Source organism: Pantoea sp. SYBGC1 (assembly GCF_057197005.1).
In genome coordinates, this window is the sequence record NZ_JBXUNM010000005.1 from 1 (window position 1) to 57,671 (window position 57,671).

Here is a 57,671-nt window from a genome sequence, read left to right on the forward strand (position 1 = left end):
GCCGTCAGTATCATACACAAACAGCCCGTGAAGCTGCGGCAGTTTGCTCTGCTGCTCTTTGAGCTGGTGCAAAAACGCAGGCGTGGCCGCATAGTCGTTGCCACGCTGACGAAGCTGCCTGACGGCATCCGCCAGTGTGATTTCAACCTGCAGAAAAGAGTCTTCGGCATGTTTGGAAAGCGACACCGAGAGGTTACGCGCATCGTCTTTCTTTTCGCTGATGATTTGCTGCCAGGAGTTCCACAGCGACCAGGCGTTGATCGCCACCACAAACAGGCTGATCAGTACCAGAAACACCATCATGCTTTTGCCAAGCGAGGTGCTGAACAGCGACGACCGTGACGGGCGCTGAGAGTGAGTTCGCATAAAGTCCTGTTCTGTGCGGGGAGTGTGAGGAAAGTGTGAACATCATACCTCAAGCACCTCAGGTTCAGAAGCTGTCAGGTCTCAGCAAGGCGTGTGCCTCATGAAAAACACGCCTGCTGCTGTGCCAGGCGGGCATCGGCTCTCACCACCGCCTGAACAGGGACCAGACCTTATGCGTTGCTCAGGGCTTTTTGGGACGCTTACCCAGATTTTCTTCTACGAGCCATTCAATCACCTGGCTGCGGTTAAGATTATGCCGGTTAGCGTAAAGCTGTATTTTGCGCAGCACTGAGAGTCGCAGCGACAGCGACACCGACTTTTTGGCTTCTTTGTCCAGCACAACCGCGCTCTGCGTTTGCTGTCCGGCGGCTGTACTGTCACGCAGATCAAGGCTGTCACGCATCATTTTGATGATTTTAGGCGTCAGGGTGCCGGCGCTGGTCATCTGATAATGACCCGCTGATTTACTGAATCGGATCTCGGCGTGATACGCGAAACGAATATCGCGTAGATCACGCACAAACGTTGGCTCAGAGCAGGCCATCTCCTGCAGCAGTACCTCTTTTTTGACCGGCTTACCCGTACTTAATAAGACCACCAGCCGATATTGTCTGTACTGCTTTGCGCTCAGGGACATAACTCACCGTTTGGGTTAAAAAATCAGCTCACTGATGCGGAGCACAAATATCCGTTATAGGCGCTGGCAATGCCGCACCAGGCCGCCTGCTCCAGCACCGTTGCCGCCCAGTTACGATGCGTGGCAGGTTCGCACATTGCCCCCTGTGACTTGAATACGGCCTGCTCTGAATTCATGATTCGCAGCGCGTCTTCATAGTCATCGGGTGACACCATCAGCCCGCGCTGGATGATCTCCAGCTGGGCCGGGTGGATGGCGGTTTTGCCCACCAGCCCGTGTGCCATATCCAGCGCCAGCTCGCGTTCCAGCAGGGCTTCGTCTTCAATACGCTCGCAGACGGGTGCGGTCAGGGCAAACCCGCGCGAGGCAAACGCGGCCACCAGCATCTTCACCACATAGCCCAGCGGCCCCTCATAAAGCGTGAACTGGCGCGAGCGCCGCAGCCCCAGGACCGACATCAGATCGTTGCCGCCTATTCGCAGCGCAAGAATGCGCTCACGGCAGGGATGCTGTTCAAGCAGCCGGGCCAGCTGATGCATGGCGTCATTCTCAAACACCTCGCGCGTTTCAAGCGTGGGCATGAGGTACAGCGACGTGGGTGCCATGACCTTCCACCAGGACGATACGTTACTCTGGTTAAACTTAGGTAAAACAAACCCGTTGATGCCTGTCAGGGGATAGCGCGCGATCAGCGCTGCCGCCATCGCCTCGTCACGCGGGCGTATAAACACCAGAGGGGGAGTATGGGTAGGCGTCTGCTGCTGAAGCTGCCGGAGCAGAATGCTGAGGTTATCCAGCGCACGATTCACATCCTGTGCGCTCACTGCATCCTCCAGGCAAATCACCAGCGAGCGAAGCGCCGGGAGTTTACCGTGTAAAATCACCTCAGCCAGATCGCTGCGGGTGGCGGGCATATAGAGCGTGGCGCCCAGCATCCAGGGGGAAAGCGGCATGGTCATCTCAGGATACCTTTTTAATGATGGTCACCGCACGATACTGCCCCAGCCGGTCGCCCATCTCGTGAACATGAACGGCTTTTTGTTCTGCGAGATGCAGGAGCAGGGCCACGTCGGGATCGGATTTACTGCGCACCAGCACATGATCGGGCACACGGCGCAGCACAGCCCGCGTGGCCTCGGCGATGCCGGGCTTGATGCGGTTGAGGTTAAGAATCTGGTATCTCGCGGCCAGCTGATTCACCACCGCCTGGCTGATGGCCTGCTGATTGCGGGCTTGGGTCGCCCAAGGCTGCGCCGCCGGAATGCTGCCCGCGTCAAGCTGTCGCCTGTGCGCATCTACCGTATCCACCATGCGCTGGCTGCAGTCATAGGCCAGCAGATGATCGCACAGCACACACCCATGATACCCCACGTCGCGCCAGACAGAGCGGGACACCATACCTGAGACCGGGGCACCCATAATCCCAAATGGGATAAGCCAGTCATCGTCTGACGCCGCAAGCCAGGCGCAGCCTGCCGGATCAGCCAGTACTGCCAGGCGGGGCAGCGGCGGATAGCCGGGTCTGTCGCGCAGGCTCTCAATGAGTTGGCCGGTGATGGCGCCTTTTCCGGTCCAGCCATCCACAAACACAATGCCCTGCGTGCCATGCATTGACTCAATCAGGCTCAGGGCCGCTTCATCAATGCCCCGATCGCGTATGATGCTGATGCCGTAATGGTGCGACTCAACATTCATGTCCCGCAGGGCACGCTGCAGCATGACGCCGGGCGGCACGCCGGCACGCACAAGGCTCACTAAAATAATCGGCTGCCCGTCTGCCTGCGCAATCAGGCCTTTTGCCAGAGCGATGACATCGTGCGCCAGACGCGCCGCGCCCAGCGCCAGCGCCTGATCAAAAATATCAAGGTGGGCCGCTGAAGGCGCCGGTTCCTGGCTTAGCATCTCAGAGTAATGCTTCTCACCCGACTGGATCAGACGCTCTTTTTCATCAACCGGCGTCATTTCAAGCTGCATCGGGCTCAGCAAAAACTGCACATCTCCGGGCAGGTAAGTGCCATGCAATGGCAACAGGTCAGGGGGCATCATGCAAGCGCCTCTTTAAAAATGTGTGTACGAATGGCGTCGGTGAACTGGCTCCGGGCGGGCATACCAAACCAGTCGCAGTGCTGCATAAAGCTGAAATCGCTGAGGCTGTCACCCAGTCCCATGACCGGGAACGGACCACGCGTGTCGCGCAGGTGCGCAAGCAGCCACGTCACGGCATGTCCTTTTTGAATGCAGTGCGGGATCCAGGCAATATTGTTGCCGTTGGCATGGATATAGAAATCACGGGTATCCAGCTGCTGCAGCATGATGTCGTTAAAGGCATAGAGCTCCTGAATCTGCGTGCTGTCACGGTGTTTCATGACAAAGTAAACCGGCACGCCGTCATATTCGTAGTTCATGCGACACCAGGCGTTAAGGCCGGCACGCTCCAGCGCATCGCTCAGCGTCTGACGATAGCTCACCAGCTGCGCCTCCATCGCCGAAAGCGCGCTGACGATGTGATCCTGCCAGTGGCGATTCACCGAGCCATCCGGCGACGCAATCACCGCGCCGTGCGTCATGACTTTCCAGGACCGAAACGGCAGCGCCACGCGGGCGGTCTCCTCTGTGCCGCGCGCGGTGACCGGGATTAGCTCTGCACTCTCCAGCAGCCAGGCCACCAGCATGGACTGTTCCTGTGACATAAAGCTGCGCGGCTCAAGCGCGCGGTCATATGCCCCGATCTCAACCGGCGTCTGCAGGGTCTCCGTGAGCATTTTTCGTTTCGTCTGGAAAAGGGTGTCATCCAGATCGCACAGTACAACAGGCTTATTCATAACCGATCACCTCAACACGGGGCGCCGACTGGCGCAGTCCCGCCAGCAACGCCGGGCAGACAGACGTCACTGGCGTTTCAACACAGACAATCACGCGATCAACGTTCTGCTGCGCAACGTTATAGACAAAATTCGGAATACCCAGACCGTAGTTATCACTAAAGGCCAGAGAAGACGCGATCGCCAGCCCTTCTGAAATCGGGGAGCGGGTCAGAGAGCCAAACCGCACCTCTGCACCCTGCTGCTCTAAGCGTTCGGCCAGCAGGAAAGGCGGCCAGATGAATTCGCCGGATCCCAGCACCAGAATGCGCTCGCCGGCTTCCACCGTCAGGTCACCGGCAAAGCCACAGTCGCTGCTATCCATACCTAAGCGGCCCCAGTCCTGCCGGGCACACAGCGCCACTTCGCCCTGCGCGGTGACGTTCACCGCGGGCATCACCGGGACAGGGGCATCCGGGCGCGGTGTCCAGTGCCACTGACCGGCCACCAGGGAAAGCGACGTCACCGGCAGCGGGCAGTGGCGCTGAACGGCTTCGCCACTCCAGTCGGTGAGTGTGACGGTAATCACGCGAGAAAGGCTCTGCAGGCCGGCGTCGCGAAGCGCCTGTAGCAGATTCAGAAAGGTTTTGCCGGTGGTGGCCTCGTCATCCACCAGGATCAGCGTACGGGCATTCAGCGCACGGTGGCGCAGCGCGGCGTCGGCGGGCATATAGATGAGATGGTCAGTGGCGTGACTGTGATCTTCTTTAAACTCACACAACAGTTCGCCCTGCACCGGATGTCGGGTGCTGGTCAGGAACACCGGCTCGGCAATAGGCTCACGGGCGGCGCGAAATACGCCGGCCGCGAGGCCGACGGCGGTCTCGGCCATCCCGATAAACAGCACCGGCCCCGGAAGGTCGCGCGGGATTTTAGCTGCAAGTGTCTCATAGCTTTCGCGCATCACCGCCGGACTCACCGGAATGTGGCGGCCCAGCACTTTGCTCACAAACAAAAAGGCCCGCTTGGGGTTTTTGCGTGCGGCGATATCAAACAGGGTATCAAGCGGAAGCGGGCTCTGCGTTTCCACACGAAGCGTGCCGCCGGGCAGCTCGCGCTCATAGATCTGTGCAGGCATCATGCGTCTTCTCCGGCTGAGCAGACGTCAAACGCAACAGGTGTGCAGTGCGGCAAGGGCTGGACACTGTTAGTCGGGATGACCTCCGCCGGGATAAAGGCATCACGCTGCGCAAGCGCATCGCTCACCGACATCAGCCCAAGCTGGCGCAGCGCAAAGATACCGGGCAGATTGAGGCCGCTGAAGGCGGTATAACCGATTCCGCCAGAAGGGCGAAGGTTGGCTTCCAGCAGCACCGGGTTGCCCTCTGCATCATTGCGGGTCTGCACGTTGATCAGGCCATCGGCCTGAAGCGCCTCAGCGCAGGCCACGGCCAGGCGCCAGGCCGGCGTCTCCTGCTCAAACACCTGGACCGCGCCCTCTTTGCGTCGGGCCACCGCGGCAATGACCTGACCGTTTTCAACCACCATATCCACCGATCGCTCGGGACCGGCAAGCCAGGGCATCACAATCTGCAGCGGCAGGGCGTCGCCAGCCTGCTGCGCCCGCCGCAGACTCTCAATCACCACATCTGGCTGGATCTGCCGGCTGTCAGGGTTTTTAAAAAAGCTCAGGACGTGTGCCTCGCGCTTAAGCACCCAGAAGCCCAGCCCGTAGATCCCGTGCACCGGTTTAATACAGGGGCGCTGGCCCTGTGCTTCAATGTGCGCGACCGCGGCAGCCACCTCTTCCGGCAGACGCACCTCAATGGACGGCACCACAGCCAGGCCGCGTGCACGCATCTCTTCACTGAAGCGGGTTTTGTTGTCTGCCAGCGCAAAGGTATCGCGCTCGCGGGCACCGGTCACCAGCGTAACGCCCAGGGCCTCAATCGCTGCACGTTGCTGTTCGAGTGCCTCGCCGCGTTTGCCGGCATGAATAACCCGCACCGAATGACGCGCGCAGACGCTGCTGATAAAGGCCGGCAGCAGGCTGTCGTCGCCGGGTTCCTGATATGCAATGTCCGCTTCGGCCAGAATTTCAGGGCGCGATGCGCGGTGTGAGGCGATCAGCAAAAAGTCATGACCGCCTTCACGTCGTGCCTGAGCGACCAGCGCCAGAATATCTTTTTGTGAAGACACGCCTTCCATAAACCAGATGGCATCCGGCTGACTCATGATGTTGTTCCTTTTTTTTCGCGGACGAAGACCGGGTGGGCTCTGGTGTCGACACAGAGCAATCAGGTAATCATATTATGATTGGTAGGAGTAATAAAGCATCAGATTTTGATTACAGACAAATGACATAGAGCATAAACAAAAGAGAAATCCATAAATCTTTTAAAAACATTACAATGAAGTGTAAAAGTAATCATATGATGATTGTTTACTTGCCTGAAAAGAAACTCATGTTATGATTGCTATGCTTTTTAATTGATCGGTGTTTTAACGGCAGCAGTAAACCACTCATTAAGGAGATATGATGGTCTCGTTAACCAAGAATCAAACCATTTCGCTGGCCAAGTCCAGCAACGCCATTTCCCGGATTCAGTTTGGTCTCGGCTGGGATCCTGCCAAAAAGAAAGGACTCTTTGGCAAGCTTCTGGGCGGAGGTGACAGCATTGACCTGGATGCCAGCTGTGTACTGCTTGATGCGCATGGCGCGGTGGTCGACACCGTGTGGTTCCGTCAGCTTCGCTCAAACGATGGCTCCATTGTGCACAGCGGGGATAACCGCACAGGCGAAGGCGACGGCGATGACGAGGTCATCAATGCCGATCTCTCTCGTCTGCCTGCCAGCATCGAAAGTCTGGTTCTGACCGTAAACAGCTTTACCGGACAGACGTTTAACGATGTGGCGAATGCGTTTTGCCGCGTCGTCGACCAGCAGGGCAAAGAGCTCGCAAAATTCACGCTGACCGAGCAGGGCTCACACACGGCAGTGGTGATCGCCTCACTGCGCCGCAGCAACGGTGAGTGGAACTTTACGGCGCACGGCAACGCCTCGCGTGCCCGGACCATTCAGGACATGATCCCCGACATTCAGGCGGTACTCTACTGATGAACCTGACGCCAGGGGGCAATGCCCCCGTACCCAATCAATCGCTGGTGGTGCGCATCCTCTCTGGCGTACCGGTCGATATCTCTGCCTTTCGTCTCTATGAAAGTGGCAAAGTGCGCGGTGATACCGACATGGTGTTTTACGGTCAGCGCGAGAACGATGACAGCACGGTGCGCCTCTCGGCCTCCGGCAATGAAACAATGTTCACCGTTAGTCTGGCAAAGCTCAGAAGCGATGTGCAGAAGATTGCCTTCACGGCCAGCTGTGATGCCGGCAAGACGATTGCCTCACTGGGACGCCTGAGCATTCAGGTAGACGCGGCCGGATCGACTCTGGTGCAGTGCGAGGTGGAAACCGCCGGACGCAGTGAGGCCGCGCTGATTTTAGGTGAGCTCTATCGGCGCAACGGCGAGTGGAAGTTCCGCTTTGTTTCGCAGGGGTTCAACGGCGGGCTGCAGCCTCTGGCAGAACACTTCGGCATTGACGTGGCGGAGAGCGCATCACCTGCCCCTGCTGCCACACCGGCACCCGCCGCTGCACCGGCGCCCGCACCGCAGCCTGTGGTGAATCTGAGCAAAGTGAGCCTGACCAAAGAGAAGCCCTCAATCAGCCTCACGAAAAAAGATGACTATGGCCAGATTCGCGTGAACCTGAACTGGAATCAGCGTGCGGCCGGCAACAGCGGCGGCGGCTTTCTGAAAGGCATTTTCAACAACAACAAAGGCATCGACCTTGATCTGGCCGCCTATGTTGAGCTCAAGGATGGCCATCGCACCATTGTGCAGGCGCTGGGCAATAAGTTTGGCAGCTTTGGCCGCGAACCCTTTGTGGAGCTCAAAGGGGATGACCGCACCGGTGCCGTGAGTGATGGCGAGTGGATCCACATCAACGGCAGCGAGTGGAAGCAGATCAAAGAAGTGCTGATTTTTACTTTCATCTATGAGGGCGTGCCGAGCTGGGAGAACACGGACGGCAACGTCACCATCCAGGTGCCGGGGCAGCCGCCGGTGGAAACGGCGCTGACCGAAGGCAATAACCGGCAGAACATGTGCGCGATTGCCCGTTTAATCAACGAAAACGGTGCGATTCGCGTGGAACGTATCAACCGCTATTTCAGCGGTCATCAGGAACTCGATCAGGCGTTTGGCTGGGGTTTTAACTGGCGCGCCGGTTCCAAGTAAACAGGAGCAACCATGAGCTTTTTCAACTCACTCAAAGACAAATTTAACGCCGGCCGCGATGAGCTGACCAAACAGGTAGGGCGCTATAAAAATCGCGCCTTTCTGGAAGGCACCGTGGCGGTCTGCGCCCGCATTGCGGTTGCAAGCGACGGTGTGAGCACCGAGGAAAAGCAGAAAATGATGGGCTTTCTGCGTGCCTCACCCGAGCTCAGTATCTTTGATACCACCGAAGTGATTCAGTTTTTTGAAAAACTGGTGACCTCCTACTCCTTCGACATGGAAGTGGGCAAAGGGGAAACCATGAAATATATCCTGGCCTTAAAGAACAAACCTGAGCAGGCGCAGCTGGCTGTGCGGGTCGGTATTGCTGTGGCCAAAAGTGACGGCGATTTTGATGCCACTGAACAGGCGAACGCGCGTGAAATTATCCAGGCGCTGGGCTTTCAGCCGGCTGAATTTGGCCTGTAATCGTTATTTATTCCTCTGGAGTTAACACATGGAATCGACCCACATCGGGTTTCCGATCGAAACAGTAGCGGTGTTTTTACTGCTCTCAGTCGGGGCTATTTTTATTGATTTGTTCATGCACCGGCATGACAAACCTATTTCGCTAAAAAGTGCGGCCGCCTGGTCGGTGTTCTGGATCCTGATGGCGCTGGCCTTTGCCGGCTTCCTGTATGTGCATCACGGCGCGGAAGTAGCCAGCCTGTTTGTGACCGGCTACGCGCTGGAGAAAGTGCTCTCGGTTGACAACCTGTTTGTCATGATGGCGATCTTCTCGTGGTTTGCAATTCCCAACAATTACCGCCACCGCGTGCTCTACTGGGGCATTATCGGCGCCATCGTGTTCCGCGGCATCTTTGTTGCCATCGGGACCGGCCTGCTGGCGCTGGGCCCTTGGGTGGAAGTGGTGTTTGCGCTGATTGTTGGCTGGACCGCGGTCATGATGCTGAAAAGCGGCGATGACGACGATGAAATTGAAGACTATTCACAGCACTTTGCCTACCGCATGGTGAAACGTTTTTACCCTATCTGGCCAAAACTCAAAGGCAGCGCCTTTGTGCTGAGTCAGAAAGAGGTAGACGCAGAGCTCGCGAAACCCGAGAACGCCGACGTCCAGGTGGGGCGGGTCAGCAAAGCGGCGCGTTATGCTACCCCGATGCTGCTCTGTTTAGCTGTGGTTGAGCTGTCTGATGTGATGTTTGCGTTCGACTCCGTGCCGGCCGTGATCGCGGTCAGTCGTGAGCCGCTGATTGTGTACAGCGCCATGATGTTCGCTATCCTTGGTCTGCGTACACTCTACTTCGTGCTGGAAGGTCTGAAGCAGTATCTGGTGCACCTGGAGAAAGCGGTGATTGTGCTGCTGTTCTTTATCGCCTTTAAACTGGGCCTGAACGCCACCGATCACTTCTTCCACCACGGCTACGCCATTGGTGCAACCACCAGCCTCTATGTGGTACTGGGCGTGCTGGCACTGGGGATCATCGCGAGCCTGCTGTTCCCGGGTAAAAAAGAAGAGCAGGCAGAGTAAGTCAGGGCGCGGCCTCGCCGCGCTGTTGAACACCGCATACACCGTATGCAAGACGTGAGGAAAATAACATGGCAGTGACTCTCTCTAAAGGCGGCAACGTCTCTCTGGCAAAAGTCGATCCTTCACTGAAAAACGTGAAGATCGGTCTGGGCTGGGACACCCGCTCCACAGATGGTCAGGATTTTGACCTCGATGCCTCCGCTTTTCTGCTCACCGATGCAGGCAAAGTGCGTGGCGATCACGACTTCATTTTCTACAACAACCTGAAATCAGCCGACGGGTCTGTGACGCACACCGGTGACAACCGCACCGGTGAAGGCGAGGGCGATGACGAATCGCTGATCGTTGAACTGGATCGCGTGCCGCAGGACGTCACCAAGATTGTGTTTGTGGTCACGATCCACGACGCGGCCATCCGTCGTCAGTCGTTTGGTCAGGTTGCCAACGCCTTTATCCGCTTGGTCAATAATGACAGCAACGTGGAAGCAGCGCGTTACGATCTCTCGGAAGATGCGAGCACCGAAACCGCGATGCTGTTTGGTGAACTTTACCGCCACGCCGGCGAGTGGAAATTCCGCGCGGTGGGACAGGGCTATGCCGGTGGCCTGGCCTCGGTCTGTGCGCAGTACGGTATTAACGCATCCTGATTCGGCTGCAGCGGTTATGCAGCTACTTTCTGCCCGGTCTGGCCGGGCATCAGCCTAAAGCAAAGAGGATTTCACCATGGCAGTTAATCTGACAAAAGGCGGTAACGTAAACCTGTCCAAAGAAGCTCCCACCATGACCAAAGCCATTGCGGGTCTGGGCTGGGACTCGCGCGTTACCGACGGTCAGGCATTTGACCTGGACGCCTCCGTGTTCCTGGTCGGCGCAGACGGTAAAGTGCTGTCCGATCAGCACTTCGTGTTCTTCAACAACGCCACCAGCCCGGATGGCTCGGTGGCGCACCAGGGTGATAACCGCACCGGTGAAGGCGAGGGTGACGATGAGCAGGTCAAAATTTCGCTGAGCACCGTGCCGGCTGACGTCCAGAAAGCCGTGTTTGCCGTAACCATTTACGATGCAGAAGCCCGCAAGCAGAACTTTGGCATGGTCTCTAATGCCTATATTCGCATTGTGAACGAAGACAACAACAGCGAAATCGCCCGCTACGATCTGTCAGAAGATGCCAGCACGGAAACGGCGATGATTTTCGGTGAGCTCTATCGTCACAACGGCGAGTGGAAATTCAAAGCCGTGGGCCAGGGCTTTGCCGGTGGCCTGAAAGCGCTGGCCGCTCAGCACGGCGTGTCGGTGTAACATCGGATACCAGAAAAGCCTCTTCCCCGCGAAGGGGCTTTTTTTTGTCTGTTAACCACCCATAGGGAATGAACCATGGAACTGATGACCGGACAAAACATTGCCCTTGATAACGCCTGCCCGGAACTCTGCCTGACCTGGAAAACCCCGCCAGGATTCAGGAGTGACGTTGACGCGTCAGCGTTTTTGCTCGGCGCAGATGAAAGGGTGCTTGATGATGCGTCGATGATTTTTTTTAACCAGCCGCATAACGAAAACCGCAGTGTTGTCATGCACAGTCAGGCCGGAGAGGCACGTTTTCAGGTTCAGCTTTCTGCACTCTCCGCCGCCGTCACACGCATCGCGTTCACGCTGGTTATCGATGGCAGCGATACAGTCAGTGGTTTGCAGCAGCTGACTCTGCAGTGTGGTGATTATCGCTATGATATTGTACCGGGTGAACGGCGCGAGAAGGCCCTGATTGTCTGTCACCTCTATCGTCACCACGGACAGTGGAAGCTGCGTGCGGTCGGACAGGGATTTGAGGGAGGGCTTCATCCGCTGGCGCTGCATTTTGGCGTGGAAGTGGCAGAACCGGCCCCCGCCCCCCTGGTCAGCCTGGAGAAGAAGCTTGAAAAAATGCCGCAACTGGTCAGCCTGGCAAAACCCATCCGCGTCAGTCTGGAGAAACATCGGCTCTCAGCAGTAAAAGCGCAGGTTGCCTTTGTGCTGGATGCGTCAGGATCCATGACGGGCCAGTTCAAGCGCGGAAACGTGCAGAGGGTCCTGGAGCGGGTAGCGGCACTGGCCGTGCAGTTTGACGACGACGGGCGTATGCCGGTCTGGGCATTTGGTGAGCGATTCCGGCAATACGACGATGTGTCAATGGATAACCTTGAGGGCTACATCGATCGCATTCGCAACGACGGAAAACGCACCCTGTGGGAAATCCTGCCGGGTCTGGGCGGCACAAACAATGAGCCACCGGTACTGGAGGCAATTAACAACGTCTACCGCGACGCCACGTTGCCGGTGTATGTGGTCTTCATTACCGATGGCGGCATCAGCAAAACCCGGCTGATAAAAGAGAGGCTCAGGGAGTCGGCCACACTGCCAATTTTTTATAAATTTTTAGGGCTGGGCGGCAACAACTATGGTGTGCTGGAGCGCCTGGATACATTCACCGATCGTCTGGTCGATAACACGCACTTCTTTTCCATTGATGATTACGAACGGATCAGTGATGAGCAGCTTTACGATCAGCTGCTGGTGGAGTTTCGCGACTGGATTGATGTGGCGACAGACAAACGTATTGTGCGTCGCGCGTAATCACCACATTTTCTCACCGTTGCGCTTTAACAGCAAAAAGCGACCTGTTTTATGCAAATCAATGTCAATTCGGTATCAATTGCCGTTTGCTAGGCGCACAATAGACGTTCGTCGGCAGCGTTCTGTGCTGCCGACCTACACCCGATATCGGGGGACCTTATGAACGTATATTCGACCGACGCTATTTGCGGCCTGACCGGCATTTTGCCTGTCACCCTGCGTAACTGGCAGCGCGCAGGACTGATTACCCGACCTGATCAACATGGGAATTACACGTCTGGTCAGCTGACACGCATCTATTGTGTGCTGGACCTGACGGCGACCGGCAGTACGCTGCGCGAAATTTACGCTTTTTTGCATGGCAGCTCTCCGCTGCCGTATGATTGCTGGCAATGCCGGCAGGAAGAGATGACTGACCAGTTGTTTGACAGCTCAGACAGGGCGCTGCAAAAGCGTCTGCAACAGATGGGCAGTGACTACAGCGGTGATGATTTCGTGAATGCTTATCTCAAGCCGCTGAATCTGCTGCTGCGCAACGATCACAGTGCCGGTGCCAATGCGCGCCAGACGCGCTTTCATGACGCCGTGGTGTTTCATGCCCGCAGCGTGATGCGCGCCTCTGTGCGGCGTAAGACGGTACCGGTTTTTCTTGAGGCGGTGAGTGTCGGTGACGCAACCGAAATCTGGTTTGAAGCCATTCGCCTGACCGGGCAGGGCTGCCGGGTAGAGGTATCCGAGAACGTGACGGGGCTACCGGCCACCGCAGTGTATCGGCATGACCACCATATGATGTGGTGCGGTGCCGGGATTTCGCCGCTGATGCAGTGGAACTTTCGCGAAAAATTGCGCAACGATAAACCCGTGATGCTAAGCGGCCCTGACCGTACAGTGCTGACGGCAGCGTAACAGTATTTACAGCCCGGCTGGCTGTCGGGTTGTTCCCCTCAGGCGGAGTTCAGCCGCCCTCCCAATACTCTGCCTGTCACCTCCCTGCATTCCCAGAATCTGGAATCACCCGCACACTTTTGCAAAATAGTAACCTGTACCTTTCTAACTCCCTCTGTTTATGCATAATAATAAATTCAAGCTAAACCGATTTAGCTCGCGATCAGGAGAAGTGAAATGACTAAACGGGTATGGTGTCTGGGCGATGCAGTGGTGGATCTGCTGCCGGAGTGTGATAACCGATTAATTCAGTGTCCCGGTGGTGCGCCTGCTAATGTGGCAGTGGGTATTGCCAGGCTTCAGGGCAACAGCGGCTTTATTGGTAAAGTAGGCGGCGATCCCTTTGGCACCTTCCTGATGGATACCCTTAAGGCCGAGCGGGTGAATACCGAGTTTATGAAGCCAGACGATGCACAGCGCACGTCGGTTGTCGTGGTGGCGCTGGACGCTGACGGCGAGCGGAACTTTACCTTTATGGTGCGCCCTTCAGCGGATCTGTTTATTGAAACGCACGAGCTGCCAGCCTTTCAGGCAGGCGAATGGCTGCACTGCTGTTCGATTGCGCTGCTCAGAGATCCCTCGCGGAACACCACGCTGACGGCGATGCAGCAACTGCATGAAGCGGGCGGCTTTGTGAGTTTTGACCCCAACATCCGGCACGATTTATGGGCGGATGAAGCAGAACTGCGCGACGCGCTTGCCCGTGCGCTGGCGCTGGCTGACGTGGTCAAACTTTCAGAAGAAGAGCTGACCTTTATCTGTAACACCCATGATATTGCGGCAGGTATGCAGCAGCTGGCTGAGCACTATGCGATTAAGCTTGTCCTGGTAACGCAGGGCCGGCAGGGCGTGCAGGCATGGTCGCGTGGCACACTGCAGCACTATCCGGCGCGCCCGGTGGTGAGTGTGGATACCACCGGGGCGGGAGACGCGTTTGTTGCCGGACTGCTGTGGCATTTAGCCGGGCAGGGTTTACCGCATGATGATGCGCAGCTCAGAGCGTGTCTGGAGCGTGCGCAGATTTGCGGCGGACTGGCGACCACGGCGAAAGGTGCCATGACCGCGCTGCCTTATCTTGATCAGCTGCATCAGCAGCTTGCCTGATTAAGGGGATTGAGAGTCATTACGCCGTGCCGGGCGCCGGAACTGAAGATGACAGCGCGGAAAGGGTTACAGGGCTGATGTTACGGTAAACAGGGGGCCGCGTTGAATGCTTTGTTCACTGACTTTCTTCCTTAAAAAATTATTGCGCAATAATAAGTACATTGATCGGAGGGGCATATGAAAGTAAAAAGCTACAGTGAAGTAAGACAGAATCTGTCTGCAACAATGCTGCAAACGGTTGAGGACAAAGCCCCTAAAGCATCTTCTTATGAGGTTCTGGTTGGGGGAGGATCATAGCTGAGCATCAGCTTGTCTATGCCGTAAGCGATGATGCCCTACTGATAGCATCCTGCCGCTATCACTACTGATTATGCCTGTTCGTTACATCGTCCCCTAAACGACACTACTTTGCGGCCAGGCTGTTCTCGCTACTGAGCGTCAGCCAGCACGCGTTCTTTATCCCGCCTCAAAGCTGAAACGATTAAAGTAAATGTCAGCAGCTCAGCTTAATCCCTCTCTATGCGTATCCAAAAACGCCGTCTTGGTCTCATAAAATGTGATCTAACCCAAACTTATAAAGATTGCTGGCGGTATAACTGACTGAAGTGAAGCACCTCACGGTTTCATTTTCCTCATGTTTGTACGCTTAGCTGACATTAGCTAAATCAATTCAGCAAAGGATGCATCATGATGAAAGTAGCATTATTGGCCGGTGTGGTTATGGCGGGGATCAGCGTTCAGGCAGCAGCACAGACATGGGTGCTGACGGATGCTGAAGCAGGTACAGATAAAGGAAACTGGCATGTAGACAGCAAAACGCTGAAGCTGAGCGGTCAGCCGTTCAGCATCGAACAGAAAGTGTTGCATGGCGGCAAACAGGAAGGCTCAAAAGTCATTACGATCACCAGTCCGGATGGCCTGACTATCGCGCTCAGCCCGACGCGCGGAATGGATTTAGTGCACGTGCATGGGCACGGCGTACGTCTGGGCTGGGACTCTCCAGTGGATGAGGTAGTCAATCCGGCCTACATTAACCTGGAGAGCCGCAACGGTCTGGGCTGGCTGGACGGCTTCAATGAAATGATGGTGCGCTGCGGCTATGAGTGGACCGGGCATCCGGTCACAAAAGATGGCCGCATTTATACGCTGCACGGTAAAGCAGGCAATACACCCGCTTCGCAGGTTGAGGTCACCGTGGATGACAAGGCCCCGCATGAAATCCGCATTCGCGGGCTCATCAAAGAGCACACTTTCAAAAAATCGAACCTCGCTACCTGGACCGAGCTGCGCTACGTACCGGGTTCAGATGCCTTCACACTGCATGATGTGTTAACCAACCACGGCGATTATCCGCAGGATTATCAGATTATCTATCACAGCAACTTCGGCACGCCGATTCTGGAGAAAGATGCGCGTTTTATCGCACCGCTGAAGTCCGTTTCGCCGTTTAATGACTATGCGCAGAAAGGGCTGGATAGCTGGAATGTCTACGGTGCGCCCGCTAAAGATTTTGATGAGATGGTGTTTAACCTGGTGCCAAAAGCGGACAGCAACGGGAAAACGCTGGCGGCCGTGGTGAACAGCAAAGGCGACAAAGGTGCATCCATTGAGTTTGATACCCGCCAGCTGCCGGTGCTGACCATGTGGAAAAACACCGACACGCTGAAGCAAGGGTATGTCACTGGCATTGAGCCAGGCACCAGCTATGCCTATCCGGTGACCATTGAAAAAGAGCAGGGCCGGGTAAAGCAGCTGCAGCCGGGCCAGAGCACCACGTTTGAGCTGACCTACACGCTGCTGAAAGATGCTGATGCCGTCAGCAAAACAGAACAGCGTATCCAGCAGCTTCAGGGCGATGACAAGGTCACGGTTGACCAGCAGCCCGTTGCCAAAGAGTAAGCTTTCGGGCAGAGCATGGCTCTGCCCTTTTTCCCGCACTTCCCGCCTCATTACCGCTCATGTCTCACCCCCTTTGTTACGCCCAAACGCGCAATTTTGCGAGAGACTTCACATCACTTAAAACGGTTTAGCAAAATCAGTTGCGCACCGTTACAAAGCTCGTCAGGATTTAGTTACTAAACCGGTTTAGCAAAAAATATCCGATGATAGCTACCTCTCAGGGACGCAACATAATGAAAATAAGCACCCTCGCGCTTGCCCTTAGCGCAACATTGACTTCGGGGGCGGTCTGCGCCGCCACGGACATGAGCAGTATCGAAGCACGTCTTGCGGCCATGGAAAAACGGCTGGCAGCCGCAGAGCAGCGCGCCAATGTGGCAGAACATCGCGCAGAAGCAGCGGAAAAGCAGGCGCAGCAGCTTGCCGCGACACAACAACAGAACCAGACAGCGCTCGCCCGGGTTGAAGCGCGCACGGCGAAAGCCCTACCTGCAGAATCCACCACACCTGCAGCACCCGCTACTAGGGACGGTGCGAATGAGGGATTCGAATTCCATGGTTATGCCCGCTCCGGCCTACTGATGAACAGCTCCGCGGCTAAAACGCAGGGCGGCCCGACGGTCACGCCGGCGGGGGAAACCGGTGGGCACGTTGGCCGGCTGGGCAATGAGCCAGACACTTATGTGGAACTCAATCTCGAGCACAAACAGACGCTCGCCAGCGGGGCCACCACCCGCTTTAAAGCGATGCTGGCAGACGGTCAGCGCACCTACAACGACTGGACGGCAGCCAGCAGTGACCTCAACCTGCGCCAGGCGTTTGTGGAGCTGGGCCAGTTGCCAACGTTCACCGGCGCGTTTAAAGACGCCACCGTCTGGGCCGGGAAGCGTTTTGATCGGGACAATTTTGATATTCACTGGATCGACTCAGACGTGGTGTTTCTGGCGGGTACCGGGGCCGGTATTTATGACATGACGTGGGGCGAGGGGGTGCGCAGCAACCTCTCGGTGTATGGCCGCACGTTCGGGGATATCGAAAACAACGAGAACACTGCGCAGAACTACATTCTTTCACTGAATAATTTTGCTGGCCCGCTGCAGTTCATGGTCAGTGGCATGCGCGCGAAAGACAACGATCAGCGCACCGATATCGAGGGTAACCGCGTGAAAAGCGATGCAGCCAATGACGGCGTGCATGCGTTAGTGGGGCTGCATAACGACAGTTTCTATGGCCTGCGCGAAGGATCGGCAAAAACGGCACTGCTTTACGGTCACGGCCTGGGCGCGGAGGTGAAAACCCTGGGATCGGACGGCGCGCTCTTACCTGAGGCAGACACCTGGCGTCTGGCGAGCTACGGCATTACGCCGCTGGGCGGCGGCTGGCACATTGCGCCAGCGCTGCTGGCACAAAGCAGCAAAGATCGCTACGTCAAAGGCGACAGCTATAAGTGGGCCACCGCAAACCTGCGCCTGATCCAGGAGTTCACGCAGAATTTTGAGATGCAGTATGAAGGCTCCTACCAGTACATGGATTTGCGCCCTGAAGGCTACAACAGCCGCAACGCCGTGAGCGGCAACTTCTACAAGCTCACCGTAGCACCGACGCTGAAAGCCAGCGACGTGGGTGACTTCCTGAAGCGCCCTGAAATCCGCCTGTTTGCCAGCTGGATGGACTGGGATCACCGCCTTGATAACTACGCCAGCGATGATGCCTTTGGCAGCAGCGGCTTTAAAGCCGGCGGCGAATGGAACTTCGGTGTGCAGATGGAAACCTGGTTCTGATGACGTGGCCCCTGCGGGGGCCTTTTCCCGAGAGATAACAGAAAAAAAGAGGTAATCATGGACGTTGTACAGATTTCCCGCGCGTTGCTGCCGCTGCTGGGTGGCCGGGAAAATATCGCCAGCGCGGCGCACTGCGCCACGCGTCTGCGCCTGGTGCTGGTGGATGATGCCAGGGCAGACACCGCGGCCATTGGCAAACTTGATGGCGTAAAAGGCTGCTTCCGCAACGCCGGCCAGCTGCAGGTCATTTTTGGTACCGGCATAGTGAATAAGGTGTATTCAGCCTTTATCCGCGAAGCCGGCATCAGCGAAACCAGTAAGTCAGAGGCGGCGGATATTGCCGCCCGCAAGCTCAACCCCTTCCAGCGGATTGCGCGTCTGCTGTCGAATATCTTTGTCCCCATTATTCCGGCGATCGTGGCCTCCGGCCTGCTGATGGGGCTGCTTGGCATGGTGAAAACCTACGGCTGGGTCAACCCGGAAAACGCGCTCTATATCATGCTGGATATGTGCAGTTCGGCGGCATTTATTATTCTGCCTGTCCTGATCGGTTTTACCGCTGCCCGCGAGTTTGGTGGCAACCCGTTTCTCGGTGCAACGCTTGGCGGCATACTCACGCACCCGGCGCTGACCAACGCCTGGGGCGTAGCGGCAGGCTTCCATACCATGAACTTTTTTGGTATCGAAGTGGCGATGATTGGCTATCAGGGCACGGTATTTCCGGTGCTCTTAGCGGTATGGTTTATGAGCGTGCTGGAAAAACAGCTGCGTCGCGTGATCCCCGATGCCCTGGATCTGATCCTGACGCCATTTCTCACAGTGATTATTGCCGGCTTTGTGGCACTGCTGGTGATTGGTCCGGCGGGCCGTGCGCTGGGTGACGGCATCTCACTGGTGCTCAGTACGCTGATTGCCCATGCGGGCTGGCTGGCAGGTTTGCTGTTTGGCGGTCTTTACTCTGTCATTGTGATCACCGGCGTGCACCACAGCTTTCACGCGATTGAAGCGGGTCTGCTGGGTAACCCCGCTATTGGCGTGAATTTCCTGCTGCCTGTCTGGGCCATGGCCAACGTCGCACAGGGTGGCGCGTGTCTGGCGGTATGGCTGAAAACCAAAGACATCAAAGTCAAAGCGATCGCGCTGCCGTCGGGCTTCTCGGCACTGCTGGGCATCACCGAGGCGGCCATTTTTGGTATTAACCTGCGCTTTATGAAACCCTTTATCGCCGGCCTGGTGGGGGGTGCACTGGGTGGCGCCTGGGTGGTGTCGGTGCATGTTTACATGACGGCTGTGGGCCTCACCGGTATTCCCGGGATGGCGATTGTGCAGGCCAGCTCACTGGTGAATTATGCTGTTGGTATGGTGATTGCGTTCAGCGCCGCCTTTATCCTCTCTTATCTTCTGAAATACAAAACGGACGCTGAGTAATGGCCACTGACACCTTATTATCCGCTATCCTGCAGGCAGTGATGCGCGGTCAGCCGCGTGCGCTCAGCGATGCACACTATCCGGGCTGGCATCTGGCGCCGGTGACAGGCCTGCTGAACGATCCCAACGGTTTTATTCATTTCAACGGGCGCTACCATCTGTTCTATCAGTGGAACGCGCTGGGCTGCCAGCATCAGCATAAGTGCTGGGGACACTGGAGTTCAGCTGACCTGCTGCAGTGGCAGCATGAGCCGATCGCGCTGATGCCGGATGAAGAGTATGACCGCAGCGGCTGTTACTCCGGCAGCGCCGTGGACAACCACGGCGCGCTTACGCTGGTTTATACCGGTAATGTGAAGTTTGACGACGGGGGCCGCACGGCCTGGCAGTGCCTGGCGGTGCAGAACGAGGCGGGTGGCTTTGACAAACTGGGGCCGGTGGTTGCGCTGCCTGACGGCTACACCGGACACGTCCGCGATCCGAAAGTCTGGCGGCACGGTGAGCACTGGTACATGGTGCTGGGCGCACAGGATACCGCGCTGCAGGGCAAGGTGCTGCTGCTGCGATCAGAGGATTTACAGGCGTGGCAGCATCTGGGTGAACTCGCCGGTAGCGGTCTCAACGGTCTGGGGGCGGCGGGCTACATGTGGGAGTGTCCGGATCTCTTCACGCTGGGAGACAGCACGTTTCTGATCTGCTGTCCGCAGGGAATCGCCCCTGAAGCACAGCGTTTCCTGAATGCGCACCCCAGTGCGTGGCTGGCCGGGGATCTGGATTATGACACTGCGCGCTTTACCCACGGCGGCTTTCACGAGCTGGACGCAGGCTTTGAGTTTTATGCGCCGCAAACCACGCTGACCGATGACGGCCGTCGCCTGCTGGTGGGCTGGATGGGGGTGCCGGATGGCGAAGAGATGCATCAGCCCACCATCGCACACGGCTGGATCCACCAGATGACCTGCGTACGTGAACTGGGCACGCACAACGGAAAGCTCTATCAGCGGCCGGTTGCGGAGCTGCAGGCGCTGCGAGATAAGGAGCAGCGCTTTCAGGGGCGAGCCGCGGACGCACCGGCTATGCCCGCCCGGCGGCTGGAGCTTGAGCTCGCGGGCACCGGCGGGATCACGGTGGATTTTGCCCATACGCTGCGCCTGGAGTGGTGCGATGACGGGCTGCGCCTGGCCCGCTGCAGTCTGGTCAGCGGTGAGTGGCACTATCGTTACTGGCAGGGCGCGGTGACGCAGCTGCAGATCCTGTGTGACCACTCCAGCGTGGAAATTTTCATCAACCACGGGGAAGGTGTAATGAGCAGCCGCTATTTTCCGGTACATCCGGCCGCGATAACCCTGATCGGGGACACAGAAGTCGCGGTGCGCTACTGGTCGCTGCGGCGCTGCGTGGTAGAATAAGTCATTGTTTCCCTAACCGATGCCAAGACGTGAGAAAAACCAAACGCGTAACCATCACCGACATCGCTGCGCTGGCGGGGGTCTCCAAAGCCACCGCCAGCCTTGTGCTTAATGGCCGGGGCAAAGAGCTGCGTGTGGCCAAAGAGACGCGGGAGCGGGTTTTGTCCCTCGCACGCGAGCATCATTATCAGGCCAGTATCCATGCGCGCCTGTTGCGCGACAATCGCAGCCATACGCTGGGACTGGTGGTGCCGGAAATCACCAACCACGGCTTTGCGGTGTTCTCGGATGCGCTGGAGAATCTCTGCCGTGAAGCCGGGCTGCAGCTGCTGATCTCCTGCACAGACGAGAATGCCGGTCAGGAGCGCGTGGTGGTGGATAATCTGGTGGCCCGTCAGGTCGACGGACTGATTGTGGCCTCCAGCATGTCCGGCGACAGCGACTATGTGAAGCTCAGCGAACAGCTGCCGGTGGTGCTGTTTGACCGCTATATGGATGAGACGCAGCTGCCGCTGGTGATCACCGATGCCATCACGCCCACTGCCGAGCTGGTTGAAAAACTGGCGCGCGCAAACCCGGATGAAATCTATTTTTTAGGCGGGCAGGCACGTCTTTCGCCCACGCGCGACAGGCTGGCAGGCTTTCTGCAGGGCCTGGAGCAGGCCGGTGTCACGCCAAAACCGGAGTGGATCATTCACGGCAACTACCATCCCAGCAGCGGCTATGAGATGTTTGCCGCGCTCTGTGCCCGGCTGGGCCGCCCTCCGAAAGCGCTCTTCACCGCAGCCTGCGGGCTGATGGAAGGGGTACTGCGCTATATGAGCCAGCACCATCTGCTGAATAGCGATATCCGCATCGCCAGTTTTGACGATCACTACCTGTATGACTCTCTGTCTGTGCCCATCGATACCGTTGAGCAGGATGTGCCGCGTCTGGCGCAGGAGTGCTTTACGCTGCTCACTACCCTGATTGCGGAACAGGAACCCGCCTCAAACCGCAAGGTGCTGCCCGCCACACTTAGGTTGCGTCACGAACAACCTCACTAGCTCAGCCTTAACCAGCAGTGTTTGCTGAGCAAGCTTATTGCCTCCATTCTGTCCGGGTCCTGACGTGCTCTGTCAGCCCGGCGCATGCTACGCTGCGTCACGCAAAACGTGCAAATGTGTCTCTCTTCGGGGCGGTATTCACGCCAACCTGTAAGGATAAAGAAAATGATGTGGATCACAAAGTCTCTGTTTATGCAGGCGGTAAACAATGGAAACACCGCAAAAGCAGAGTTGAGGCACCTCACAAAACATAAACCCCACAAAAGCCTGCGTAAAGCACCGTCAGCACAGAGACGCTTTGTTAAATATCTGTAAGCAAAAGTTTTCTTTCTCTGATGAGTGTCATTAATGCGCATAACGCATCAGTCTATGAGTTTATTGCGCTTATTAACCCGATTTTTCTGATCCAGTCTGCGTAAACAGGCGCAACGATAAGCGCCCATGACAAACCGGAGACACTATGCATTCCTCTACCTCACCCATGACCACCCGGGCACGCGTCGGCGCCATACTGCGCGTGACGTCCGGTAATTTTCTGGAGCAGTTCGATTTCTTCTTGTTTGGCTTCTATGCCACCTACATTGCCCATACTTTTTTCCCGGCCAGCAGTGAGTTTGCGTCACTGATGATGACCTTTGCAGTATTCGGGGCAGGCTTTCTGATGCGTCCCATCGGGGCCATTGTGCTGGGGGCCTATATTGATAAAGTGGGCCGCCGTAAGGGGCTGATTGTCACGCTCTCTATCATGGCGGCTGGCACCTTCCTGATTGTGCTAATCCCTTCTTATGCCAGCATTGGCCTCTGGGCCCCGTTACTGGTGCTCACCGGGCGTCTGCTGCAGGGGTTTTCAGCGGGTGCAGAACTGGGTGGCGTGTCGGTGTACCTGGCTGAGATTGCGACCCCGGGTCGTAAAGGCTTTTACACCAGCTGGCAGTCAGGCAGCCAGCAGGTGGCCATCATGGTGGCCGCGGCCATGGGCTTTGCGCTGAATGCTGCGCTGGAACCGGGTGAGATCAGCAGCTGGGGCTGGCGTATTCCGTTTCTGTTTGGCTGCCTGATTGTGCCGTTTATCTTTATTCTGCGTCGCAAGCTGGAAGAGACGCAGGAGTTTACCGCGCGCCGCAAGCACTTGGAGATGGGCGAGGTCTTTAAAACGCTGCTGAATAACTGGCCGGTGGTGATGGCGGGCATGCTGATGGTGGCGATGACCACCACGGCGTTCTACCTCATCACCGTGTATGCGCCAACCTTTGGTAAAAAAGTGCTGATGCTAAGCGCCTCTGACAGCCTGCTGGTGACGCTGCTGGTGGCCATTTCAAACTTTCTCTGGCTGCCGGTGGGCGGGGCGCTCTCGGATCGCTTTGGCCGTAAACCGGTGCTGGTGACCATGACCCTGCTGGCGCTGTCCACCGCATATCCGGCGCTCTCTATGCTGGCGGCGGCCCCCAGTTTCTCCATGATGCTGAGCGTGCTGCTGTGGCTCTCGTTTCTCTATGGTCTCTATAACGGTGCCATGATCCCGGCGCTCACTGAAATCATGCCGGCAGAAGTTCGCGTGGCGGGTTTCTCACTGGCCTACAGCTTAGCTACCGCGGTATTCGGCGGCTTTACGCCGGTGATTTCCACCGCGCTGATTGAGTACACCGGGGATAAAGCGTCACCGGGCTACTGGATGAGCTTTGCCGCTGTCTGTGCGCTGCTGGCCACCCTCTATCTCTACCGTCGTCGCGCAATGACCCTGCAAACGGCACGCTAACAAGGAACGACATGATGCGTAAATCGTTATCCACCCTTTCGGTACTGCTGCTTGGCGCGCTCAGCGCCAGTGCTCAGGCAGAAGAGGTCACTGTGATGATCTCCGGCGGCTTTAAAGCCGCGCTGGAAAAACTCATTCCCGATTATGAAAAGCAGAGCGGTAATCATCTGGTGGTGATCCCGGGGCCCTCCATGGGGAAAACGCCGCAGGCGATTCCGAACCGGCTGGCGCGTGGCGAACAGGCCGATGTAGTCATCATGGTCGGTGATGCGCTGACGCATCTGCAGCAGGACAAGCGCATCGCCACGGGCACGCGCACGGAACTTGCCGACTCGCCCATTGGCATCGTGGTGAAGAAGGGGGAAGCGTTGCCTGCCATCGGAACCGATGCTGAGCTGCGTAAAACGCTGTTGCAGGCGAAATCAGTGGCCTATTCCGACAGCGCAAGCGGCCGGTATGTGAGCCATGAGCTGTTTAAAAAGCTCGGCATCGATCAGGAAATGCAGACCAAAGCGCAGATGGTGGAGCGCATTCCGGTGGCCTCGCAGGTCGCACAGGGACGTTACGCGCTCGGGTTTCAGCAGGTCAGCGAGCTCCTGCCGGTACCGGGTGTGAGTTTTGTTGGCGAGCTGCCGGCAAACGTACAGTACATCACCCGCTTTGCCGGTGCGGTCACGGTGAATGCACAGCATCCCGATGAAGGAAAAGCCCTGCTGCGTTATCTGGCCTCACCGCAGGCCCAGAAAACCGTGACGGCAACCGGTATGCACACGGTGCCGGCCACGGCTATGCAGGGTGATACGGTTCAGTAATGAGCTTCTCCAGCTCGGCCGCAATGTAAGACTGAATACGGCCACGGCGGCGAATCAGACCCACGGAACGGGTCACCACCGGATCCGTCAGCGGCAGTGAGGTCAGTAAGGAGTGGCCGGAGGCCGGCAGCGACATCGCCGGCACGGCCGCAATACCAATGCCGGCTTCCACCATACCCAGAAGCGTCGTGACGTGACGCGTTTCACAGATACTGGGGCGAGCGGGGGTGAGATCCGCCAAGGCCTGATCCAGTAATGACCGGTTGCCCGAAACCTTATCGAGTCCGATATAGTCCTGCTCGAAATACTCCTCCCAGCTCAGCGACGATTTGCGTGCTAGCGGATGGTCGTGACGACAGGCTGCCACATACACATCCTCTTCCAGCGGCACAAACTCAATGGCCGGCGGCAGGCTTTTGGCAAAGCAGATCCCGAAATCCGCCTGTCCGCTGCTCACAGCTTCAATCACGTTACCCACGCTGCTGTCGATGATTTTTACGCGCACGCGCGGATAGCGTGCCCGGAAGCGCCGAATCACCTCCGGCAAAAAGTAGTAGGCGCCGGAGGGCACGGTGGCGACCGTGACCAGGCCCGTGCGCTCCTGGCTTGCCTGATTCACATCCGCCAGCACCGCCTCGACATTCGCTAAGAGCTGCTCGGAGCGCTCAGCAAAGCTCTGCCCCCAGAGGGTGAGCGTGACCCGGCGGGTGGTGCGATCAAAGAGCCGGGTACCGAGGGCGGCTTCGAGCTTTTCAATACGGCGACTCAGCGCAGACTGCGATAAACAGATGGACTCGGCCGCCAGGCGGAAATTGCCATACTCCACCAGCGCGCGAAACGCATAGAGGTCATTGAGGTCGAAATTCACGGGCATCAGCAGCGTCCTTTCAGCAGAGTAAAACAGAGACCTGCAGACGCATTTTACCGGACAGGTAAACAGGTAGCAGGTCCGTCATCATATAACGTACGGCACAAAATAGATTGGTAAAACCACGCCATTTGCCCAGCCTGATAAGGGGTTTCACGTGCATCAGCACTGGCTTGTGTTATCAGCCGGCTCGGCGATGTCCGTCACATGAGATGAGCGGCAATTCAAAACGCCGGCTGGCCGATAAGCCTGATACACGCTGAATATTTGGCAGTGAACGGCTGATACATATGACTGCCACACGTTCTCCGTAAGACGCTGATGAAGCCGTCAACTTACATCGCCATAAAAAAGCCCTCCTGTCAGAGGGCTATAGTGAACTCGGGTTGATTACGCCACCACAAATGTTGGCGATTCGTCAGTGTGCAGGATACGCTCATTCTCGATGGCTAACGACTCTCTGTACTCTTTAGCGTCTGCGGATAACGTCCAGTGCGCCTCAATCTGCATTGCCTGAATCGTTGACCTGATCTCTTTTATCCCCACATTAAAGAACTCTTTTCGTGGGTTGATTTTGTTGACCTGTTTGTCGTTGAACGCTCTGTGCAGGTGTTTTTCCAGAGACGGGGCATCGTCACTGTAGATCATGGCATGTACATCAAATGAAAAAGGCACACTGGCATCACCCAGTTCGCGAACGCGATCCATGGGTTCAAGTCTTCGCGTCATACCGATTTTGTAAACATGTTCGCCAAATGAGCCGATGTTACTGATGACGTAGACGTGGCCTGAACGGGTCTGCTGCGCCATTGAGATGGCACGCTGATTTTTGGCTTCGGCTTCTTCGTATTTGCTTTGCAGATCCGCTAGTTTCAACTCAAGCGCAAGCCGCTGCTCCTCGCCTGCGAGCATGAGTTCTTTGGTCGCTTTATCGATGGCTTGCTGAATTACTTTCTCTTCTTTTTCAGCCTCTTTTATCGCTTTTTCATATTCGCGACGCGCTTTTTCTTCCTCACGCAACTGTTCTTTGATGCGTCTTTGCTCTTCCTTTTCTTCGAGCATGATTTCATTAACTGCCACGCCCCATTTCAGCTCGTTAAGTCGGGCCTGTAAGTAAATATCCGTGATCCGGGCTGAACGGAAGGCAGAGCCGTTAAAGTTCACCAGCTTAAAAGCATCTTTTATTTCCTGAGATAGTTTCCCGTAATTGTTATGCCGGATTTTTGAAAGAGTACTGTCAACTTTGCCATTGAACGCATCCAAAACAAATTTTATCGCAGTGTTACGCCGGTTAGGCTCAACATAGTCGCAGCTTGCGGCTTTGCTTGTTTTAATCAGGGATTTGGTTAACTCCCGGGCTTTTTGCAGCTCTTTGCCGGCATCGGTAAATTCGTACTCTTCTGCCAGTTCGTCCAGCACGCTGCGGTTCGGCACAATCCATTCATCACCATACCCTTCAATTTTATTTTTCATGGATTTGGCAACAGCCTGGTAGGTTTCCGCATGGGCTTTTGCTTCATAAGCGGATCCGGCAATCTCCTTTGCACGCAGCTCAGCGCTGGCAATCAGCTTCATCGCATTATCATTGGCATTCGAGATCAGTTCATCCGCTTTGCTGTTTGCGGTATCGAGTCGTTCTTTTGCTTTCAGGCGTGCATTGCGTGCATCCTGCGTGATAGCAACCACTTCACTGCTGGCGTTACTGAGGGTTATTTCTGCCTGCCGGCGGGCTTCGTCAATTTTGACGCGGGCGACGGCGTCTGCGGAGTTTATTTTCGCTTCTGCATCCAATACGGCATTATGCAGGTCCACATAGCGCCACAGCGGTGCGGCTTTGCTTTCAAGCTCAGCATACTCGCGCAGGGTTTGGGCCAGTTTTTCGTCTGCTTCCCGCAGCTGGCTTTCGAGACGCTGGTGACTGGAGGCCAGTGATGCTCTCTCGTCTTTATACTTTTTCGTTTTTTTAAATAGTACAAAAGCCAGCACAGGTGCCAGCAAGGCCAGCAGAAATACCACGACAATGAACGAATTCATTCTAAATTCCTTTTATATTATTTTTGAAACAGCACACATTTATACATGGCCGGCCATTATGCTACCGGAAAAGCGCACCTCACAATGCAATGAAGCTGTCAGAGTGCGCAGCCTTTCAGCGTGCGCGTGTCGGTGGCTTCAGGCTTGTGAATGCCCTACGGGTTATAAGAGAAGACAAGGGCTCAGCAGCGCTTTTTCCCTTGGGTACAACTCCTCACTTTTTAAGTGCGTCTTAGTTAAAGCCATAGCTGAGGCGCTATACGCAAATTCATTCGCAGGCAACGCGCTTTTTACAGGTACATCACTGGCGTCACTGAACAGGGAAGCAGGTTTAGTTATCAGACCTGATACACAGCTTTTGGGTGTCATGCGAATGCATCAGGATAATACACGTGTTGGCCCTGACTGACTGGTGCTGGCAATGAATACGTCTGCTAAGCGGTATTCTGGCATAATCCGGGCAAACCCTAAGCCCGTTATGTTTGCATGGCAAAGTGTTTAAGCGAGGTCAGATGTCGCTTAATAACGCCAGTGAGTATCTGAATCGTAACACACTATCCTGTATTCAGGCTAAGCCTGCCTCAACGGCGTCCGATGTAATCGCCTGCACGTTTAACGAATTATGTGATTCAGATCCCATTCCCGAAATCGCTCCTATACTCATACCTTTCTTTACACAGCAGCACGCTGTGTTTGTCATTTAAACAGGGATGCATCTATGCACAACTCGTCAACAGAGTCGCCAGACGACGGCGGCCCGCTTAATTTTACTGTTCAGCAACGCCTGTTCTTTGTGGTGCTGGTGGCCACCATGGGCGCACTCGCTTATGGCTATGACACCGGTATTATTTCAGGTGCTCTGCCTTACATGACGCTGCCGGCCTCACAGGGTGGCCTCAACCTTACGCCCTTTACAGAAGGGCTGGTGACCTCTTCGCTGACCTTTGGCTCCGCCGTGGGCGCATTTTTGAGTGGCTATGTCTCCGATCGCTTTGGCCGCCGCATCACCTTGCGCAGCCTGGCTTTGCTGTTTGTAGCGGGTGCCTTTGGGACCACGGTTGCACCCAACATTGAGATCATGGTGGTAATGCGCTTTATCCTGGGCATTGCCGTGGGCGGCGGATCCTCAACGGTGCCGGTGTTTATCGCCGAAATCGCCGGCCCTAAACGCCGTGCGCCGCTGGTGAGCCGCAATGAGCTCATGATCGTCTCGGGTCAGCTTCTGGCGTATATCGTCAGTGCGGCGATGAGCCTGCTGCTGCACGATCCGAAAATGTGGCGTTACATGCTCGCGCTGGCCATGGTACCGGGCGTACTGCTCTTTATTGGCACCTTCTTCGTGCCGGCCTCCCCGCACTGGATGGTAGCAGAAGGACGTTTCAGTGAAGCCATGCGCATTATGCGCAAGCTGCGCGAAAACCCGCGTGAAATCAAAGCGGAAATGAAAGAGATGCGCGAACATGCCCGCGCAGCGCGACAGGGGCCGGCGGCACGTGAGCTCTTGAAAGAAAAGTGGATTGTGCGCCTGCTGATGATGGGCTGCGGCATGGGCATCGTACTGCAGTTCACCGGCGTGAATGCGTTTATGTACTACACGCCAATTATCCTGAAAAGCACCGGACTCGGCACCAGCGCCTCCATTGCCGCCACCATCGGTAATGGCGTGGTCTCTGTGCTGGCAACCTTTGCGGGCATCAAAGCCATCAGTCACTTTGGCCGCCGTAAGATGCTCATGACCGGTCTGTGCATTGTGATTGCGATGCAGCTGGCGCTGGGAGCTGTGCTGGTGTTCATGCCAAACAGTCTGACCCAGAGCCTGCTCGCGCTGGCGTGCATTCTGGTGTTCCTGTTCTTTATGCAGATGTGTATTTCCCCGGTTTACTGGCTGCTGATGTCTGAGCTGTTTCCGATGAAAGTGCGCGGCTTGTTAACCGGCTCAGCGGTGGCGTTTCAGTGGATCTGTAATGCCGTTGTGGCCTTTGCATTCCCGCCGCTGCTGTCACTGGTGGGCAACAACGCATTCTTTATTTTCGCCGCCATTAACGTAGGCTCGCTGATTTTTGTGGCCCTGGTGCTGCCAGAAACACGTGGCAAATCACTGGAGCAAATCGAAACGCACATGCGCGAACGCTTCGGTGACAGTAAGCAGGAAGCGGCCTCTGCCTCCTGAGTGGCAATGCAGACGCGTAAACTCATCGGTATGAAGGGATAAGCACAGCGTCAGGCAAGAGATTGTCTGACGCTTTTTGCTATAAGTATCGTCAGTCTGGAACCAGCGCGTAGTCAGAGACGTTGCCGTGTATGACCGTGTTTAGCCTGTGAACAGGTGAGTGACGGTAATTGAATTTCACCCTCTCGCACTGCAGTAAAAGCAGGCTCTGCAATCAGGCTCAGTCAGCTGTCCGTTACGATTTCCGCAATATGTGAGATTAACTGGCATTCAGCGCAGTTTTGATTGTGTCGAGTCCCTGCAGTGCGCATGCCTGATCCAGATGTCCGCCCGGCGCGCCGCCAACGCCGACGGCACCGATCACCTGATCACCAGATTTCACCGGTACACCGCCTGCCAGCAGCAGGAAGCCTGGAATATCACGCAGATTGGCCGCCTCAGGATTACTCTGCGCCCCTTTCATGACGTTTTCAGTGGGGTTTTTAGTGGTCAGTGAGGTAAAGGCTTTCATACGGCTGGCCTCCAGCGTATGCGGACCTGCATTATCCATGCGTTTCATAACCAGAGGCGTACCCGAACGGTCGACCACCGTGACCGAGATAGTGTAGTTATCTTTTGCACATGCCTGGATAACGCTTTGAGCCAGCTTGTCAGCAAGATCAAGAGAGATAGTTTTCTGGCTCAGGCTGCCTGTTGCTGCAGAGGCGGCAAAAGCCGTGCTGCTCAGCAGCAGAATGCTTAATAACGTCTGTTTCATTGAGATGCTCCGGTATTATTGACGGGTTTTGTAGTGAACATGAGAGGGAGAGCAGTATTCGCGCGCAGCGCTACCCTCCCGATTGCGTTGAGCCGGGTTCAGTCAGGTCTGCGACGTGTAACATCGCAGGATGCGCCGTAAAACGTGTTGTAGGTGTCTCGTACACAGTACGAGTCCGGGTAAAGGACAGAGGCAGTCAAGATGGCCGGGACATTATTCCTCTGCGGCGGCCCGGACCGATTTTGCTGCGCGGCGACAGCGTTCAGAGCAGTACTGCACCTCGTCCCAGTTTTTTTCCCATTTCTTCCGCCACGTCATAGGCTTGTGGCAAAACTTGCAGAAGCGTACGGGTAATGCCTGTTTATTTCCTTTGTAACCTGTCATGTCTGGCCTGCTTATCACGGAAATCGCAAGTGTAGACCAGCCCCTGTCTCGCTGCGGTTTAATCGAGCGCGGCACCGCTCAATCTGCGCGCCAGACCTGTCGGGACGTCAGTGAGGCCGAAACCGCTTGAGGATCATGCGGTCAATGGCGAAAGGCCCGCTTCCCTGTACCAGCAGAAAGAAGCCAATCAGGATATAGGTCGCTTCCGGCAAGTAGAGCAGCCAGCTGTACCAGGTGAGAACGTTGAGATTCTCAGGGATTTGATAAATGCCCACCGTAAAAAGTGCTACCAGGCTTATGATCATGAGTACGCCGCCGCTCAGACGTGTCACAAACCCCAGGGCAGTAAAAGCACCAAAGATCATTTCACAGATGGCCACGAAAGGTGCCATCACGGTCGGAAAAAAAATACCGGCCTCTGTCAGGGTTTCCAGCATGAGCTGTTGATTTGCAGGGACGAAAACTTTATTGAATCCAGACGCAAAGAAAAAGAGACCTATCGCTATTCGCGCAACAGTCAGAGGAAGAGAGTGGTTCTCTGCCTTAAGAGAAAACAAAAAAGTCAACGCGTTCATTTTACACCCTCACAAGGTTACCGGGTAATCAGCCACGGTAAAGCAGCCACACCAGACTTAGCAGCATCCAGATTGCGCATCCACAGGTCAGAATCGCAATCCAGGTCATGGCTTTTAATTCATCAGACGATGACTTGGTTTTCAGATTAGAGAAGTGATTCATTTTATCTTTCCACATGTACAGTAAGCAGAAACAGGCACGCTGCTTCGATGAAGGAAATAGTACGTAATACGGACACACAGATAAATCAGAGCCCGAGACGCTTTTCGTAGGAAAGGGATGACACACTGCTGTTTATTTCGGCGATAAATTTTGCGAATATTTCTGAAATAGCAATCTCACGGAACGTGTCATCCCTTTCCCGTTTTATGTAGTCCTTTACTTACAACTGCGTTACATTCAGAGGTGACGTCCGATTGTTACACGCACACTCATCACGCATAGTATTTGAAGTCCACATGCCTGCACACAGGAAGGGTTTATGGCTAACATATTAATAATTGACGATCATCCGGTTGCCCGCCTTGCCGTAAGAATGTTACTGGAAAATGAAGGCTATACGATTGTGGCTGAAGCGGACGAGGGGTATGAAGCCCTGCGGCTTATCAGGGAAATTCAGCCGGATATGATCGTTGTGGATCTGGATATACCCGGCCTCAGCGGGATCGAGTTGATTGAAAAACTGCGGGCAGGGGAGTATTCGGGCGGTATTTTAGTGCTGACGGCACGTGATGATGAGCACTATCTCAGTCGCTGCATGAATACCGGTGCAGACGGATTCATTGGCAAAAAAAATAACCTGGAAGAGCTGGGTGATGCCGTGCGTACGGTATTACGTGGATACAGTTATTTTCCGATCACGCGCCGGGATTTGACTCACGGTAAATCCCCTGGCAATGAGCAGACGGCAATACAGTCGTTGTCGAATCGTGAGCTTCAGGTATTGCAATATCTTGCTCGCGGCGAGAAAATTTTAGATATTTCGCAAAAGATGCATATCAGCAATAAAACGGTCAGTACCTACAAGACCCGTATAATGACAAAGCTTAAACTCAATACCACCCTGGACATCATCGATTTTGCGCGGCGCAATAATCTGGACTGAATTTTGAGACACTTCATTCTGTTTTTTATATTGACGGTTTTTACGATCCAGGCTGGCGCAACAGCGTCTCTCTCTGCTCAGCCTTTGGAGCTGCTGAGTCGTGAAAGCTATAATCCCCGCACTTTTCATCTTAGTGATGAAGACTGGCGCTGGCTTGGGAAAAAACGCCATATAAAAGTCGCCGTCTGGCAGCCACAAATACCGCCGCTTAGCATTTTTACCCATGATGGAAAGTATGAGGGCATGACGGCTGACTACCTGATGCTGGTGGCGAGCTATCTGGGGCTGGGCGTGGAAGTCAGAGATTACGTCAGCCGTGATGATGCGCTCAAGGCGCTGAGTCAGCATGAAGTGGACACAATGATTGATGTTTCTGGAAAAGAGCCCCCTTACAAAAGTGAGCTTGTTTACTCCAATCGCTTCATCAACGATCACCCGGTGCTGGTACATGCGAAAACCAAAGCGCAGCATGAGTTTCAGTATCGGCCCGGTATGCGTCTGGCTATAGCCCGATGGTATGTAGATGATGCCTGGATAAACGATAATTTTCCGGGCGTAAAAATCATTCACTTTGATAATGATGAACAGGCGCTGGCATCGGTGGCCTTTCACAAAAATGATTTCTTTGTGGGCAATCTGGTGACCACCTCCTATCTGCTTGACAGAAACTACTCAAATTTTCTTGAATTTCAGGCTGTCTATCCCGCGCGTGACACGGGGAGCCGCTTCCTGGTACGGCGCGGCGAAGAGGTGCTGCTCAGAACCATTAACAGCGCATTATCCGCGATTCCACTCAGTCAGTCTCAGGTCATTATGCAGCAGTGGAGTGAAGGCGCAGATTTATGGCGTCTTCGCAAAAATATGGCGTTCAACAGCCGGGAACGCCGCTGGATCGAGCGACATCCTGCGGTGCAGGTCTCGGTTAATGCATTTTATGCGCCCTTTACCATGACCGATGCCCAAGGGGATTTTTACGGTGTGACCGCTGATGTGCTGGCGCTTATCAGCAAACGCACCGGCATTCGATTCGTGCCTCTGCCAGCCAAGTCACTTGAATCCATGCAGCAGCAGCTCGATCAGGGTAAGGCGCTGTTTATTGGTGCGCTGAGCCACAGTGAGGAACGCAATGACAGTATGCTCTTTACGCGCCCCTACTTCAGTTCACCTTTTGTGACGGTCAAGCGTGCAAATGAGCCTGAGGATATGCCTGACCCGTCAGCTCAACGCATTGCGATCGTAAAAGGCAACCCGCTGGCGCAAAAGCTGCTGACTGAGCATCCAGGCGCGCAGCTTATCGAAACGTCCAATGCCAGTATTGCCATGCAATATGTTGTTGAAGGGAAGGCTGACATGGCGGTGCACACCCTGTTTGGTGCGAGCTACATGATCAACCGTTACTTCCAGAACAAGCTGACCATCACCGGTACCATTGACGCCCCTGACGGAGCTATCGGATTTGCGGTCTCTCGTAATCAACCTGAGTTACTGGGTATCCTGAACAAAGCGCTGGAGAACATCTCACCGTCCGACATCAGCGACATCATTAAAAAATGGCAAATTCGCCCGGATGTCCGTCTGAATACCTGGGAGCTCTATCGTAAGCAGTTCTGGCTGGTCACCGGGATCGCGGCCGTGATTGTGCTGATTTCCCTGATCTGGATCTTCTATATGCGCCGTGAAATTCTGGCGCGAAAAGAGGCGCAGGCCGGACTCACCGCACAACTTAAATTCAACGAAGCCCTGATTAACACGCTGCCACTACCGGTATACGTCACCGATCTGGAAGGTAACCTGCAGCTGCATAACCAGTCGCTTGATAACTTTTTTACCGGTCCGGAGCATACACTCACGGAAAAGGCGTTGTGCAAAGAGAAGCATCCGCTGCATTCCTTATGGCGCACAGTGACTGAGCAGATCAGCCAGTCCGGTGACGTGTCACAACCCCTGGCCAGTCAGGAGCGTATTTTTGACGGCGAACGTTACCGCAGTCTTTTGCACTATGCAGTGACCTATACCGACGCCAATGGTCAGCCTGAGGGGTTCATCTGTACCTGGCTTGATATGACGGATCAGGAAGAGCTCTATGCTGCGCTTTCTGAGGCGCGTGAGCGGGCCGAGCAGGCAAACCGGGCGAAAAGTACGTTTCTTGCCACCATGAGCCACGAAATACGCACCCCGGTCAGCGCTATTATTGGTTTGCTGGAACTGGCGGTGAAAACCACGCAGTCTGCGGCTGACAAAGAGGACACGATTCGTGTTGCCTGGGAAACCGCCAGAACGCTGATGGGTCTGATTGGCGACATTCTGGACATGGCCCGCATCGAATCAGGCCGGCTTGAACTGGCACCTGAATGGGTCAGAACCAATGCGCTGCTTCCGCCTATTGTCAGGGTGTTTGAAGGTCTTGCCCGACAAAAAAGCCTGCGTCTGCGCAGCTCGCTGCCAGCGACGTTACCTTATGAGATTTTTGTGGATCCGCTGCGATTCAGGCAGGTGCTCTCTAATCTGGTGAGTAATGCTATCAAATTCACCGAACAGGGCACCATCGAAGTTGACCTGTATATTACGTATGGCAATGCAGAAGGCGATGCGCGCTTACGGGTCAGTGTAGAGGACACGGGTAAAGGCATGACCGAGGAGGAGCAGGCGGATATTTTTGACCCATGGGTGCAGGCGCGGGCAGGCAGGGCACAGAGCGGATCGGGTCTGGGACTGGCTATCTGCGCACAGCTGGTCAACATGATGGGCGGTGAAATTACCCTGCGCAGCCGCGCGGGCCACGGGACCAAAGTCACGTTTGACATTCCGGCGATGTTTCACATGGAGCGTCAGGCCCCTGAGTCTGAGGCAGCCGAAGAGGTCGCAGCCTCGGGTCGCACGCTTAACATCCTCGCGGTTGACGATCATCCGGCGAACCGCATGTTGTTGCGCCATCAGCTTACACACCTGGGACACAGAGTGACCGAAGCCAAAGATGGCGAAGAAGCCTGGGCGCTATGGCAGGCAGGTGAATTTGACGTAGTGATAACCGATTGCAGTATGCCGGGCATGGATGGGCTGGCGCTTACGCGCCTGATTCGGGCCCACCAGCAGGCACCGCTGACAGTTCTGGGTCTGACTGCGAATGCCTGGCCTGAAGAGCGTAACCGGTGTCTGGAAGCGGGCATGGATGAGTGTCTCTTTAAGCCGCTTCAGCTGCTCCAACTGCAGGCTATTTTGGAAAAAGCGGCTGAGCAGGCCGAGAGTGGTACGCAGATCGCACCAGCTGCAGTGGAAGAAACCGAGAGCCCGATGCCGGACAGTGATCGGCCAGAGCCACTGGAACGCTTACTGAATTTCAGCGATCTGGACGTGCTGACAAACGGTAATGCCGCCATGCGTTATGAGCTGCTCGCGGTGACTCTCACCAGCAATATTGACGACCTGCGGATGGCAGAGGATTTGTATGAGCTTGAAGACTGGCCTGAGATGGCCAGCTGTGTGCACCGGATATCGGGAGCTGCGCAGATCATCGGTGCACGCCGTGCGGAGAGCTGCTGCCGGGAGCTGGAAATAGCGTGCCTGGAGCCTCTGCTGAATACAGATAAGCTTGCTGCACTCTGGCATGACGCTGCCCGGGAGATTGCGACGCTGAACAGCAGTCTGGAGCACTGGCTTGTAAAAAATAAAGGCTGACATCCGGGCTGAGGCGTGGCCTCAGCCCAGTGTATTAATGAGGTGAATAACCCATGCGTCGGGTCAGGGCCAGGAAATCTGTGAGGCTTGTACAGCCTGCTTTGCGGTAGATTGACCGTTTGTAATGGCTCACGGTTTTCATATTCAGTGCGGTAATAAACCCAATGGTTTTTTGGGAGTACCCTTTCGAAAGGAAGTTAAGCAGCTCGATTTCGCGCCGGGTCAGAGCAAGCGACACGCTCTCTGCCTGCAGATTGACATCTTCAGATCGCGAATAGCATGCTTTCAGGGCCAGCAGGCTTTTTCTGGTTAAAAACGCCCTGGGTGAAAGGATCTGCAGAGCTGGAAAATAGTGTGTCAGGGTGTCACTGATGATGCGTTCTTTTTCATGCAAGACAACCGTGATGCGGATATCTGCACAGGCTGCGAGGCAGGCGCGTATGCAAATCAACGTATCTTGCAAATTGATACCTGAGTGAGAGAGATCGATAATGAGTGTTTTTGCTCGCAGGCAGGAGAGAAGCGTAGCCTGATGATGGATATTCTGTTTTTTCAGAATGCTGATGCCCTCAACGTCAAGCTGAGTGCGTATTCCCTCAACAAACCACATATTGTCAGATAATACGGTAAGCATAGTTTCCGCCTAAAACCGTTATCATAGATAAATGTGCCACAGCGAAATATAAGACAATGACGCTGCTTTTGTAGTATTAATCCTACATGCCGCCAAGGATGCCGACAAGGATTTTTTGATAAAGAGAAGGTGTGGTGTTATTTGAAAAATATTTTCGCAAAGGCAGGTAAAAAGCCTACAGGCAATACATTAAAAAGTGGTTATTCATAAAGAAAGCGCGCGTAGTTACTTCTCCAATCCTTTTTTATATTCTTAGCTGCTTTCTTTTGAAACGCGTTTTTTCAGGAAAAGCTAAACACTTGGTTGCTGAAACTAACAGTATGCAGGTGGATTTTATCAACCGAATGAATAAAAATTCCGTTTATTGCGTCTAAAATAAGCGTGCTAATCCATCAGTCATATCAATAAATAGGCTTCAGCAAGGGTAATGTGGGCGTAAGCGCACGGTACGCGGCAGGTACACCGGCAATGAACCCGATGATGTTACGATAGCATTGAAAGTGACGGTTCGTTGGTGAAAGGCTGTTTGTTGAAAGCGACAAGGCTGGCAATACTATTATATGTATGAATAAACTAAACAGTAGCGGCATCAAGACCCTTTATGGCATCGGGATTATCAACGTGAGCGGGAATTCTGGCGGAAAACTCATGCAGACAAACCGCATTGTGGCGGGTACTTAAAACTATGACCCAGCGCGCGGTACTGACATAAACGCAGGCAGCTGGTATCTGAATTATGAGCTTACCGATGACGTAGAGATAGTTTGACGTGCGCTAGTTTGAGTCGACATTTAATTGAACAAGCCAGAAGGGCGCCTGTTTTCTACTATTGCTGTCCTGAAGCAGAAGAGAATGCTGTGTCATCGCATTTTATAGCCGGCCGGCCTGGCAGTCCGCTTAACATACTGCCACCCGACGTACGAAAGAGCGTTGTATGATTTGTATAGCCTTTGACCAGAGCCGGTGATATCCAGCGCTCGATTTCATCATCGCTAAGCTTATCTCCAGAGATGCGGGACACATCTAATGTTTTCGTTTCAAGAAGGCGATTTGTGAGCCGTGCATGAAACGTGAAGCTGCGATCTGATAACAGGGTGCGTGTTATCGCACCATCACTGTTGAGAAATGATGTGCGTCCGTAAAACAATCCATGTGCTTTTTCATCACCGAATCGAAGCCACCATTGCCCACGCGTGATTACGGTTTGTTTGGTCTCTTCACGTACATTCAATGTACTAATGTGACATGTGCGCGCTGAAAGTATCATCTGGTTGATAGGAATGAAACTGGCTATGAGTGGTAGCATGACTGCTCCTATCAGAATCAATAACTTAGTAACCATGGTCACCCTGTACTATCATCATAGAAATACAATGTGAATCACTGTTATCTATAGGGGCCTTACAGATAAATGCAGAGGTAAACTCAGGCAATTCTGTCTTGTTAAGATAGATATAACGAAAACCCTCTGACAAATAACCACTTTTTTGGGCCAAATTTTCAACAAAATGAGCTTCGGATGGCGGTGACTTATAGCCTGCCTGCGTAAAAACTGCTAAACCGGAGGTCAACGTTCCCTGCGCCAGGTAATCTACGCGCTCAACTACTGCATGAAGCCGAACCCAGACGATTGCGACACTCAAGATGAGTGAAATCACCACCGCAATCAGTATCAATCTGTTAGAATAAAGTGCTGATTCTGCTTTCTCAGCCTTATGGATATGAACAGAGAGCAGATTTGAGTCCTGTAATGTGACGGTTGGCTCACGATCGGTTACGCAACCGGGTGTCAGCAAATAACCCTGGCGTGGCTGAGTCACTACCACGTCTGCAGGCGCACCCACAGAGAGCAACGCACGGCGCACCTGCGTGATGACCTGTCGTATAGAGGCATCCGATACCATAATGCCTCGAGTACCCCAGCAAGCTTCAAAGATTCTCTGCTTGTCAACGATTTCGCCCTGATGGGTCAGCAGCAATGACAGACATGCGGATGCCGCCTCACCCAGTGTTGCTGTTTTCCCCTCGCAGCTTATCTCAGCGCGTGCAGGATTAAAGAAAACAAGTCTGCGGTCAATCTCTGTTGCCATGCTACTTCCTGTATCAGTAATACAAAAGCGCTAAACGTTTATCCGGGACTGGAGCTTCGCAATAATATATTTTCACCTTTATGGCCTTTATCTGTCCTGATGAAGCCGATCCGAGTACACTGTAACCCGAATTTACAAATCGGCCCATTCACGGTAACTATATAAATAAATAGAGATAGAGTCACAACTTTTATGATTATAACGTGACTAAACAGCAGAACACTTCTTTCAACATGGCAACGCCTTGGACGATTATTCACTGGTCTGACGGTATTCATGCGGGCAGGGTGAAGATAACTCTACAGCCGCTGAGAAATGTAGTTGCCAGCATTCCTTACTCTAAATCTTACCATGCTAAACTGCACTATGTTGCATCTGTCAGCGTTGCGATATTAGGCTTACAGAAATTTATAATTAACTTATCAAATCTTCCTGCCAAAAGCCTTTTTACAGACGCCTTTTTACAGACACAGACGTAATCAAGAATGCGTGCAGCAGCCCAGACCGATATGCTGCTTAATGTACACCTGTATTCACACCAAACCTGCAACAGTAAGGAGGAGGTTAAACCTATTTTTGTTTAAAATAAGCCGGCAGGAAATATAAATTTGTTACAACATCCTAAAAGCATGTAAAAGAATTTCGCATTGGCTTTCGCACTAACATTTTTACTTTAAAGCAAAGGGAGCATGGCCAAAAATAACAATTTAACCTGCCCAACTGGTCCGAATTTGTCTGATGAAACGTGCCAGGTATCATCCTGCGATGTTGTATTGCCTCATAATTACGCTTATACAACGAGTGCTTTTGGGAAAGAGCCTGTGAAAAACGGTTTCACATGTTAATATGCATCTGTTTTATAAGTTTTTTTCTGCAAACTGTAGAATTTCTGTGAAATCAGGTGCCTCCACGTTTACATACGCATGCAGAAACGTAAATTTTTTCAAAAAACTGTGGAGGCATATATGCAGATCATCACATCAAACGTATATCTCGCTAACGGATTTTCAGAACTGTTTGACACCCTAGACAGAAGAGCGCGCATGCAGCTCCATCGTTTTACTGTCATTGAAATCAGGCAGCTTGAAGAGCTGCCTCTGCTTTTCCTTGATATCTATCGAAATAAAGGCATGCATATAACTGAACATAGTCCGGTTTTGTTGCTTACAGATGTGCCCGGAATTTTGCATGAGAAGAGGATGAAGGAGGTTGTCTTACCCTTGTCCATGACGCTTCCTGCGTTGAAAAAGAAATTAATGAAGATGGCAAACAACGGCACCAGTTTTGTGGCTTTGATGCAAACTGTCAGGCTTTGCTTTGGCTACGAGCCTCTCACAGACCGCGAGGTAGAGATCGCCAACTTGTTAGCAACGGGCCTCTGTATGAAGCAGATTGCCTACAATCTGCATATCTCTCCCAAAACAGCCTATGGACATGGGCGGTCGTTGCGCGAGAAAGTACGTTTGTCCGGGTTGAATCGTCTCACGCACGTGGTCACCCGATACGATGGCCAAAGAACCAGCCGATATCTTTAGCCCTTATGCGTCATAACTACTGTCTCAGCTCGTTAATGAAATTACCTGGACAGAGAAAAACGACTTACCATTAATAAAAATTTTCAGTTTGATGTGTTCGTTAACGCCTGTATGCTGAGAATGCAAGTCATGCTGGCAGTGTTGCAGTAGTGATTTTGTATCACGATTGAGATAACAGGTTTCATTGTCTTGATTAGAAGTGGGCTAATCGCGGCATTGCGTGGCAATGATTCCGTTTAATAGATGTTTTGCTTGTAGGCGATTGCCACGGCGAGCAACGACAATCCTAAACTCTACAGTCCATATCTGAATGTCATGAAATAACATTCAGATATGATTAAATCAGCCCATAATAATTAGTGATTCACTGAATCAGTTAAGTTTGCCCGCAAGTAACGTAAATATCCGAACCTACTAGTCCAGACAAGTACACAAGCTGCAGATGGTTTTCAAAACCATATCTGCACATCAAAGGGAAAAAGCCTGTGTTTCATAGTGCGCATAATCATAGTTATGTTAAATAAAGGAGATCATCCGCAATAACATAATGACCTCATACGTCTGTCAAACCATTTTCTATGCTACCCGTCTTACCTCTTCCGTTAAGACCATTATCCTCCTGCTCTTTGTTCTGCTGCAGTCGCCGCTGCCTATCCTGCCGCATACGTTTCACATACTTTTATTCAGCGTTTACAGTTAAAGATCCAGAGCGACAGGTAAAATCTTATCTCTGGTAACTGCATGACGAAAAAGGAAGTGAGTGTTTTCTGCTGAGCTTTATTCATTTTCACTATACTCAATGCTGCTCTTTTTTATGCCGACACCAAGAAGCCTACGCGAAAACTAACTGGATACACAATAGACTGAGCAAGGCTGTGATCTTAGATGATAAGGTCACAACGCAGGCGGGCTCGCGAAGCGTAGCGAAAATAGCGTCTGCCGACAGAGAAACATCCGGTCGACGTTATGTGTGACAGCCAGGATCAGCCAGCAAAGCAGTGGCTACAGTTATCGAAACATCGCTGACTGGCCAGGATACACTGGACATTCTGAACAGCTAGCGCGGCCTGTAGACCACGCTTTCTTTACATGTCAGTCTTTGACACAGGTCGCCGGGTAATCTGCGCAAGTGCTCAGGCGTTTACACCACTCAGGAATAGATTAATTTTCATCAGTGAGATCACACAGACTTGTCCATAACGGACGTTACCATCACCATAAGCATGATGCTGGTAACGGATACTTCCCTCAAAACCGTATTCAGGAGTAGCGTTATGCGAAGTGATAAAATCCTGGGAATGCAATTTGCCCCGGCCACCCCTGCTGAGCGTACTCTGATTGTCAGCGATTTTACCAACAAACGTCTTAATCCCTTTCGTGCACAGCGTTTCCCTTCTTGCATAGAACAGCAGCTGGATAAGATGCTGGACAGCGTTGAGAAAGACTTGGATAAACAGTTGCTGATTGCCCGACACGATGCTGATCCCGTTGTATTTATTCTCTGCTCAGCCTGGGAAACACCGCCAGTGCTGCATCTTGCTGGCGTATGGCCTGCCTGGCGCGGGCACGGCGTGTTTGGAGCTCTGGCTGAAGCCCTGATCACCCAGTGTCATCCAGACGAAGCGGCCACCGTTTACATCCGGCATGAGATGTATATCGCTATACGGCAGCTTAAAAAGCTCGGTTATCGGGATATCCACTCTGGCAAAAGCACGACATTTTTCAAATCAGATGCTGCAGCATGAAATGTATCGCCGCCTTTTTCAGGCAAGAACAGCAGCTATTCTTTTATAAAAGGCTGAATGTCGATACATACATGTCTTAGTAGAACATCAGTCAATTCCTGACACGCATAGGATGTTCAGGCTTGTGATTTACGTTGTTGCCGCTATGCAGCGGCATCCTGAGGCGGGCCATCAACCTCTGCCATCTATTTCTATAACGGAAGGTGCAGCTTGGATCCATACTCACTGCGATAGCTTGATGAGTTCAATGATGTAGCCTTGACAGAAAATCTCTGTTGTAGCGCCTTTCCCCTTGATAGAGGTCACGGTTATTCCGGATGAGAAAACTGCGAACCCTCACAGTGTGGCTGCCGTGCTCCTGCTGCAGAACGGCATGGCTCCCGTATGGCCATGACAATGATCGGCATGAGGGAAAACGACCCAGGACAAACCCGGCGCTGACTGCTTCGCTGGTGTTTATCACCGTACTGCTGAGCCATCAGGCTCAACCTGCCAGTTGCTCACTGTCCTGCTTGTCGTTGATGTCTGTTTGGTAATTACGATAGCTTCTTGTGGTTAGCTGCTTTTGGCCAGTAAAAAAACCACTACACACTCTTATTGATAACTTCACTGTGTAGGTATGCACCCAATAAAATGCTTTGAAGTGTCTGGTCAGTGCTGCATCGTTATGTATGTGTATTTCGTTTATGTGTCTCAGATATCCACTATAGGCAGCAAAATCTGTTTTTACGGTAATCTGAAAATAGCCTTTGCTGCGCTGTCATTTATTAAATCGCTGTTTTATACACTTTTTATCAGTGTATCCATAAGATCCACAAGGCTTACTAACGGCGGTCTTCTCTCCATAGTGGTTACCTGTCACCTACAGTGGTTAAAGCGCGTTTTCAGTGTAGTGACCGTCAGCTGCGGCCTGTCCGAAAACTGTTGCGTAGTGGTGAAAGCAGCAATTCCGCAACTGTGTAAGGCGTACTTGAAGCAGATTTGTACTTGGCAATGTCATATTTACATCTTTACGTCGCGGTTAGTACATCTGAGAATATATAAAAAACCTCCGCTTCAGCAATGAAGCAGAGGCCCAGGATTTAGCGTTTAGCGGCGCGCTTTTTTCTGAGCCAGAACAGGCCCAGAATCAGTACCCCACCTGCCGCTGCCATGCCGACACGGGCAATCACCATCAGCGGCGACGTGTCTCCGCCCGCGCGCAGCGCCTGAACGCGCGCCGCGCTGATCGTTACCTGGCTGTGCCCGATATCCTGCATCACATAATTGGTGACCGCGGCTACCTGCCCGTCGCTCAACGAATCGGCGAACCCTATCATCCCCTGCCCGTTTTCCGGCCAGACGCCCTGCAATACCGCCATTGCCACGTTATCAGCGGTGGGCTTATCCAGAACAGGATGGTGCTGCAGCGCCGGTAGGCCATTTAACCCCTGACCTGAGAGGTTATGGCATGACGCACAGTTGTCCCGATAAACCTGCTCACCTTCACTGAGGCCAGCCAGAGACTGCGGCATATCATCGCCCTGCACCGGCGTCAGCGTTTTTGCCGTTGCTGGCTCGCTTACTGTCTGAGTGGCGGGAAGCAGATAGGTTGCAATCGCGTTGCGATCGTCTGGCGTCATTTGTGAGAAGCTCTTATCGATTGCCTCCAGCATTGGCCCGCCAGCCGTGGCGCCGTTCGCAGCATGACCCGTCGCCAGATAATCTGCCAGCATCTTACGCGTCCAGTGGGCTTTGCCCTGCAGTGTTGCCGGAGTAATATCTGGCGCGTACCAGGTGCCAAGTGACGCGCCTTGCAGATTCTTGTCCTGCTGTTCCGCCATCAGAAAGTTTCGTGGCGTATGGCAGGTGCTGCAGTGGGTTAACCCCTGCACCAGATAAGCGCCGCGGTTCCACGCTAGCGACTGGGTTGCATCGGGCTGATAGACCATGCTGTCCGCAAACAACCAGTTCCAGGCAGCCATGCTGAAGCGCAGGTTAAACGGAAACGGCAGCGCGGTCACCTCCGGGCGGATATCAACGGGCTGCACGCCATGCATGAAGTAAGCATACAGCGCTGCGACATCGTCGTCGGTTAGACGGGCATAAGCGGTATAGGGCATCGCCGGATAGAGCTGGCTGCCGTCTCCCCGAATGCCCTTACGCAGCGCGGCCGCAAACTGCGCTTCGCTGTAACGGCCGATACCGGCGGTGTCAGACGGCGTGATATTGGTGCTGAAGATGATGCCAAGCGGACTCGCAATGGCATGCCCGCCGCTGAACGGCGCTTTACCTTCTTCGGTGTGACAGGCACCGCAGTCGCCTGCTATTGCCAGATATTCCCCACGCTTGATTAACGTACTCTCATCCGCCGCATACAATTGTGTGCAGGCTGCCAGCAATACACCCGCCGCCAGTCGCGTTCTCAAGGATTTAACCATGTTGCGTCTCCTGCAGAATTTTATCCGCGGTACGCAGCGCCAGCGCCATCGCGGTAAGCGTAACATTACAGGTCCCTACTGTTGGCATTACACCGGTGCCGATCATAAACAGGTTTTCATGATCATGGGCGCGTCCCCACGCATCGGTCACGCTGGTCGCGGGATCGTGTCCCATGGAGAGCGTGCCGGTAATGTGCTGGCGATTGGAGAATTTGCCGCTTTTGCTGTGTTTTATACGGGTGGCGCCGAGACGGGCCGCAATGGCGTCATAGCACTCACGCGTTTTCTCTGTGCCTTTTATCACGTAGTCGTCGACATCCCAGTATAGAGACGGTGTAGGCAGTCCAAGCGCATCTTTGTTGGCGCTCAGCATGACGCGGTTGTTGGGATCGGGCAGCTGTTCCAGCGCATTTTTGATGCTGAGACGGCGTGCCGCACGAAAGCGGATCTCCTCCTGCAGCTTTTTGCCGAAATACCCTTCCGCCAGCACTTCTTTGGTGACAGAAGCCACCTGCGAGGCGTTGGAAATATCAATGCGGAACGGCGCATGTTCACGGCGAAAATCGCCGTCGCGGAACTGGCCGATTGAACAGGGGCTCACCGGTCCGCGTCCTGGCCAGATTTCCTCATCCACGTCAAAGGTGATGCCAATTGCCGGGTGATCGCAGAGGTTACGTCCTACGTTATCGCGGGCATTGGCAAGGCCCTGCGGAAAGGTGCCGCTGGCAGACATCAACAGCAGCTTCGGCGTTTCGATGGCGTTGGCCGCAAGGACGAACGTTTCGGCGGTGACGCGATGGCTGACTTTATGCCAGTCGTAGTAGTTGGCAGCAGTAATACGACCCTGTGCATCATGCTCCAGCTTATAGACCACCGCCTCTGTGATGACCTGGACGCCGCTGTTTTCCGCCTGCTGCGCGGCAATGCCGCCATGATACTGGGCATCGATTGGGCAAACCGGCATGCAGTTATTATTGCCACAGCAGGCCGGGCGACCATCAAAGCTGCGGCTGTTGCGCCCGGTACTGTCATCGAGCACAGTGAAATCGGGTGCCAGACGCGCGGTGACACGCTGCTGCAGCCATGAGGCCGGAACACGCGCCATCGGGTAGGGTTTGTTGCGCGGCGACCCGTTGTCCGGTGACCCGCCTACGCCGGCAATGGCTTCAGCCTGGTAATAATAGTCTTCCAGATCGTCATAAACTATCGGCCAGTCTTTACCCACGCCATACAGGCTGTGCTGACGGAAGTCATTGGGCACAAAGCGCCAAAGCTGTGCTGCCCAGTGCCAGCTAGTGCCACCGAACATACGAATATACTGCGCGGCAAAGGGATGCGGTCCCGCCTGATGCAGGTAATCGTTCGGTTCTGGCGTGTAACGGGGCTGAGGTGCCAGGGGCGAAAATGGATAGGGAGACATAAAGTCCGATTTGAAGGCAGACGCACGGTAGCGCGCTACCAGCTCACTGCGCTCGACTTTGGGACCAGACTCCAGCAGCAGCACTGATTTGCCGGCTTTAGCCAGACGGGTGGCAAGCAGCGAACCGTTGACGCCTGCGCCAATCACCACCACATCTGCGGAATACATTTTGTTCATTAACAACATTACTCTCTGAATCAGGGCTGAGTTGCCCAGCTACCCATCTGGCCGTACGAAAAACTCGGCGGCACCAGTTTGTCGCTCACCAGCTCACTGGCAAGCGTATTGACATAAGTGACATACAGGGCGTGGTTGCCCTTGCCAACAACGCCGGTGTACCAGCCGCCGAGGATCGCCTTCGCCAGCTTTTCACACTCTGCATCCGCCGCAGCAAACGTCAGGGTCTCCTGCTGAAGCAGCGCGGGCTGGCTTTGAAGCACGGTTTTCAGCTGCGCGAGTCCGCTGATAAATCCTTTTTGCGTCTGGCTGAGCGCCAGCATCAGCGCATGCGCGACGGTAGTATTAAGCGTTGCCTGCTGAGTCAGCAGGCGCGAAACCTGGATGAAATCATCCAGACCAGGCAGCGGCGCATCCGGCCGGGCGGCGTTGAGGCGCGGCAGCGGCAGCAGCTGGCCAGCGGTAGTGGCAATCGCCACCAGCCCGGCCATCTTCAGCACGCGGCGACGTGAATAGTGCGTCATAGTCTTTTCCGGTTAATGTCGCCCGTAACGTTTGCCGGGCGACAGGTTTCATCATTTCAGCGGCGGCGTTTACGCCGTATCAGCCACGCAATAAGGAGTGCTATCACCACCAGCGCGCCGGCGCCGACGCCGGCCTGTGCGAGCATCACCAGCGGCGAGGCGGGTCCGCCGCGACGAATCTCTGCCACCTGAGCCGGTGAAACGTTGACGTCGGCGTTGCCGTAGTGCTGCAGGATCCAGCCCGACAGGGTGGCTATCTGCTGATCATCAAGGTGATTCAGTGCATTGGGCTGCGCGCCAAACGGCGGCATATAGACATCCCCTTCCTCGGTGTGGCGCTGAACACCAAAGAGAATGGCGGCAATCAGATTTGACGGGTTATTTTCAGCCGTGGCGCTGTTGTGAAACAGACTTGGGTAAAACGCGTCCTGCGTCCCCTGTCCGCTGCTGCCATGGCAGGACGCACAGTTACCGGAGAACAGGCGTGCACCCTCTTCACCCGCGGACGAGGACCGCGGCTCGCCGCGAAACGCGCTGACCTGACTGAATGCACTACCCTGGCCAAACCGCGACGTGCCGCTGGCAGGCGCCTGGCGGTCTTCCACACTGCCCATGTACTCGGCGATGGCCGCCCGATCGGCCTCTGAGAGATGCTGGAAGCTGTGGGTGACGGCCTCTGCCATGCTAACTGCGGCCTGCGCTTTGCCAGCCAGGCGCCCGGTTTTCAGGTAGGTGATAAGATCCTGCTGTGACCACTCACCAATGCCGCCTACCCAATTAGCCGTGATGTTCGGGGCAAACCAGGGGCCAACCTGGGCACCGGTAAACGCCGCATCCTGCTTCTCCTGCATCAGAAAGCCGCGCGGCGTGTGACAGGTGCTGCAGTGCGTGGCTCCGTCCACCAGATAACGGCCCCGGTTCCAGCCCACGCTTTGCGCCGGATCCGGGGTATAGCCCGGCGCGTTCAGGAACAGGGCATTCCAGACCATCATTGACATACGCAGGTTCAGCGGAAACGGCAGGCGGGTTTGCGGGGGGGCCTTATCAACCGGTTTTACGCCTGACATAAAGTAGGCATACAGCGCGTGCACATCCTCATCCGTGAACGTGGCATAGGCGGTGTAAGGCATCGCCGGGTAGAGCCGCGCCCCGTCAGCGCGCACGCCCTGACGCAGCGCAGCAGAGAACTGCTGTTCGGTGTAGCGGCCGATACCGGCGCTTGCTGAGGGCGTGATATTGGTGGCAATGATGGTGCCGACCGGCGAGGCAATGGCATTGCCGCCAGCAAAGGGCTGACCGTGCTCTGCGGTATGACAGGCGGTACAGTCAGACGCTGTCGCCAGGTATTCCCCTTTTTTTATCAGCGCATCATCGGCTGCCTGGGCTGCCCCGCTGACCAGCGCCAGGCTCAGTGCGATCTGTTTAAGCTTGCGCATCCTTACGCCTCCTGTGCCTGTCTGACAATGGCGTCCGCTGCTTTAAACGCCAGAGCCACCATGGTCAGCGTACTGTTGCCGCAGGCGGTACTCGCCATAGCCCCGCCGCCCGGTAAAAACAGATTAGGGTGATCGTGCGCGCGGCAGTCGGCATCCACGACCGAGTTTGCCGGATCGTGGCCCATGATGGTGCCGCCCATGATGTGTTTACTCTGGTTAAACTGTTTAGAGAACGATTTGTGCGTGGTCCCCATTGCTTCAGCGATGCGATGGGCAATCGGCATCGAATAGACGGCCAGCGATCGCCGTACGTACTCACCGACATCATAATGGATCGCCGGCTTAGGCAGGCCGAGCCAGTCTTTTTTGTCGCTGAGCGTCAGGCGATTGCTGGCGTCCGGCAGAATTTCGTGTGCCAGCACGATGTCAGCGGTACAAGCGGTCATACGCCGGATCTCTTCATCCAGCGCGTTACCCACCAGACCTTTTTCCAGCGCGGCAAAGGTCACAAAGCGATTGCGGGCAAAATTATTGAAGCGGAAGTAGGCGCCGGCGTGTTCGGCGCGGAAATCCCCTTGTGAGGTTTCCATGATACCGCTATTCACAACCGGGCCCACGCCCGCCCAGTAAGGCTCTTCGAGCGTCACCGTCATGGTGATTTGCGGGTGATCCATCATATTGCGTCCGACCTGGTCGGAGCGGTTGGCGATGCCGTTTGGGTTACGGGCGTCTGCTGACATCAGTAAGAGCTTAGGCGTTTCCAGACCATTACAGGCGATGATAAAGAGTTTGCCGCTGACGCGATGGCTCTGCCGGTGCTTGTCGAAATAGTGCACCGCGTTGATGTGGTTTTGCGGGTTGGTTTCGATGCGCCACACTACCGCATTGTCAAGGATCGTGGCGCCCTTGGCTTCCAGCCGCGACAGTGCCGTGGCGCCGTCATATTTGGCGCCCACCGGACAGACCGGCACGCAGTTGTTGTTGCCGCAGCAGGCCGGACGATCGTCATAGGACGTGCCGCTGTTGCGGGCCTGTGCGGTAGGGATATTGTGCAGCCCGAGTTTGTCGCGTACCACCTCGGTAAAGCGCGCCTCACCAGGCCCAAACGGCAGCGCCGGCATCGGATAGGGCTTTGAACGCTGGGGTGGCCACTGCAGGGCCGGATCGTCAGGCCCGCAGATCCCTAACTGGTATTCCGCGCGCGTGTAATAGGGCTCGAGCGTCGCGTAATCAAACGCCCAGTCGCGTCCGACGCCGTAACGGGAGTGCAGCTGCATATCCGCCGGCGTCAGACGCCAGCAGGTGCCTGCCCAGTGCCAGGTCGAGCCGCCCGCATAGCGCACATAGCTTTGCGCATAGGAATCGGGCCCGCTGAGCTGCAGATAACCTTTGCCCGCGCCTGCCGGTTCCGGATGCGGTGCCCACTCGCGCGAGGGATAACACTCAATCGGATTGCCTTTGGCGGCCAGCGGCAGGTTACGGTAATTTTCAACAATGTCGGCCCGCGTCACGCGCGGGCCCGCTTCCAGCATCAATACCGGAATGCCGGCATCAAGCAGTTGCTCAGCGATAACGACACCGACTACGCCGGTGCCAACGATCACTACAGGTGACTGAGAGGCGTCTGCCATGTTAATCACTTTTCAGGTCAGAATTGGGGAACGGGAAGGACCGGCGTATTCGCACGCTGCCAGTTGTTGGGACCACTGATGCCATAGGAGGGAATGGTGATCGTGTCCTGCGTAAGACGCCACGTCAGCGCCTGTTCAAAAGCAAAGCTTTTGGCTGAGCGCGTGGGGGCCAGGCTGCCGGTGTACCAGCCAAAGATGATTTGCCGGGCGAGATCCTGTACCGGCCCGGCCGGAATGGCCGGAAAGAAGTCTTCTACCACCTCTGCCTCGTGCGCCCGGGCAATAGCCAGCAGCTGGTTGAGGTGTTCTGCCAGAGAGGGGTGCTCCGCTTCCAGCAGCGCCAGCATGCGTTGCCCGACCACGTTGTCGAGGTCGTGATTGACCAGAAGACGGGAGAGTTGCATAAACGGAATAAACTGCAGTGACGAGTCAGCAAAGGCGAAACGCGGCAGGGCCGACGTCAGCAGGCCCCCTGCCATGATCACCGCGCCGGACAGCAGGATTTGCCGGCGTGACAGATGCACCTCGCCCGGAGGCAGGTTGTGTGAATGACGCATGATATATCCCTGTTAAACGAGACTGCTCAACAAACTCATCGGCCGGTAATGAAAATCAGCGCTGCTCCCTGCAGGTGACAATTACCCAGCGTGATATATTTATGTTGCTTATAGTTACTATGTTTACCATTATATTAAATAGTTCTTAAACAAAACCCATACAAAATTAACATTTACCCTGCAACAGGCAGGCAGCTCAGGCCGGATAGCCGGCCAAGCGTCTGCCTGAAACGTCTCCCCTGCCCTGCAGAAGGATTTTTGGGCCCCTTAAGAAAAATGACTGACAGGATGAACTCACCTGTGTGCTGGGATGCGACAGTGATTCCTGTGACAAACGGGTGATGACATGCGGTTTTCAGAGTGCATGCATTGTGTGACAGATGAGTCTGCTCAACCGGATTGCCCCGTACCGGCATAGCACGACAAAGCGTATTCTGTAAGGTGTTGTATTGAGGATTTCAACATCCCCGTTAGTCGCATCCTGCGATGATCTACAGCCGATTCAGGAGGCATTATGTTTGAGTCTTTTGTCTGGATAAATGAGCCTGCAACGTGGCAGTGTCAGAACGGCACGCTTCAGGTGAGCACCGACCATAAAACGGATTTCTGGCGCAAAACCTGGTACGAATTTGAACGCTTTTCAGGCCATGTCTTTGCTACCGAGGTAGAGGGTGATTTTACGTTCCAGCTTAAGATCTGCGCAGACTTTACCACGCTGTACGATCAGGCCGGACTGATGCTGATATCGGATGAACAGCACTGGTTAAAAGCGGGGATCGAATACAACGACGGCGCGCCCGCCATTGGCAGCGTTCTGACGCTCGGTTATTCAGACTGGGCCACGGGAATATTTCCCGGCGATGCCCGGGCGTTCTGGCTGAGACTCACGCGTAAAGGCGAGAGCGTGAGGCTGCAATATTCAGCCGATGGCCAGACCTGGCCTTTGATGCGCCTGAGCGCGTTTCCACAGGGGCCGGTCAGGATCGGCACAATGTGCTGTACGCCAGAGCGAGCAGATCTGAATGTCGTATTTCAGGACATTCGCTTAACAGCACCACTGGATAAGGCACTGCATGATTTGAGCTGATGCAACATGGCCGACCAGTTAAGGTGCAGCCTATCCGACGGACTCTTTATGGCTAACCCAAAGCTGCCTGCGTGATGGCTATTAAGCCCTGATACATCGGACAGATCAGGTATGGCGGCGTACGCCTGGTACCGGCGTCAGGGTTTGATCCAGGCCGCAATGCACTCTTTCATCACGCGCAGTCGTTCATCCAGTGCCGCTTTCTGGCTGAGGTCGGTTTGATACAGAATGCCCAGCGTTGACTGGTTAATGAGATAGAAAAACCCCAGTGCAGAGATATTGATATTCAGCTGCATGGCGTCGATGTTTCCGCGTACCGTGCCCTCACGGCTGCCGCGCGCCAGCAGATCCTGGGTAATGCTGAGCCAGCTTCGGTTGATTTCCACGGTAGACATTGACGCTTTCAGATGCCGAGCCTTGAGCTGATTTTCGCTGTTGAGCAGCCGAATGAATTCGGGATTTTGCAGGTAATAGTGCCAGGTGAACTCCACCAGCTTTAGTATCGCTTCATTGGCAGGACAGGCATCCAGTGAGAGAGCCGCTTCATGCTTTCGGATATCCCGGTAGGCATCTTCGAGTACGCGCGTGAACAGCACGTCTTTATTCGTAAAGTAGTAATAAATGAGCTGTTTGTTTGCCTGTGCCCGCTCAGCAATACGATCCACGCGCGCACCGTCAAAGCCTTTCTCGGCAAACTCTGTACGCGCAGCCTGCAGAATGCGCTGCTGCTTGTCCGCGGTATCCACAGTGTTTTTTTCTTTCCTGACGGCCAAAGCGCGCTCCTTGTTTGTGTGTTTTACACCGTATAGCGATCAGTTTATCAGGAAATCCTGCTCAGGAACTATTTTCAACTAACTGGTTGGTTATGTGAATTTGATCAACTTCAGAATGTATTTGCACTTCTATAGTGATGTTCTCAACCAGTTAGTTGAATCGCGATTTTCGATGTCTGCTCGTGAGCCTACTTGCAGCGGCAGACAATCTGATTTTCCAAGGAGACAAGCGAATGGCACTCATCCCTGTAGGTATCATCATGCATGGCGTCACCGGCCGTATGGGCAAGAATCAGCATTTGATCCGTTCCATCGTTGAAATCCGCAGGCAAGGCGGTGTGATGCTGGAGAATGGCGATCGCCTGATGCCCGATCCGATACTGATTGGTCGCAATGCAGAGAAAATAGCCGCGCTGGCCAACGAATTTGGCATTGAGCGCTGGGGCACGGATATTGATGAGGCCTTAGCGAATCCCGCTGACATCATCTTCTTTGATGCCGCCACCACGCAGGCGCGGCCCGGGTTGCTGAAAAAAGCCATTGCCCGGGGCAAGCATGTCTACAGTGAAAAACCCGTAGCCCTTGGGCTTGATGAGGCGCTGGAACTCTATCATTTCGCCACAGAAAAAGGCGTTTGCCATGGGGTGGTACAGGACAAACTCTGGCTGCCCGGGTTGCAAAAACTCCAGATGCTGAATAAGGCCGGTTTTTTTGGTGAGGTATTATCAGTACGCGGTGAATTCGGCTACTGGGTATTTGAAGGCGACCTGCAGCCGACGCAGCGCCCCTCCTGGAACTATCGTAGTGAAGAGGGCGGCGGCATTATCCTGGATATGATTTGCCACTGGCGCTATGTCATCGACAACCTGTTTGGCGAAATCAAAAGCCTGAGCTGCATCGGGGCCACCCATATTCCGCAGCGCTGGAACGAGCAGCATCAGCCCTATCAGGCCACCGCAGATGATGCGGTTTACGCCACATTTGAACTGCATAATGGCGCCATCGTACAGATTAACAGCTCATGGTGTGTGCGGGTGCGCCGGGATGATTTAGTGACCTTTCAGGTCGACGGCGTGAACGGCTCCGCGGTGGCCGGCCTGACGGACTGCGTCACGCAAAGCCGGGTCAATACCCCTAAGCCGGTGTGGAACCCGGACGTGCGCCAGACCCATAATTTCTTTGACGACTGGACACCTGTCCCGGACACCCAGACCTATGACAATGCCTTCAAGGTGCAGTGGGAGCTGTTTTTGCGTCACGTCTGGGGTGAAGGCGATTACCGCTGGGGGCTGCTGGAGGGAGCAAAAGGTCTGCAGCTGGTTGATCTGGCGTTGAAAAGCTGGAAAGAACGTCGCTGGGTTGATGTGCCTTCACTGGAACGCTAAGGAGATGCACCATGCCAACACCCCATCCCCACATGCTGTCGCTCAATACGGCCACGGTTCGCCAGCAGTGGAACCTGCGCCAAATCATTGAAGGCTGTGCCCGGCACGACATCCGCGGCATCTCGCCCTGGCGGGATCAGGTTGCTGAACTGGGCCTGCAGCAGGCTGCACAGCTGATACGCCAGCACGATCTCAGCGTGACCGGCTATTGTCGCGGCGGCATGTTTCCTGCGGCAGATGCCAGAGCGCGGCAACAGAAGCTGGAGGACAACTACCGTGCCGTTGATGAGGCACTTGAGCTCAAGGCCCGGTGTCTCGTACTGGTCGTGGGCGGGCTGGTGCCCGGCTCCCGGGATCTGAACGGTGCCCGGCAGCAGGTGCACGACGGGCTCAGCGCCCTGCTTGAGTATGCCCGACCGCGCGGCATGCCGCTGGCTATTGAGCCGCTCCACCCGATGTATGCCGCCGATCGCGCCTGTGTTAACAGCCTTAAACAGGCCAACGATCTCTGCGACGCTCTGGGGGACCAGGGACTGGGCATTGCGGTCGATGTTTACCATACCTGGTGGGACGCTGACTTTGCGCAGGAAGTGCAGCGCGCGGGTGCGCATCGGCTGCTGGCCTTTCACATTTGCGACTGGCTGAGTCCGACACAGGATCTGCTGGAAGATCGCGGCATGATGGGCGACGGCGTGATTGATATTCGCGGCCTGCGCCAGCTAGTGGAGCAGCAGGGTTATCAGGGATTTCACGAAGTTGAGATTTTTTCGCGCCACAACTGGTGGCAGCGGGATCCTGACGAGGTGCTGCGCGTCTGCAAAGCCCGTCATCAGGAATACTGTTAAGGCTCAGATCCGTATCTGACAGAGCTGAAAAGCTGTTTTCGTCGGTCACATGTTATGTCGAGGAAAATATGAACACAGATACCCGAAAAATGATTCTGGTCACCGTGCTGTGCGGGCTGGGCTACATGATGTACTCGGTTGATCGCATGACCGTCTCCTCTGCCATTGGCCTTATTGCCACGGAATTCGGACTGGGTAAAGGCGAAAGCGGCATTTTACTCTCCTCTTTTTTCTTTGGTTTTATCTTCTTCCTGTTCATCTCTGGCATTATCGCAGACAAGTTAAGCGGCAAGCCGGTGCTGATCCTGGGTCTGATGATGTTTTCGCTGGCTACCATCTTCACCGGCGTGGCAGGCAGCCTGACCAGTCTTATCTTCTATCGCGTGATGACCGGCATCGGTGAGGGCATTTTCTGGCCCGCCGCCTCGCTGGAAGTGGCTAACGTCACCAACGAAAAACAGCGCACGACCGTGATGTCGCTCTACTGGATGGGTTATCCCATTGGCGGGTTTTTGGGGACATGGATGGGCGCGATGCTTGGCCCGGTGTTTGGCTGGCGCGTGGTGTTCTATGTGGCCGGGGCCATGGGCGTTGTCGTCGCCATTCTCTATGCCGTTCTGGTGAAAAACGATCGTAAACCCGCTGATTTAGCGGCGCGACAGGCCGCCAGTAAAGTGCCGCTGCGCACGCTGTTTCGTCACGTGCCAGTACTCCTGATGGCCACCTACTATTTTGTGCTGCTGGCGGGCTGGTGGATCGTGCTGCTGTGGGCGCCCAGCTATCTGATGCAGGTCAAAAACCTCTCCATCGGCACCGCCGGCACAATTGCCAGCCTACTGGGTATTACCGGGGCGCTGGGCGGCTTTGTGCTGGGCCGCTACTGCGACAAAGGGGACTTTATTCGCCGTCGTAACTTGCTGATGGCCATTACCGGCGCCAGCGGGCTTCTGATGGCGGCCATGGCCATTAATCTGTCGGTTCCGCTGGTGATTGTGCTGGTGCTCCTGCTGGGCTTTCTCGGCTATCCCATCACGCCTATTGTTCTGTCGGTTACCGCTGAGCTGGTGCCACCGTCACTGCGCGGATCGGCCATTGGGTTTGTCATGAACACCGGAATGGCAGCCGGCGGCATCTCGCCTATTGTCGCTGGCTATTTTGCCCAGCACTACACGCTGCAACCCGTCTGGCTGATCGCCGCCGCCGTGATCCTGTGCAGTGGCCTTGTGCTGCTGGGCGTCCGCAAATTGCCGATAACGGCAGACCATTCTCAGGCAGATCCGCTGCTGTGTGGTCACATGGTGAAGCATTAACACGAGGGAAAGACAATGACAGTCAGCAATAAAGTGCGTTTACTTGATCCTCAGGGGCAGCCCTACAGTTATCTCGTAAAAGGCGAACGCAGCTGGAGTGTACCGCTTAAGCCTCAGTTCAATCGTGACGCCTTTGCCGCCGCGCATGTCGTGGTCGATCCGACCCGCACACAGCATCCGACCCTGGACAGAGCAATTGACTGGGACGCGACACTTGAATACCGACGCCACCTGATGACGCTGGGTTTTGGCATTGCAGAGGCCATGGATACCGCACAGCGCGGGATGGGGCTTGACTGGCCCGGCAGCTTGGAACTGATTCAGCGCAGTGTTGAGCAAGCAAAACACATTCCAGGCGCAAGGATTGCCAGCGGGGCGGGCACCGATCATCTCACTGATTATTCCGGTCTGACCCTGAACGATGTGATCAATGCTTACGAGCAGCAGATTTCCGACATTGAAGACTGTGGTGGCCGCATCATTCTGATGGCAAGCCGGGCGCTCGCCGCCATTGCCCGGGGGCCGGAGGATTACATACAGGTGTATGACAAGGTGCTGAAACAGGTGCGGCAGCCGGTGATATTGCATTGGCTGGGAGAGATGTTCGATCCTGCACTGCGCGGGTATTGGGGGAGCAACGAGGTGCATAACGCAATGGAAGTCTGCCTGGCCGTTATTCGCAGCAACGAAGCGCACATCGACGGCATTAAAATTTCCCTGCTGGACAAGGCGCGTGAAATAGCGATGCGTCGCCAGCTACCGGCATCGGTAAAAATGTACACCGGGGATGATTTCAACTACCCCGAGCTGATCGCGGGTGACCGTCATGGATTTTCCCACGCCTTGCTGGGAATTCTGGATGGCATCGCACCTGCGGCAGCGGCGGCGCTGACTGCGCTGGCGCAGGGCAATGCGCCGCGTTACCACGCGATTCTGGCGCCAACCGTTCCCCTCGCCCGGCATATCTTCACGGCTCCCACGCAATACTATAAGTCCGGCATCGTGTTTCTGGCCTGGCTTAACGGCCACCAACAGCATTTTACGCTGCTTGGCGGCATGCAGAGCGCGCGCAGCATTGCACACTACAGTGAAATATTCCGGCTCGCTGATGAGGCAGGCTTGCTGGAGAATGTGGATGTCGCCTCAGAGAGAATGTGGCAACTGGGAAGGGTGCATGGTATTTAACGTCTCTCCGCGCTAAAAACCCAAAAAGGTGATGGCTACGTCCAGGTTCTGATTGAGCTTAAAACTCTCCGGACAGACATATGGATTTTCGTCTGATACGTTATGTCGTGGCGGCAATGCAATGCCATCTTGATGGCGGACATAAAGCTTTGCCGCCTGTTATTCCGGAATTGTTTTATCAGGGTAAGCGCAGTCCCTATCTTTACAGCATCAACTGACTGCAACTTTTCAGTGAATCGGAGATAGCTACGACATTCTATAGTAGCGGATTTCTGTTAATGGATGTCACTACAATCCCTGATGAAGAAATCATGCAACACCGGAGCTTGGCAGCGCTGACCTTACTACAGAAGCACATACACCAGCGCGATATCGCCACGCTGACCGACCGGCTGGCCACTTGCTGATGGTGGACACTCTTTCTTCATATCAGGTGACAGTGCTGATACACTTTTTACTGCAGGCAGGAGAGTCGGCCGACTCTGAAGCCTTCGTTCGCGAACTGGCACAGCATGTGCCGCAACACGGAGATGCACTCATGACCATCGCACAGCAGCTCGAGCAGAAGGGCATTGAGAAAGGACGCATGGAAGGACGCCAGGAGGGGATTCAGCTTGGCGAGCAGCGAGGCATTCGCGCAGCAAGCCTGAAAATTGCGCGAGCCATGCTACAGAATGGCTTCGACCAGAATATGGTTATGCAGATGACCGGCCTGACTGAAGATGATCTGGCGCAAATCCGGTACTGACTGCTTCGCAGATCATTCTTACTTATCGCCAGGCCGTCAGATTTAGCCTCATCTCTGCTTTGCTGGCCGGATCTCTCTTTTTATCGCAGATGATACTGCCGGTCCGCCATATTGGGCTTTCAGTAATCAGCCTCCATTTATCGGGATTCAGCCCGCCATAACGGCTTGTTCATCGTCTG

General features: G+C 54.7%; 49 protein-coding genes and 3 pseudogenes. 29 read left to right on the plus strand and 23 right to left on the minus strand.

Annotation, left to right across the window (positions count from 1 at the left end):
- The 7 genes from AC2CF9_RS10620 to AC2CF9_RS10650 all read right to left on the minus strand — a co-directional run.
- A partial coding sequence (locus tag AC2CF9_RS10620; protein WP_484556922.1) for a PDC sensor domain-containing protein occupies window positions 1–366 on the minus strand: 366 nt, incomplete at its 3' end.
- A 181-nt stretch (window positions 367–547) separates the two neighbouring features.
- The gene (locus AC2CF9_RS10625) at window positions 548–1,003 is read right to left on the minus strand and encodes a tellurium resistance protein TerW (protein ID WP_150016878.1); all 456 of its coding nucleotides are present in this window, start codon (window positions 1,001–1,003) and stop codon (window positions 548–550) included.
- 23 nt (window positions 1,004–1,026) lie between these two features.
- Complete coding sequence (locus AC2CF9_RS10630) at window positions 1,027–1,962, minus strand: HpcH/HpaI aldolase/citrate lyase family protein (RefSeq protein WP_484556923.1); 936 nt, start codon at window positions 1,960–1,962, stop codon at window positions 1,027–1,029.
- 1 nt (window position 1,963) lies between these two features.
- Entirely contained in the window at window positions 1,964–3,046 is a 1,083-nt protein-coding gene (locus AC2CF9_RS10635; RefSeq protein ID WP_484557084.1) for a cysteine protease StiP family protein, read from the minus strand.
- A complete protein-coding gene (locus AC2CF9_RS10640) occupies window positions 3,046–3,825 on the minus strand; it encodes an HAD family hydrolase (protein ID WP_484556924.1) in 780 nt (259 codons plus the stop codon). The genes AC2CF9_RS10635 and AC2CF9_RS10640 overlap by 1 nt, the downstream gene beginning before the upstream one ends.
- The gene (locus tag AC2CF9_RS10645) at window positions 3,818–4,945 is read right to left on the minus strand and encodes a phosphoribosyltransferase domain-containing protein (protein WP_484556925.1); all 1,128 of its coding nucleotides are present in this window, start codon (window positions 4,943–4,945) and stop codon (window positions 3,818–3,820) included. The genes AC2CF9_RS10640 and AC2CF9_RS10645 overlap by 8 nt, the downstream gene beginning before the upstream one ends.
- Window positions 4,942–6,039, minus strand: a complete 1,098-nt coding sequence (locus AC2CF9_RS10650; protein ID WP_484556926.1) for an ATP-grasp domain-containing protein — start codon at window positions 6,037–6,039, stop codon at window positions 4,942–4,944. The genes AC2CF9_RS10645 and AC2CF9_RS10650 overlap by 4 nt, the downstream gene beginning before the upstream one ends.
- A gap of 304 nt (window positions 6,040–6,343) precedes the next feature.
- Between AC2CF9_RS10650 and AC2CF9_RS10655 the strand changes: the two genes are divergently transcribed.
- The 17 genes and pseudogenes from AC2CF9_RS10655 to AC2CF9_RS10735 all read left to right on the plus strand — a co-directional run bounded on the left by AC2CF9_RS10655 (window position 6,344) and on the right by AC2CF9_RS10735 (window position 24,421).
- Window positions 6,344–6,922: a TerD family protein gene (locus AC2CF9_RS10655; RefSeq protein ID WP_071669413.1), complete on the plus strand. Its 579-nt coding sequence runs from the start codon at window positions 6,344–6,346 to the stop codon at window positions 6,920–6,922.
- Entirely contained in the window at window positions 6,922–8,103 is a 1,182-nt protein-coding gene (locus AC2CF9_RS10660) for a TerD family protein (RefSeq protein WP_484556927.1), read from the plus strand. The genes AC2CF9_RS10655 and AC2CF9_RS10660 overlap by 1 nt, the downstream gene beginning before the upstream one ends.
- Window positions 8,104–8,115: 12 nt before the next feature.
- On the plus strand, window positions 8,116–8,571 hold the full coding sequence (locus AC2CF9_RS10665) for a tellurite resistance TerB family protein (protein ID WP_150016888.1): 456 nt from the start codon (window positions 8,116–8,118) through the stop codon (window positions 8,569–8,571).
- Window positions 8,572–8,599: 28 nt separating this feature from the next.
- Window positions 8,600–9,634 carry a TerC/Alx family metal homeostasis membrane protein gene (locus AC2CF9_RS10670; protein WP_150016890.1) on the plus strand — a complete coding sequence of 345 codons (1,035 nt, stop codon included), beginning with the start codon at window positions 8,600–8,602 and terminating at the stop codon, window positions 9,632–9,634.
- A gap of 68 nt (window positions 9,635–9,702) precedes the next feature.
- Window positions 9,703–10,281 carry a TerD family protein gene (locus AC2CF9_RS10675; protein WP_150016892.1) on the plus strand — a complete coding sequence of 193 codons (579 nt, stop codon included), beginning with the start codon at window positions 9,703–9,705 and terminating at the stop codon, window positions 10,279–10,281.
- Between the two features lie 76 nt (window positions 10,282–10,357).
- The gene (locus tag AC2CF9_RS10680) at window positions 10,358–10,933 is read left to right on the plus strand and encodes a TerD family protein (RefSeq protein ID WP_484556928.1); all 576 of its coding nucleotides are present in this window, start codon (window positions 10,358–10,360) and stop codon (window positions 10,931–10,933) included.
- A 75-nt stretch (window positions 10,934–11,008) separates the two neighbouring features.
- A complete protein-coding gene (locus AC2CF9_RS10685) occupies window positions 11,009–12,241 on the plus strand; it encodes a VWA domain-containing protein (RefSeq protein WP_484556929.1) in 1,233 nt (410 codons plus the stop codon).
- A gap of 159 nt (window positions 12,242–12,400) precedes the next feature.
- Window positions 12,401–13,147 (plus strand): MerR family transcriptional regulator, encoded by a 747-nt coding sequence (locus tag AC2CF9_RS10690; RefSeq protein ID WP_484556930.1) that lies wholly within the window; start codon window positions 12,401–12,403, stop codon window positions 13,145–13,147.
- Window positions 13,148–13,363: 216 nt separating this feature from the next.
- On the plus strand, window positions 13,364–14,290 hold the full coding sequence (locus tag AC2CF9_RS10695) for an aminoimidazole riboside kinase (RefSeq protein WP_484556931.1): 927 nt from the start codon (window positions 13,364–13,366) through the stop codon (window positions 14,288–14,290).
- Window positions 14,291–14,531: 241 nt separating this feature from the next.
- Window positions 14,532–14,658, plus strand: a pseudogene (locus AC2CF9_RS10700) (type II toxin-antitoxin system YoeB family toxin); the annotation flags it as partial.
- A gap of 322 nt (window positions 14,659–14,980) precedes the next feature.
- Window positions 14,981–16,189: an aldose 1-epimerase family protein gene (locus AC2CF9_RS10705; RefSeq protein ID WP_484557085.1), complete on the plus strand. Its 1,209-nt coding sequence runs from the start codon at window positions 14,981–14,983 to the stop codon at window positions 16,187–16,189.
- A gap of 233 nt (window positions 16,190–16,422) precedes the next feature.
- The gene (locus AC2CF9_RS10710) at window positions 16,423–17,970 is read left to right on the plus strand and encodes a carbohydrate porin (protein WP_484556932.1); all 1,548 of its coding nucleotides are present in this window, start codon (window positions 16,423–16,425) and stop codon (window positions 17,968–17,970) included.
- 57 nt (window positions 17,971–18,027) lie between these two features.
- The gene (locus AC2CF9_RS10715) at window positions 18,028–19,398 is read left to right on the plus strand and encodes a sucrose-specific PTS transporter subunit IIBC (protein ID WP_484556933.1); all 1,371 of its coding nucleotides are present in this window, start codon (window positions 18,028–18,030) and stop codon (window positions 19,396–19,398) included.
- Complete coding sequence (locus AC2CF9_RS10720) at window positions 19,398–20,807, plus strand: sucrose-6-phosphate hydrolase (RefSeq protein ID WP_484556934.1); 1,410 nt, start codon at window positions 19,398–19,400, stop codon at window positions 20,805–20,807. The genes AC2CF9_RS10715 and AC2CF9_RS10720 overlap by 1 nt, the downstream gene beginning before the upstream one ends.
- Before the next feature lie 29 nt (window positions 20,808–20,836).
- Entirely contained in the window at window positions 20,837–21,853 is a 1,017-nt protein-coding gene (locus AC2CF9_RS10725) for a substrate-binding domain-containing protein (RefSeq protein ID WP_484556935.1), read from the plus strand.
- 460 nt (window positions 21,854–22,313) lie between these two features.
- Window positions 22,314–23,609 carry a tricarballylate/proton symporter TcuC gene (gene tcuC / locus AC2CF9_RS10730; RefSeq protein WP_484556936.1) on the plus strand — a complete coding sequence of 432 codons (1,296 nt, stop codon included), beginning with the start codon at window positions 22,314–22,316 and terminating at the stop codon, window positions 23,607–23,609.
- Between the two features lie 14 nt (window positions 23,610–23,623).
- Window positions 23,624–24,421 (plus strand): substrate-binding domain-containing protein, encoded by a 798-nt coding sequence (locus AC2CF9_RS10735; RefSeq protein WP_484557086.1) that lies wholly within the window; start codon window positions 23,624–23,626, stop codon window positions 24,419–24,421.
- On the opposite strand, the gene psrA is transcribed toward AC2CF9_RS10735, so the two are convergent.
- Window positions 24,396–25,295 carry an L-proline-binding transcription factor PsrA gene (gene psrA / locus AC2CF9_RS10740; protein ID WP_484556937.1) on the minus strand — a complete coding sequence of 300 codons (900 nt, stop codon included), beginning with the start codon at window positions 25,293–25,295 and terminating at the stop codon, window positions 24,396–24,398. The genes AC2CF9_RS10735 and psrA overlap by 26 nt on opposite strands.
- 384 nt (window positions 25,296–25,679) lie before the next feature.
- Window positions 25,680–27,323, minus strand: a complete 1,644-nt coding sequence (locus tag AC2CF9_RS10745) for an SNIPE associated domain-containing protein (RefSeq protein WP_484556938.1) — start codon at window positions 27,321–27,323, stop codon at window positions 25,680–25,682.
- A 718-nt stretch (window positions 27,324–28,041) separates the two neighbouring features.
- Here AC2CF9_RS10745 and AC2CF9_RS10750 point away from each other — a divergent pair.
- Entirely contained in the window at window positions 28,042–29,493 is a 1,452-nt protein-coding gene (locus tag AC2CF9_RS10750; protein ID WP_484556939.1) for a sugar porter family MFS transporter, read from the plus strand.
- A 259-nt stretch (window positions 29,494–29,752) separates the two neighbouring features.
- On the opposite strand, the gene AC2CF9_RS10755 is transcribed toward AC2CF9_RS10750, so the two are convergent.
- The 4 genes from AC2CF9_RS10755 to AC2CF9_RS10770 all read right to left on the minus strand — a co-directional run bounded on the left by AC2CF9_RS10755 (window position 29,753) and on the right by AC2CF9_RS10770 (window position 31,372).
- Window positions 29,753–30,250 (minus strand): GlcG/HbpS family heme-binding protein, encoded by a 498-nt coding sequence (locus AC2CF9_RS10755; RefSeq protein ID WP_484556940.1) that lies wholly within the window; start codon window positions 30,248–30,250, stop codon window positions 29,753–29,755.
- Between the two features lie 213 nt (window positions 30,251–30,463).
- The gene (locus tag AC2CF9_RS10760) at window positions 30,464–30,634 is read right to left on the minus strand and encodes a DUF2256 domain-containing protein (RefSeq protein WP_484556941.1); all 171 of its coding nucleotides are present in this window, start codon (window positions 30,632–30,634) and stop codon (window positions 30,464–30,466) included.
- Window positions 30,635–30,741: 107 nt separating this feature from the next.
- Complete coding sequence (locus tag AC2CF9_RS10765) at window positions 30,742–31,209, minus strand: DoxX family protein (RefSeq protein WP_484556942.1); 468 nt, start codon at window positions 31,207–31,209, stop codon at window positions 30,742–30,744.
- Window positions 31,210–31,237: 28 nt separating this feature from the next.
- Window positions 31,238–31,372: a hypothetical protein gene (locus AC2CF9_RS10770; RefSeq protein ID WP_256390562.1), complete on the minus strand. Its 135-nt coding sequence runs from the start codon at window positions 31,370–31,372 to the stop codon at window positions 31,238–31,240.
- 319 nt (window positions 31,373–31,691) lie between these two features.
- Between AC2CF9_RS10770 and AC2CF9_RS10775 the strand changes: the two genes are divergently transcribed.
- Window positions 31,692–32,315 carry a response regulator gene (locus tag AC2CF9_RS10775; RefSeq protein WP_484556943.1) on the plus strand — a complete coding sequence of 208 codons (624 nt, stop codon included), beginning with the start codon at window positions 31,692–31,694 and terminating at the stop codon, window positions 32,313–32,315.
- Between the two features lie 84 nt (window positions 32,316–32,399).
- Window positions 32,400–35,990: a transporter substrate-binding domain-containing protein gene (locus tag AC2CF9_RS10780; RefSeq protein WP_484557087.1), complete on the plus strand. Its 3,591-nt coding sequence runs from the start codon at window positions 32,400–32,402 to the stop codon at window positions 35,988–35,990.
- A gap of 34 nt (window positions 35,991–36,024) precedes the next feature.
- On the opposite strand, the gene AC2CF9_RS10785 is transcribed toward AC2CF9_RS10780, so the two are convergent.
- The 3 genes from AC2CF9_RS10785 to AC2CF9_RS10795 all read right to left on the minus strand — a co-directional run bounded on the left by AC2CF9_RS10785 (window position 36,025) and on the right by AC2CF9_RS10795 (window position 38,714).
- Complete coding sequence (locus tag AC2CF9_RS10785; protein ID WP_484556944.1) at window positions 36,025–36,624, minus strand: helix-turn-helix domain-containing protein; 600 nt, start codon at window positions 36,622–36,624, stop codon at window positions 36,025–36,027.
- A gap of 826 nt (window positions 36,625–37,450) precedes the next feature.
- Entirely contained in the window at window positions 37,451–37,930 is a 480-nt protein-coding gene (locus AC2CF9_RS10790) for a hypothetical protein (RefSeq protein ID WP_484556945.1), read from the minus strand.
- A 25-nt stretch (window positions 37,931–37,955) separates the two neighbouring features.
- On the minus strand, window positions 37,956–38,714 hold the full coding sequence (locus AC2CF9_RS10795) for a winged helix-turn-helix domain-containing protein (protein ID WP_484556946.1): 759 nt from the start codon (window positions 38,712–38,714) through the stop codon (window positions 37,956–37,958).
- A 965-nt stretch (window positions 38,715–39,679) separates the two neighbouring features.
- On the opposite strand from AC2CF9_RS10795, the gene AC2CF9_RS10800 reads away from it, so the two are divergent.
- The 3 genes and pseudogenes from AC2CF9_RS10800 to AC2CF9_RS10810 all read left to right on the plus strand — a co-directional run.
- Window positions 39,680–40,249, plus strand: a complete 570-nt coding sequence (locus AC2CF9_RS10800) for a helix-turn-helix transcriptional regulator (RefSeq protein WP_484556947.1) — start codon at window positions 39,680–39,682, stop codon at window positions 40,247–40,249.
- Between the two features lie 1,223 nt (window positions 40,250–41,472).
- Entirely contained in the window at window positions 41,473–41,994 is a 522-nt protein-coding gene (locus tag AC2CF9_RS10805) for a hypothetical protein (RefSeq protein ID WP_484556948.1), read from the plus strand.
- A 64-nt stretch (window positions 41,995–42,058) separates the two neighbouring features.
- Window positions 42,059–42,361, plus strand: a pseudogene (locus AC2CF9_RS10810) (Rpn family recombination-promoting nuclease/putative transposase); the annotation flags it as partial.
- Window positions 42,362–43,076: 715 nt separating this feature from the next.
- On the opposite strand, the gene AC2CF9_RS10815 reads toward AC2CF9_RS10810, so the two are convergent.
- From AC2CF9_RS10815 to AC2CF9_RS10840, 6 genes are read right to left on the minus strand one after another with little or no spacing between them, the layout of a single operon-like run.
- A complete protein-coding gene (locus AC2CF9_RS10815; protein ID WP_484556949.1) occupies window positions 43,077–44,414 on the minus strand; it encodes a cytochrome c in 1,338 nt (445 codons plus the stop codon).
- Complete coding sequence (locus AC2CF9_RS10820) at window positions 44,407–46,011, minus strand: GMC family oxidoreductase (RefSeq protein WP_484556950.1); 1,605 nt, start codon at window positions 46,009–46,011, stop codon at window positions 44,407–44,409. The genes AC2CF9_RS10815 and AC2CF9_RS10820 overlap by 8 nt, the downstream gene beginning before the upstream one ends.
- Window positions 46,012–46,031: 20 nt before the next feature.
- Window positions 46,032–46,535 carry a sugar dehydrogenase complex small subunit gene (locus AC2CF9_RS10825; RefSeq protein ID WP_484556951.1) on the minus strand — a complete coding sequence of 168 codons (504 nt, stop codon included), beginning with the start codon at window positions 46,533–46,535 and terminating at the stop codon, window positions 46,032–46,034.
- A gap of 56 nt (window positions 46,536–46,591) precedes the next feature.
- Entirely contained in the window at window positions 46,592–47,971 is a 1,380-nt protein-coding gene (locus AC2CF9_RS10830; protein WP_484556952.1) for a c-type cytochrome, read from the minus strand.
- A 2-nt stretch (window positions 47,972–47,973) separates the two neighbouring features.
- Entirely contained in the window at window positions 47,974–49,602 is a 1,629-nt protein-coding gene (locus tag AC2CF9_RS10835) for a GMC family oxidoreductase (protein WP_484556953.1), read from the minus strand.
- A gap of 17 nt (window positions 49,603–49,619) precedes the next feature.
- Complete coding sequence (locus AC2CF9_RS10840; protein WP_484556954.1) at window positions 49,620–50,159, minus strand: sugar dehydrogenase complex small subunit; 540 nt, start codon at window positions 50,157–50,159, stop codon at window positions 49,620–49,622.
- A 514-nt stretch (window positions 50,160–50,673) separates the two neighbouring features.
- On the opposite strand from AC2CF9_RS10840, the gene AC2CF9_RS10845 reads away from it, so the two are divergent.
- Window positions 50,674–51,246, plus strand: a complete 573-nt coding sequence (locus tag AC2CF9_RS10845) for a DUF1349 domain-containing protein (RefSeq protein ID WP_484556955.1) — start codon at window positions 50,674–50,676, stop codon at window positions 51,244–51,246.
- Window positions 51,247–51,383: 137 nt separating this feature from the next.
- On the opposite strand, the gene AC2CF9_RS10850 is transcribed toward AC2CF9_RS10845, so the two are convergent.
- Window positions 51,384–52,019, minus strand: coding sequence for a TetR/AcrR family transcriptional regulator (locus AC2CF9_RS10850; RefSeq protein WP_484556956.1), 636 nt, complete (start codon window positions 52,017–52,019; stop codon window positions 51,384–51,386).
- A gap of 233 nt (window positions 52,020–52,252) precedes the next feature.
- Between AC2CF9_RS10850 and AC2CF9_RS10855 the strand changes: the two genes are divergently transcribed.
- The 5 genes and pseudogenes from AC2CF9_RS10855 to AC2CF9_RS10875 all read left to right on the plus strand — a co-directional run.
- On the plus strand, window positions 52,253–53,404 hold the full coding sequence (locus AC2CF9_RS10855; RefSeq protein WP_484556957.1) for a Gfo/Idh/MocA family protein: 1,152 nt from the start codon (window positions 52,253–52,255) through the stop codon (window positions 53,402–53,404).
- A gap of 11 nt (window positions 53,405–53,415) precedes the next feature.
- Complete coding sequence (locus AC2CF9_RS10860; RefSeq protein WP_484556958.1) at window positions 53,416–54,249, plus strand: sugar phosphate isomerase/epimerase family protein; 834 nt, start codon at window positions 53,416–53,418, stop codon at window positions 54,247–54,249.
- Window positions 54,250–54,317: 68 nt separating this feature from the next.
- Entirely contained in the window at window positions 54,318–55,559 is a 1,242-nt protein-coding gene (locus AC2CF9_RS10865; RefSeq protein ID WP_484556959.1) for an MFS transporter, read from the plus strand.
- 15 nt (window positions 55,560–55,574) lie between these two features.
- Window positions 55,575–56,744 carry a dihydrodipicolinate synthase family protein gene (locus AC2CF9_RS10870; RefSeq protein WP_484556960.1) on the plus strand — a complete coding sequence of 390 codons (1,170 nt, stop codon included), beginning with the start codon at window positions 55,575–55,577 and terminating at the stop codon, window positions 56,742–56,744.
- A 3-nt stretch (window positions 56,745–56,747) separates the two neighbouring features.
- Window positions 56,748–57,492, plus strand: a pseudogene (locus AC2CF9_RS10875) (Rpn family recombination-promoting nuclease/putative transposase); the annotation flags it as partial.
- Between the last annotated feature and the right edge of the window lie 179 nt (window positions 57,493–57,671).

Bases quoted from the DNA above. Each gene is read 5' to 3' on its own strand.
- AC2CF9_RS10625 (WP_150016878.1), bottom strand. From the start codon at position 1,003: ATGTCCCTGAGCGCAAAGCAGTACAGACAATATCGGCTGGTGGTCTTA.
- AC2CF9_RS10630 (WP_484556923.1), bottom strand. From the start codon at position 1,962: ATGACCATGCCGCTTTCCCCCTGGATGCTGGGCGCCACGCTCTATATG.
- AC2CF9_RS10635 (WP_484557084.1), bottom strand. From the start codon at position 3,046: ATGCCCCCTGACCTGTTGCCATTGCATGGCACTTACCTGCCCGGAGAT.
- AC2CF9_RS10640 (WP_484556924.1), bottom strand. From the start codon at position 3,825: ATGAATAAGCCTGTTGTACTGTGCGATCTGGATGACACCCTTTTCCAG.
- AC2CF9_RS10645 (WP_484556925.1), bottom strand. From the start codon at position 4,945: ATGATGCCTGCACAGATCTATGAGCGCGAGCTGCCCGGCGGCACGCTT.
- AC2CF9_RS10650 (WP_484556926.1), bottom strand. From the start codon at position 6,039: ATGAGTCAGCCGGATGCCATCTGGTTTATGGAAGGCGTGTCTTCACAA.
- AC2CF9_RS10655 (WP_071669413.1), top strand. From the start codon at position 6,344: ATGGTCTCGTTAACCAAGAATCAAACCATTTCGCTGGCCAAGTCCAGC.
- AC2CF9_RS10660 (WP_484556927.1), top strand. From the start codon at position 6,922: ATGAACCTGACGCCAGGGGGCAATGCCCCCGTACCCAATCAATCGCTG.
- AC2CF9_RS10665 (WP_150016888.1), top strand. From the start codon at position 8,116: ATGAGCTTTTTCAACTCACTCAAAGACAAATTTAACGCCGGCCGCGAT.
- AC2CF9_RS10670 (WP_150016890.1), top strand. From the start codon at position 8,600: ATGGAATCGACCCACATCGGGTTTCCGATCGAAACAGTAGCGGTGTTT.
- AC2CF9_RS10675 (WP_150016892.1), top strand. From the start codon at position 9,703: ATGGCAGTGACTCTCTCTAAAGGCGGCAACGTCTCTCTGGCAAAAGTC.
- AC2CF9_RS10680 (WP_484556928.1), top strand. From the start codon at position 10,358: ATGGCAGTTAATCTGACAAAAGGCGGTAACGTAAACCTGTCCAAAGAA.
- AC2CF9_RS10685 (WP_484556929.1), top strand. From the start codon at position 11,009: ATGGAACTGATGACCGGACAAAACATTGCCCTTGATAACGCCTGCCCG.
- AC2CF9_RS10690 (WP_484556930.1), top strand. From the start codon at position 12,401: ATGAACGTATATTCGACCGACGCTATTTGCGGCCTGACCGGCATTTTG.
- AC2CF9_RS10695 (WP_484556931.1), top strand. From the start codon at position 13,364: ATGACTAAACGGGTATGGTGTCTGGGCGATGCAGTGGTGGATCTGCTG.
- AC2CF9_RS10705 (WP_484557085.1), top strand. From the start codon at position 14,981: ATGAAAGTAGCATTATTGGCCGGTGTGGTTATGGCGGGGATCAGCGTT.
- AC2CF9_RS10710 (WP_484556932.1), top strand. From the start codon at position 16,423: ATGAAAATAAGCACCCTCGCGCTTGCCCTTAGCGCAACATTGACTTCG.
- AC2CF9_RS10715 (WP_484556933.1), top strand. From the start codon at position 18,028: ATGGACGTTGTACAGATTTCCCGCGCGTTGCTGCCGCTGCTGGGTGGC.
- AC2CF9_RS10720 (WP_484556934.1), top strand. From the start codon at position 19,398: ATGGCCACTGACACCTTATTATCCGCTATCCTGCAGGCAGTGATGCGC.
- tcuC (WP_484556936.1), top strand. From the start codon at position 22,314: ATGCATTCCTCTACCTCACCCATGACCACCCGGGCACGCGTCGGCGCC.
- AC2CF9_RS10735 (WP_484557086.1), top strand. From the start codon at position 23,624: ATGCGTAAATCGTTATCCACCCTTTCGGTACTGCTGCTTGGCGCGCTC.
- psrA (WP_484556937.1), bottom strand. From the start codon at position 25,295: ATGCCCGTGAATTTCGACCTCAATGACCTCTATGCGTTTCGCGCGCTG.
- AC2CF9_RS10745 (WP_484556938.1), bottom strand. From the start codon at position 27,323: ATGAATTCGTTCATTGTCGTGGTATTTCTGCTGGCCTTGCTGGCACCT.
- AC2CF9_RS10750 (WP_484556939.1), top strand. From the start codon at position 28,042: ATGCACAACTCGTCAACAGAGTCGCCAGACGACGGCGGCCCGCTTAAT.
- AC2CF9_RS10755 (WP_484556940.1), bottom strand. From the start codon at position 30,250: ATGAAACAGACGTTATTAAGCATTCTGCTGCTGAGCAGCACGGCTTTT.
- AC2CF9_RS10760 (WP_484556941.1), bottom strand. From the start codon at position 30,634: ATGACAGGTTACAAAGGAAATAAACAGGCATTACCCGTACGCTTCTGC.
- AC2CF9_RS10765 (WP_484556942.1), bottom strand. From the start codon at position 31,209: ATGAACGCGTTGACTTTTTTGTTTTCTCTTAAGGCAGAGAACCACTCT.
- AC2CF9_RS10770 (WP_256390562.1), bottom strand. From the start codon at position 31,372: ATGAATCACTTCTCTAATCTGAAAACCAAGTCATCGTCTGATGAATTA.
- AC2CF9_RS10775 (WP_484556943.1), top strand. From the start codon at position 31,692: ATGGCTAACATATTAATAATTGACGATCATCCGGTTGCCCGCCTTGCC.
- AC2CF9_RS10785 (WP_484556944.1), bottom strand. From the start codon at position 36,624: ATGCTTACCGTATTATCTGACAATATGTGGTTTGTTGAGGGAATACGC.
- AC2CF9_RS10790 (WP_484556945.1), bottom strand. From the start codon at position 37,930: ATGCTACCACTCATAGCCAGTTTCATTCCTATCAACCAGATGATACTT.
- AC2CF9_RS10795 (WP_484556946.1), bottom strand. From the start codon at position 38,714: ATGGCAACAGAGATTGACCGCAGACTTGTTTTCTTTAATCCTGCACGC.
- AC2CF9_RS10800 (WP_484556947.1), top strand. From the start codon at position 39,680: ATGCAGATCATCACATCAAACGTATATCTCGCTAACGGATTTTCAGAA.
- AC2CF9_RS10805 (WP_484556948.1), top strand. From the start codon at position 41,473: ATGATGCTGGTAACGGATACTTCCCTCAAAACCGTATTCAGGAGTAGC.
- AC2CF9_RS10815 (WP_484556949.1), bottom strand. From the start codon at position 44,414: ATGGTTAAATCCTTGAGAACGCGACTGGCGGCGGGTGTATTGCTGGCA.
- AC2CF9_RS10820 (WP_484556950.1), bottom strand. From the start codon at position 46,011: ATGAACAAAATGTATTCCGCAGATGTGGTGGTGATTGGCGCAGGCGTC.
- AC2CF9_RS10825 (WP_484556951.1), bottom strand. From the start codon at position 46,535: ATGACGCACTATTCACGTCGCCGCGTGCTGAAGATGGCCGGGCTGGTG.
- AC2CF9_RS10830 (WP_484556952.1), bottom strand. From the start codon at position 47,971: ATGCGCAAGCTTAAACAGATCGCACTGAGCCTGGCGCTGGTCAGCGGG.
- AC2CF9_RS10835 (WP_484556953.1), bottom strand. From the start codon at position 49,602: ATGGCAGACGCCTCTCAGTCACCTGTAGTGATCGTTGGCACCGGCGTA.
- AC2CF9_RS10840 (WP_484556954.1), bottom strand. From the start codon at position 50,159: ATGCGTCATTCACACAACCTGCCTCCGGGCGAGGTGCATCTGTCACGC.
- AC2CF9_RS10845 (WP_484556955.1), top strand. From the start codon at position 50,674: ATGTTTGAGTCTTTTGTCTGGATAAATGAGCCTGCAACGTGGCAGTGT.
- AC2CF9_RS10855 (WP_484556957.1), top strand. From the start codon at position 52,253: ATGGCACTCATCCCTGTAGGTATCATCATGCATGGCGTCACCGGCCGT.
- AC2CF9_RS10860 (WP_484556958.1), top strand. From the start codon at position 53,416: ATGCCAACACCCCATCCCCACATGCTGTCGCTCAATACGGCCACGGTT.
- AC2CF9_RS10865 (WP_484556959.1), top strand. From the start codon at position 54,318: ATGAACACAGATACCCGAAAAATGATTCTGGTCACCGTGCTGTGCGGG.
- AC2CF9_RS10870 (WP_484556960.1), top strand. From the start codon at position 55,575: ATGACAGTCAGCAATAAAGTGCGTTTACTTGATCCTCAGGGGCAGCCC.